Consider the following 50,177-nt stretch of genomic DNA (forward strand, 5'->3'; position numbering starts at 1 on the left):
AAATCAAAATAGTTAAGGTGTTATTTTTCAATTCACCGGATCACGGCAGTAGTTCGTTAGTTCTGTGTTAAATATGAGTAAAGGCTTGCTCTATATAGTGATCACCTCCTTCTGTCTGTTTCCTTTGCTCCTGATATTGGATAATGAAGATGCTACCGTTAGCAAGGACTTCTGTAACCAGTATTATTAGAATTGCTGACACCAACCTCCTCAGGGAACAGATAATCATCCTCAACAAATAACTGTATCAGACACCGAGAAAGTTGGCTGAGTTAAATTATTTATCAAAATAAGGATACAGCCATTGCTAGAGCAGACAATAAAGTCTGCGCATAACAGGCTAATAGCCTTAACAGCAGGCTACGCTACTTCGAAAAATGCTTAGGAGGCCGCTAGTTTGGTTGAAATAGGTAAGCGGCAGTGGGGTAAAAATGACTCTGAGAGTAGTAGAAGTCTTTTCATTGTTTTATTTGTTTAAGGTGAGAGATGTTCAATTATAAAGAATGTTTTCGGCTTTCACAAATATTTAATGTGTTTTTTGATCTCAAAAACTAATTCTGACCATCTATCCGGTGCCTTCTGGGTACTTCCTGCCTCAGCAGATTTCGAGTAAAAACGGTAAAAGCTCCTCTTTATACGAGAAAGCGTTAGAAAGGATAAATTTATTCAATATTATAGCAGAAAAATCAAATTTATAAAACATAAGATGTACAAAATCAAGATCTTAGGTTTCCGCGAAGCAGGACTTAACTACTCAGAAAGCTTTCCAATTCACAGCGCCAGCGCCTTATGTGGGAGCACAAAAAAAGCCCGCTCCTTTTGGGAGCGGGCTGATCAAATGCTGTATGCGCTGCTTAGCTCATCAATTGAAAAACGGCGAAAGCGGATACATACGCCAGACCTGTCATATACACCAGCTGCGCCAAGGGCCACATCCAGCTTTTAGTCTCGCGACGAACAATGGCCAGGGTGCTGATACACTGCATGGCAAAGGCGTAGAAAATCAGAAGCGAGAAAGCCCGCGCCGGCGTGAAAAACGGATTGCCATCGGCATCCTTCTCTGACATCAGCTTGTCTTTGATCGTGCTCACGTTCTCTTCCTCTCCTATGCTATAGATAGTGGAGATCGTGCCTACAAACACTTCACGAGCGGCAAAGGAGGTAAGCAGCGCTATACCTATCTTCCAGTCATAACCCAGCGGACGGATGGCCGGCTCGATCGCCTGCCCGAACTTGCCCGCGTAGCTTGACTCGAGCTGGTAAGCGGATACCAGGTTATCGGTTTGTTCTTCGCTAAGGCCTTTGGCTTCGGCCTCTGCTGTGGCACGCTCCTCGGCACGCTCAAAACTATCGCCGGGACCGTAAGAGGCCAGCACCCATAGGATGATGGAAACTGCCACTATAATCTTACCTGCCTCCAGCACGAAAGTCTTCGACTTCTCAAAAATGGTTAGGCCCACGTTTTTCCAGCGCGGCATCTTATACACCGGAAACTCCATGATAAAATAGCTACGCTCACGTGCCTTCAGCAATACTTTGAGTAATAGCGCCGAGAAGATGGCTGACAGAAAGCCCAACAGGTATAAGCCCATCAGCACGATGCCCTGCAGGTTCAGGAAGCCGAAGTAGTACACCTCCGGCACCACTAACGCAATCAGCACCGTGTACACCGGTATGCGGGCCGAGCAGCTCATGAGCGGCGTCACGAAGATCGTGATCATGCGGTCTTTCCAGTTCTCGATGGTTCGTGCCGACATCACAGCTGGCACGGCACAGGCCACACCTGAGATAAGCGGTACCACGCTCTTGCCATTCAGGCCGAACTTGCGCATGATCTTGTCCATCATGAAAGTAACACGGGCCATGTAGCCGGTTTCCTCCAGAATGGCAATGAAAGCAAACAGTATCGCGATCTGGGGTATAAAGATCAGTACACCACCCAAACCGGCGATTACGCCCTCGGTGAGCAGGTTGATCAGTGGTCCGCTGAAGTTCTCCTGAATAAGTGTATTGAGTCCGGCTATACCTTCGTCGATCAGGTCCATTGGGTAGCTGGCCCAGGCAAACACCGCCTGGAACACCAGGAACAGCAGCGTCAGGAAGATCAGGTAGCCGAACACGCGGTGCGTCAGAACCTGGTCGAGCTTGTTACTGAACTTCTCCTCTTCTTTCGCTTTTTCGATGCGCACCACATCGAGCAGGAGCTCGTTAATGCGCACATAGCGGGCTATCGTTTCATTGGCCTGCACCGAATTCGACTTAAAGTCAATCGTCTCCAATAGTTGGGAGATCCAGGTCTTGTCCTGTTCCGAAAGGAAGCGCAGGTTCTTATACTGGTGCATGTAATGCAGCGCCAGGTAATCGTTGCGCAGGTCGAAACGTTCTTTTACCTGATTTACCACCTGTTTCAGCTCCTCCGGAATCTCAAAGAAAGTAGCTTTGGTAGGTGCCAGCTGCTGCGACATCACGATCTTGAGCGCGGCTATACCTATGCCTTTGCGGGCATTGAGTGGAATAACCGGCACACCCAGTTCACGTTGCAGCGCATCGATATCGATCTTCACACCTTCTGTCTCTGCCACATCCATCATGTTGAGAGCCAGCACGGCAGGTATGCGCAGGTCTACCAGTTGGGTAAACAGCAGCAGGTTACGCTTCAGGTTAGAGGCGTCGGCCGTTACGATGACAAGATCCGGGTAATGCTTGGAGGCCGGATCGTAGAGCAGGTCGATGATCACACGCTCGTCCAGCGACTTCGGATACAGGCTGTAGGTGCCCGGTAAGTCAATGATCTGCGCCTTCAGGTTGGGAGTGATGTGGCTGATGCCCGTCTTCTTGTCGACAGTAACACCCGGGAAATTGCCCACCTTCTGGTTAAGGCCTGTGAGTTGGTTGAATAGTGAAGTTTTACCCGAGTTCGGGTTGCCAATCAAAGCAATTTTAGCCACCGGCTGATGGAGCGTTGCTTTTTTGGCTTCTGGCGCTTCCGCCTCTATGGTAACAGCCATGTGGTAATAATCTACTTCAGCAGAATGGTTTCAGCTTCGTCTAAACGCAAAGAAAGTGTATAATCATTCACAATGATCGTGACAGGATCACCAAAGGGGGCCTTGCTGTTCAGTTTTACAGCGGTACCAGGTATGCAACCCATCTCCAGCAGCTTGAGTGCCATCTCAGGGTCATTCAAACAGCATATCTCTCCGCTCTCCCCGATCTTCAGATCGCGCACACTCTTCTGGGCCTGTGTTTCTTCTGTCCTATTACGCACGATTTCTCTTCTTTTATTTAGACTCGTTATAAACAACTGCAAGATACAAGCTGTTCCCCGGTATTGCAAAAGAATAAAGCTGATGATTTGAGGATTAGGAGAATTGAAGATTTGAAAGTTGGGAGCTCTTCTAATTGTTTAATGTACTCATGTGAGAAATAGGGGACTATAGCGCCCCCTGGCAAACCAGCTTTTACTCCCCCTCCATCCAAAAACCGCCAAACCCCTAATTCTTCAAATCACAAAACCTACTCCGAGAAGAAGATGCGCTTGACACGGGTGCTGACGTTGGTGAGTAGTTCGTAAGGGATGGTGCCGATGCGCTGTGCCAGCTCGACCAGCGTGAGCTGCGGGCCGAACACAGTGACTTCATCGCCTACTTTAGCAGGTATACCGCTCACATCGACCATGCACATGTCCATGCACACATTGCCGATGATGGAGGCTCTTCTGCCATGGAGCAGCACCTCACCAGCACCGTTGCTGAAACGGCGGTCATAGCCGTCGGCGTAACCGATAGCGATGGTAGCGATGGTCTTGTCGGTGTCGGCTATACCTTTGCGGCTGTAGCCCACGGTTTCACCTGCACGGATATGCTTGATCTGGGAGATAGTCGTTTTGAGGGTGCTGACTGGCTGCAGGGCCTCCTGCTCCGAGCCGGTGGCTTCCACGCCGTACAGCCCTATTCCTAAGCGCACCATACCCAACTGATGCTCCGGGAAACGCACGATGCCTGCCGAGTTGAGAATGTGTTTGAGCACGGTATAGCCGAGGCGGGCTTCTACTTCAGCAGCTAAAGTCGTGAAGTTTTGTAGCTGCATCCGCGAAAAGTCATCGTGCAGGGCTTCGTCAGCCCCGGCCAGATGGCTGAAGGTGCTGACCACCCGCACCTGCGGATGCTGCTTTAACAAGGAGAACAGCTCCTCAAAGTCATCACCTGTAAAACCTAAGCGGTGCATACCTGTGTCAAGTTTCAGATGAATCTTGTAGCTGATGTCCGGCTGGGCAGTTATCAGAAAATCGCGGAGCAGTTCCAGAGAGTAAATCTCGGGCTCTAAGCTATACTGGTGCAGTTTGGCAAGACTATCCGGTGAGGGATTCATGACCATGATCGGCAGCGTAATGCCGTGCTCGCGCAGACTCACTCCCTCATCCACATAGGCTACTGCCAGATAATCTACCCGGTGGAACTGTAGCAGGTTGGCTACCTCAAAGCTGCCGCTGCCGTAGGCGAAGGCTTTTACCATCACCATCAGTTTGGTGCCAGATGCTAGCTTGGAGCGGTAGTAATTGAGGTTATGGACCAGCGCATCCAGGTTGACCTCCAGCACCGTGCCGTGCACTTTCTGCTGAAAAGCCTGCACGATCTTCTCGAAACTAAACACGCGGGCTCCCTTAACCAACACCAGCTCATTGCGGAACTGCTCAGAGCTGAACTGCTGCAAGAATTCGGCAGTGCTGACATAAAATGCCGTGTCGCCGCTAAACTTAGCGCCGTGCGCCTGTATGGTAGGCCCAATCCCGATCAGGCGCTCCACCTGGTGGGCTCTGGTCAGGGCAGCCACCTCATTGTAGAGTTTCTCCTCCGCCATACCTGACTCCAACAGATCAGAGAGAATCAGGGTGCGCCTACCGCGCTTCGGCTGACTGGCCAGCAGATCAAGAGCGATGGAAAGGCCGCCCAGGTCGTTGTTGTAGGTATCGTCGATCAGGTAGCAGCCGTTGATCGCTTCTTTCATTTCGAGGCGCATGGCCACAGGCTGCAGCCGATCCATGCGGTCCTGTATGTCGGTGAGCGACACACCTCGGTGCAGCAACACCGCTAAGCAGTGCAGGGCATTCTCTACGGAGGCATCGTCTGTGAAAGGTATAGCCAGACTGTGCTGCTCGACCCGGAAGGTATAGCGCACGATGGTTTTGTGACCGGAGATGGTGCTGCCGCTGATCTGCACATCCGCCAGCTGTTTGCGGGACCAGGTGAAAGCAGGTATACCTTTCGCCTGCACCGCTTCGTGCACCAACTCGTGATCTAAACAGTAAAAAAGCAACTCCACCTGACTGAACAGCTGCAGCTTTTCTGCTACCTTTTGATGTCTGTCAGTAAAGCCTTCGTCGTGGGCGCTGCCGATGTTGGTAAACAGACCGAATGTCGGCCGGATCACCTGCTGCAGCTGCTGCATCTCACCCGGTTGCGATATACCTGCCTCAAATATGCCGAAGGTATGGTTCGAGTCGAGTTGCCAGACCGAGAGCGGCACGCCGATCTGGGAGTTGTAACTGCGCGGGCTCTTCACCACCAGTTCCTCCGGGCTCAGCAGTTGGGCCAGCCACTCCTTCACGATGGTTTTGCCGTTGCTGCCGGTGATGCCCAGCACAGGTATACGGAACTGCGCCCGGTGCCATGCCGCCACCGCCTGCAGCGCCTTTAAGCTGCTTTGCACCTGCAGGATGTTGGCCTCCGGGTACAGCTCCGTTAGTCCGGCTGCCTCTTCCACCACAAACTGCCGCACACCTAGCCTGTACAGCTGCACCAGGTATACATGCCCATCGTTGTGCCGTCCCTTGATGGCAAAGAACAGCGTACCCGCCGGCTGCGAGAGCTTGCGGCTGTCGGTGAGCAGGTGCACCACGGGGCTGTCCTGCAGCAACTGTACAACAGTGCCTCCAGTAATGGCTTGAAGCTGGTGAAAGGTGAGCATAAACAAATCGGATTTCAGGCTCAAAGATACTATTTCGGACGAAGGGATGTGAGGAGCAGCAAGAATTAAAGCGTCGGGCAATCAATGTTAAAACACGATTACAAGAAACTATATAGCAGCATTTTCAAAATCAAAACGATACCTTTGCGCTCTTTTAATTTGAAATGGAAACAACGAACACTAAACCATACTATGCGGCAGGTATAGCAGCCTTCGTGATCTGGGGCTTTATACCTTTCCCGCTCAAGGCCCTGGCTGACTACCCCAGTGGGCAGATCCTGTTCTTCCGGGTAGCGCTTTCTGTCGTACTGCTACTGCTGATCACGGTGCTTTTCCGGCGAAAAAATCTGATGCAGACGCTTGCACTTGTGAAGGCATCCAAGCCACGGGAGGCACGCAAGTTTCTGCTCTTCACTTTCCTGGGCGGCTCGCTGCTGACGATCAACTGGCTGGCGTTTATCTACGTCATCAACCACATCAATATCCAGACGGGCTCTTTCTCCTACCTGCTCTGCCCCATCCTGACGGCGGTGCTGGGCTTTGCCTTGCTCAAGGAAGAGCTGCGGGCTAACCAATGGGTGGCCATCGGGCTGAGTGCGCTGAGCTGCGTGCTGATCGGAACGGGCGAACTGACGAGTTTGCTCTTCAGTCTGCTGATCGCGCTGAGTTATGCCTTTTACCTGATCACGCAGCGCATTCTCAAGGTATACGACAAGATCGTGCTGCTCACGCTGCAGCTACTACTCTCTTTTGTGTTCATCGCTCCCTTTTACGGGCAGCTCAAGGGAAGTTCAGAAGTGGCGCTGGACGGGCATTTCTTTCTAATGACAGGTATACTAAGTGCCGTTTTTACGGTACTGCCGCTCTTCCTGAACCTGTATGCGCTCAAGGAGCTTACTTCGGGCACCATCGGCATCCTGATGTACATCAACCCGATCCTCAACTTTGTGGTGGCTTTCCTGTACTTCAACGAAGAAACCACGGCGGTAAAAGTAGCTGCATACGTGCTGATCTTTATCTCGGTGATCATCTACAACATCAACCTGAAAGGACGCAAGAAAACCGGCGCCGGTATGGTCATTCCGCCAGTGGGTACTACGGCGGTGGTAAAGTAGCGAAAACCAGTCAGAACAAAGAGGCCATACCTGTTATGCGTACAGGTATGGCCTCTTCGTTTTCTATTAGATCAGCTTACTGATCTCTTGTACCATCAATGCGTCGGTTAGGCGGAGTCCGGATTTCAGGACGCTGGTTAGGATTCTCCTCTACTTGTCTTTGTATGTCCTGCTGTACTTGTTGGCGGGCAGCAGTATCTACGTTTGAGGGCAGATTCCCAAAGCGGTCAGCCTGTTCGCCTGTTTTAGCGGTGTCGCCGATCGGAGCCGGGCGCGGATTGCTTAGGTTTTGGGTTGATTCGCTTTGTCCCGTTATTGCCTCGGAGGTACTCGTGTCGTCTGTCGGGTTCGAAGCCGGTCTGTCGCCGCAACTTACCATCAGGGTAGTTACAAGGGCAGCTGCAAATCCGGTTTTAAGTATATCTTTCAGGTTTTTCATGGTCGTGTTAAAATATTTGTCTTCTCTGATTTCTAACGACCAACACGTGTATTAGGTTGTAAAACAGCCCCATCAGACAATTGCACTATCTACTGCGCTCCACTTAAAATCCGAAGCCTACCCGCACACCCGTATGCACCTTCTGCCGCTCCTGAAACGAGGTAAAGAAATCGACGCGCAGTACTTTAAAGATGTGCTCTATACCTAAGCCTAGCTCCAGGTAGTTATCCGACTCCAGCGTGTTCAGGTAGTGCAGGCTCACCACCTCCTGCCATTTCAAGCGGCGGAAGAGCGGTATTTTATTGAACAGAAAACCATTGAAATGGTGCTCGTAATGCCCTTCGAGGTAACGGTTATTGGTGCTATACCTGTAGTAGTCGAGCAGTTGGAAGCCGGTGTACACCCCCGCAAAGATGGTGCGGTTGCCGTTGAAGTGGCGGTAGTCCATCAGGCGCATGTTCTCCTTGCCCCAGAAGGTGCCTGCCGTGAAGCTGTACTCGCTGCTGCCCAGCAAGCCCAGACTAAAGTCGTCGGAGATGCGCAGCGCCACGGTTGTGTACTTCACGTCGCCGCCCAGCGCCTTAATGCCGCCCCGGTAGCCCAGCGAGAACGTAGGCCAGCGTGAGCCGATGTTGATCTTGCGGTCGGGGCGGGAAATGTAGTTCATGCCCGGTCGGAAAGCAACGGTAAAGGCAGCTGTCAGGGCCTGGTGTGGTTCGAATGAAGCGTCGGCCAGCTCGGCATTCTCAGGCACGTTGGAGGTAAAGCCGCCGCTACTGCTTTCCCGGAAGGTATAGTCAGTGGTGTTTTCCAGCGGAATGCGGTGACTGTAATCGAGCGAGGTCAGGATGGTAACCCCATTGAGTATTTCGGATCGGTAGTTCACCCGGGCGTAGTCGCGCTGGTACAGCTTGAGGTAGTTGCGCTGCAAGAGCAAGGTATAAACCGTGTTGGCAAACGGTGAGATCGGGTTAGTGGAGTTGATCTGGTCCACAAAGCGGCCACCCTCCACTGAAATCATGCTCCGCTTGATGGGGTCATAGGTATAGCCCAGGCGCAGTCTGGCATTCAGCTTCTCGTTGGAGAGCCCGTAGCGGATGGTTGGCTCAATTTCGTAGTAGCGACGGTCTTCGAAATTCTGCCGGTACTCCATGCCCACGTTCAGCACAGTGCCCTCCACAGTGTTGTACTGCAGCACACTGGGTCCGCCTGTTAGGCTGAACAGCGGGTCTATCCGGAAGTAGCGCCGTTCGTAGGTGTTGCTGTAGGTATAGCCGCGCATAAAAAAATTGCCAAAGGTCGGCTTGTTCCGAATGCGATCCACGGAGTCTTTGTATACCCGCGACTCGCGGATGACCTCCAGGCTGTCTTTGCGCTGGTAGTCTGTTTGCTCTTCCTCGGTAAGCGGCACCGGCCGGATCGCGTCCCAGTAGGCTGAGTCGCGGGTGTTCGCCTCCTTCTCCACCACCAGTACCTCTCGGCTGAAAAGCTTTTCATCGTGTATAGCAGGCTGCTCTTCGGGTGTGGCCTCTTTAGGTTTTACAACCCTTGCCCGCTGCCGTCTGGCGGGTTTGACTTCTACTGCCACAGCATCCTCCACCACCTCTGGTTCAGGCTCTACCACCGCCGGAGGACGACTGTAGGCTGGCTGCACCTTGTAGTTGGAGTATACGCCCATGGCATAGCCGCCCCCTTTAAAGCCAAGCCCCGAGGCCTCGAACGTGAAGCGCTGCGACACCGGCATCCACACGTGGTCCTGCACCGGCGCGTATACCTGCCGCACCCTTATGAAATCGACGAAATCAATACCTGCGTTTTTGGTGAGGGTGAGGTCGGTGCTGTGGATACGCCAGGTGCCGTCCACGATGTAGATGTTCCCCTGAAACACTGGATCATTTTTGCGCCTTGGTATGACTTTGATCTTGTTGATGGTGCGGCCGTTTTCCTCAAAAGTGCCGAGGTATTCGAAGCGGTAAAAGAAGAGCGCATTGTTGGCCAGCGGCGACACAAAACCCCGCTCGCTCAGCCCCTCCACCCTAAGCAGGTTATCATAAAAGCTGATGTTCATCTCCGAGGCCTGGTTGAAGCTGAAGCCCTGTTTCTTGCCGCTCACCTTAGAGGAGATCACACGCTCGTTTACCTTGTTCGGCTTTTTGAAATGCAGCTCCGACACCGACTCCGAAAGGTATACAATGCCCGTGTCCACATCCACTACCCGTACACCCAGCACCTTGCCTGGTACCTTGTCCATGCGGGCCACGCCTTTCATGTACACACGGGCACTCCAGGCATTCACTTCGTCGCGGTGGTACTTGCGCAGCCGGATGGCGTTGCGCATGATAGCGTAGGCCGGGTCCTCATCAGCTGCTTTCACCACCACCTCCTTCAGGTTGAGCACCTCCGGTAGCAGCTGCACGTTCAGTTCCTGCGTCCCCTCGCCTATCGTCACCGTTTCGATGCGGGCCCTGTACCCGACATATTTGAACTCCAGGGTATAAGTACCTGCCGGCAGTTGCAGTTGAAAATTGCCCTGGTCGTTGGTGGCCGTACCGCTGGCCGTTTCCTTGATGTAGATGCTGGCAAAGGGCAGCCCCTGGTTGTTTTCGTCGGTGATGCGTCCACGCAGGATACCCGCCATGGTGATGGCCGGCAGCAGGTATAGCAGGAAGAGTAAAAAAACAGGGCGCATGTACGATAGACTCTAGTCTTGATTGTTACACTTTACAATTTAAGAACTAACGACAAAACCCGCCCCTCGTGTTTAGCTTTTTCAGAATTTAAGCTTGTCCAGCCCTTTACAGGTATACATTTTTACATTGCTATACCTCATGCTATCCTCTGTCATTCAGCCATCATCTCGGTAGTATGTGGCGATGGTTGAACCACCGCTATACCTTCGGCAGCTTCGTTTCGTGGGCTTCGATCTCGCGCTGCGACAGCCGGTTTTTGTAGCGCACGTTCAGCACCACTCCCACCAGCACCAGCCCCATACCTATATAAGTTGCCAGCTCAAAGTGTTCGTCGAACAGGATAAAGCCCAGCGACAGCGCATAGATGATGCCGATGAAATTAAGGTTAGCGACTTTCGAGATCTCCTCAGCCTGATACGACATGGTCATGTAGTACTGCCCCAGCTGCGTGAGCACACCCACCAGCAGCAGAATGCCCCAATCCCAGCCGTCGGGCTGCACCCAGTTGAAGATGGAATAGATGCCTGAGATCGGCAGCGCCACCAGCGGAAAGTAAAACACGATCACCAGCGGGTGCTCCCGGGTATTGAGCCGCCGGATAAAGTTGTACGCCAGCCCAGAGAACACGGCACTCATCACGCCCAGCCACACATAGAATGAGTCGGCACTGGTATCAAAGCCCTCAATAACCAGGATACCTGCGAATGAAACGGCAAAAAACACCCATTGCCAGGACCTCACCTTTTCCTTCACGATGAAGATGCCCATGATGGTAGTAAAGATGGGCGACAGGTACTGCAGAGTAGCCGCCGTGGCCAGCGGTATGTTCTGCAGCGTGGTAAAGAACAGCATGAGCGCCATGGCACCGGCAGCTCCGCGAGCTATCAGCAACCCATAGTTGCTGCCCCACACGCTCACTCGCTTCATGCGCAGCACCACGAAACTCATCACCAGCGACACCACCGAGCGGAACAAAATCACTTCAATGGCAGGTATGTGTGGCACCATCTTTACGCACACATTCATGAGCGAAAAGAACAGCGTAGACAACAGCATATACCTGACTCCTCTTGAAAACATAAACCAGTATTATAATTAGCGGCACAAATGTCTGTTAAATTCAGATTAGTTGTGTGATTAATTGTCTGAATCAGGATTGAGAGGATTGGAAAAAGAAGGCCCCTACCCCCTACTCCCAGTATGACCACGATTGATTATTTTGGGGTCGAGTGAGTGCAGGGTTGCGTGTTGCTATACCTGAGAGAGCCGCAACTACGGTATCACTTAAATTAACTTCAAGAAAGCTTATCTTTGAATAACCATTCAAACTTTCCCGCAACTCTTTAGCACCTGCACGTGTTTTTATATTAGCAAAACGAACGATTTGGAACGTCAGAAAAAACAGAAAACCTACACCCCGAAAGAAGCCCTGATCAAGGCGGCAGCTTACTGCGCCTACCAGGAGCGCACGCAGCAGGAAGTGCGCACGAAGCTGTATACCTATGGCCTGGAACCGGATGATGTGGAAGAGATCATTGTGCGGCTAGGGCAGGAAAAACTACTGGACGAGGAGCGCTACGCCCAGGCTTATGTGCGGGGCAAGTACGGGCTCAAGAAATGGGGCCGTCGCAAGATCGTGCAGGGGCTCAAAGCCAAAGGCATCTCAGACTACTGCATCAAGCAGGGGCTTAAAGAAATTGATTACGACTTGTACGAGCAGCACCTGCAGCAGCTCCTCGAGAAAAAGAACGCCACTGAAAAAGAGAAGAACCCTTTCGCCCGCCGCCAGAAACTCACCTATTACCTGATGAGCAAAGGCTACGAAAGTGACCTGGTGCAGGAAGCTATAAAGCAGTTAGAAAAGTAGAATCACCTCCTCTTCGGCATTTCCGGATTCTGGATGCGGCGTTGCGGCACCAGCACTACTTTGCGGCCGGTCACTTCTTCTAAAATAGGCTTGAGCACCTTCTCTGCATTTACCTGTGTCTGACGCAGGATGCCGGAGTTGATAGCCGCTTCCTTCACATTGCTTTCGGCATAGCGGTAGCTTTCCTGCACCAGGTCGGCATCCTGGAAATAGGTGTTCTCCTTTGAAAAGACTTTGGATTTGCTGTGGTCTATTTTGTAATAGCAGATCTCAGGCTCCGGCAGACTGATCTGCACCAGCGAGTCGCCCTGGAAACGGATATCCTGTTCGGTCAGTTTGGTGAAATCAATACAGCCGACGGCTTCTCCAGTCACGATCAGCACCACTTTAGAGTTTGGTACCCAACGCGACACGTTTTTCTCGTACTCCACCACATCCTTAAAATTATAGCGTACCAGCTCCATCTTGCCAAGCTCTTCTACTGTGGTCAGGATAGTGTTGTGGTTTACGATGACTTCAGGTTGTTTCTCGTCGGGGCCGAATGTGTCTTTTACCTGGCGCCAGACAAACCAGCCTACAAGTAGCAGCAAAACAAAAGGGAGCAGACGGAATAAAAGTCGGAAAAGGGGCGTGAGCATTTTTGTCAGTTGTGATCGCTATTGCCTACACAGCAATTATGGTGCTAAAGTTCAAATCTATACCTCTACCCCTAGCCGCTCCTTAAAACCGGCATTGCCCTGCAATCCACCGGTGTGCACCGCCACAATGCGACAACCTTTCGGGAAGTAGCCTTCCCGGATCAGGTCGACCAGCCCGAAGAACATTTTGCCGGTATAGACAGGCTCGAGCGGCAGGTGGTGCTCCTGCTGAAAAGTGCGCATGAAGTCCAACAGCTCGGGCTTCACTTTAGCGTAGCCGCCGAAGTGGTAGTCGGTGACCAGCTGCCAGTTGTGGTAGTGCTGTCCGTTATACCTTTGGATTAGTTGCTCAATTTCCTCCCTCAGAAACTCGCCTCCCTTTAGTGCCGGAAAGCCAAGTACCTTCTTCTCCCCCTCCAGTCCTGCAATGATACCGGTTATGGTACCACCCGTGCCACTGGCGCAGCAGATGTAATCGTAGTCAATAGAGATGTCTGACACAATTTCAGTGCAGCCTTTCACAGCCAGGGCGTTGGTGCCTCCCTCAGGTATAAGATATGGCTGGCCGAACTCTTGCGCCAGTTGTTCCAGGTATACCAGGTCAGACTTCTGTCGGTAAGCTTCGCGGGAAATGTAGTGCAGCTCCATACCTGCCGATGTTGCAAAGCAGAGGGTGGGGTTGAGCGGCAGGTGCTCTTCGCCCCGGATGATGCCGATGGTGCGGAAGCCGAACTCCTGCCCCGCTGCTGCCACGGCCGCGATGTGGTTGGAGTAGGCGCCACCAAAAGTTAGTAGCGTATCGTGTTGCAGCCGCTTTGCCTCCTGCAGGTTATACTTCAGCTTGCGCCACTTATTGCCCGAAATAGTGGGGTGCAGCAAATCCTCACGCTTCACCCAAAGCGCTATACCCTGCTCCTCCCAGAGCGGGCTGTGCAACTGTTGCAGCGGTGCTTCCATTCGTTAAAAACAAAGGCCCCGATCCTAAAACCGGGGCCTCACCTTATTTATTTAGATCATTTCACCTTCATCTTCCACCGGCGTTTTGCGCATGCCATAGAAGATGGCCCCTCCGATCACCAGCAGCAGTAGGATCGACGAGATCAGCGACACCGTGTTGCCAATGGAGTAGGACTTTGGCTCAAACCTGAACTCGATGGTATGCTGCCCGGCAGGAACCTCCATAGCACGCAAAATGTAGTTTACGCGGATATGGTCTACTGGCTGACCGTTCAGGTAGGCCTGCCAGCCATCGGCGTAGTATACCTCTGAGAACACCGCCAGGCCGGCCTGCGCCGCATTAGCTGTATATTTCAGGTAGTTCGGCTGGTACTCGGTCAGTTCAATGCTAGAGCCCTCGGCGTTATAGCTGGTAGCTGCCGTCTTGAACTTCGACACATCTACTACAGCTGTGGTACTGGCATCCAGTTCGTTCAGCGCTTCGATTTCTTCATCCGGGTTGTTCACCGTCTTCACTTCGCTGACAAACCAGGCATTGCCCAGCGCACCCGGTAGACGCTGCACCGGCTGCTGCGGATCGCCCGTGATCACGTAGCGGGTGTTGAGCATACGCAGTACTTCCAGGTTGTTCTGTACGATGTGGCGGTCGATGATATCCTGGTAGCGACGCATTTTGGCACCGTGGTAACCACCCACTGACTTGTGGAAGTACGAGGTGCGGGCATCGTTAAACGGATTCGGAAGGTACAGCACACGGTAGTGCGGGTCTTTGTCCTGCAGGATCATCTGATCGGCTTTCGTCGGCTGAAAGTGGTTCTCCACCACACGCTTTTCAAAGTCACCGTCGTTGAGGTAGCGCTTGTTTACGCTCCACAGGTCAACAAGTATTAGCAAACCTATACCTGCCATGGCCATAGTGGCCGACACTTTGCCTTTGAGGTAGAAGTATAACAGTCCGAAGGCAAGGGCGATAAAGACGAATGAACGCAGGGCATCAGAGCGCATCATGCTTTCGCGGTCAGCACGGATGGCGTCTACCGGAAAGTAAGATTGTTGCAACTGCGGATCGACAGTTCCTACAAAGCTGGCCGAGCCGGCAAATACCCACACGAGCAAACAGACACCGGCAGTTATACCTCCTGAGATCAGCAGTTTCTTGTCCAGGTCTTTGATCAGGTCACGCTCACGAATAAGCTTGTAAAGCGCCAATATACCCAGCAGCGGCATCGTGATCTGCGCGATGATCAAGGCCGACGATACAGCCCTGAATTTGTTGTAGCCCGGGAAGTAGTCGAACATGAAGTAGTTGAAAGCCTCAAAGTTCTTGCCCCAGGCCAGCAAAATAGAAAGGATCGTAGCGCCCAGCAGCCAGATGCGGGTTGGCTTGTGCACGATGAAGAGGCCCAACACAAACAGAAATATTACAATGGCTCCCACGTATACCGGGCCGCTCGTCATCGGCTGCGGCCCCCAGTAAGTAGGTAAGCCTTGCTCAAGCGCCTGCTCTGCCTGTACCGGCGGCAAGCCCAGCCCCAGCAGCGCCTGGTAGCTCTGTGAGTCTTTATCGAGTCTGGTGTTGCTGCTGCTTCCGCCGTAGAAATCAGGTATAAGCAGCGTCATAGTTTCTCCTACGCCATAACTCCAGCTAAAGGCATAGTCACGGTCAAGGCCGCTGGAAGTCTTGTCGCCACTGTTCGCCACGCTCAGTTCCGACTTACCCCGAATACTATGTTGTGTGTACTCAGCCACAGTATAGAGCCTGCCAAAGTTCACGCCCACTGCCAGGATGGCCGCTATACCCAGCACTAGTCCACGCTTGATCAGGTCGGCAATTCTTCCCTCTTTGATGGCATAGATAAGCTCCACCACTATCCATACCAGCACCATCAGGAGCATGTAGTAGGTCATCTGGAGGTGGTTGAAGTGCAGGTTGAGCGTGAGGGCCAGCGCAAAGATGGCCGCCCCTATCCAGACGTTCCGCCTGAGCGCATAAAACATACCAGCCAGCACCAGTGGGATATAAGCAATGGTAAGGGACTTGGTGTTGTGGCCTGCCTCCAGTATGATGAAGTTGTAAGAGGTAAAGGCAATGGCTATGGCGCCAATAATGGACACCCAGGTATTGAGCCGCAGCGTGACCAGCAGAATGTAGGCACAGAGGAGCGTGATAAAGATATTGCCCGCCATAGCTGGCAGGTTGAAGGTCAGGATGGTATGGATGTAGCCTGAAAAGTCACCGGGATAACGGGTGTTGATCAGGTATGAGGGCATGCCGCTGAACATAGAGTTGGTCCAGAGCGTCTCTTCGCCGGTGGCCTCGCGGTAGTCTTGTATCTCTTTAGCGCCGCCCTTAAACTGCAGAATATCGTGCTGGGCTATCGCCTTACCCTCAAACAGAATAGGCGAAAAGTAAACGGCGGTAAGAAGAAGGAAAATCAGGATCGCGATGAGATGCGGAAGCACATCGCGCTTAAAGTCAATAGAAGCTGTCATATCTTTCAGGAAACCTCAGAATAGAGCTGAAAGATAGGCTTTTTATTTTATTTCTTCATAATCGACATACTGCCCGCCATTGAAATCCTTACGCTCCGGCTGCTCTGGTATGTAGTCGATCTTGACGCCACCCTGCTGCTTGCCATTGTTGTTGGCACGCGGCTCAGGCTGCGGCTGGTTCATGTTGGAGTAAAAGAAAGTGCCGTTGCGGAGGCTCTTCTTCACAAAAAAGGCCAGCAACCAGCGAAACAGGATGGGGGCTACTAATCTGATAAAGAAGATAACAAGTATGGTAACGAATATGAATTTAAGCATGATAGTCGGTTAAGGTATAGCCAGCACAAAGCAGCCGTCTATTAGTTAACAAAAACAGCACCTGTTCAGATACAATTCCCCTGCCAAAAAGTTTTTGTCTGTCATTTCGGCGGGGCTTATGCAAAGATAAGGAATTTGGAGGCGGCTTTAAAAACGTGGCTGTGACTCTAAAACACAAAAAGCCTTCCCCATAACGGAGAAGGCTTTTTTTCTCTTATCAGCAGCGGCTTGCTACACACTCAGGTATAGATTACGCTCAGAGTATACTTTCACAAAGTAATCGTCCTGCAGGTTGTCGATGAAGTAGATCGCCTCGCCAGTTGACTTCATTTCCGGACCGAGCTCCTTGTTCACTTCCGGGAACTTGTTGTGCGAGAACACCGGCACCTTGATGGCATAACCTTCTTTGTGCGGATTGAATTTGAAGTCCTTCACCTTCTTCTCGCCCAGCATGATCTTGGTCGCGTAGTTGATGTACGGCTCACGGTAAGCCTTCGCAATGAACGGAATAGTACGTGAAGCACGTGGGTTAGCCTCAATTACGTATACCTCTTCATTTTTCACGGCGAACTGAATATTGATGATGCCTACTGTTTCCAATGCCAGGGCGATGCGCTTCGTATAGTCTTCGATCTTTTTGATCACGTTTTCGCTCAGGTCGAACGGAGGAAGTACCGCGTACGAGTCACCGGAGTGAATACCAGCCGGCTCAATGTGCTCCATGATGCCGCAGATGTGCACGTCCTCGCCGTCGCAGATCGCGTCGGCCTCTGCCTCAATGGCATGATCCAGGAAGTGGTCAAGCAGCACTTTGTTACCCGGATGGTCTTTCAGCAGGTCGATCACATGGGCTTCGAGCTCTTTCTCGTTGATCACGATCTTCATGCTCTGGCCACCCAGTACGTAGCTTGGGCGCACCAGCAGCGGGAACTTCAGCTCTTTGCAAAGCTCCAGCGCCTCCTCAGCTGTTTCGATCACACCAAATGGAGGGTATGGAATGTCAAGGTCACGCAGCAGGGAAGAGAACGAACCACGGTCCTCAGCCAGGTCAAGCGCTTTGTAGCTCGTACCTATTACCTTGATGCCGTAGCGGTCCAGCTTCTCAGCCAGCTTCAGGGCCGTTTGTCCGCCCAGCTGCACGATCACGCCTTCCGGTTTCTCGTGTAGAATGATGTCGTAGATGTGCTCCCAGAATACCGGTTCGAAGTAGAGCTTGTCCGAAATATCAAAGTCTGTTGAAACCGTTTCGGGGTTGCAGTTGATCATGATGGTTTCGTAGCCGCACTCCTTAGCTGCCAGCACACCGTGCACGCAGCTGTAGTCGAACTCGATGCCCTGGCCGATACGGTTAGGGCCGGAACCCAGTACCACGATCTTTTTCTTGTCCGTTACGAGGCTCTCGTTCTCACCATCGAAGGTGCTGTAGAAGTATGGCGTCTTGGCTTCGAACTCGGCGGCGCAGGTATCCACCATTTTGTACACGCGCTGTATACCTAGCTCCATGCGCACGGCATGCACTTCGCTTTCGAGGCAGCGCAGGATATGCGCGATCTGGCGGTCAGCATAGCCTTTCACTTTGGCTTCACGCAGCAGCTCGCCAGGCAGCGTAGCCAGGGTATACTTCTCCATCTCCTTCTCCAGCATGTCGATCTCTTCGATCTGCGCCAGGAACCAAGGGTCGATCTTGGTCAGGTTTTGGATCGTGCTGGTAGGTATACCGATGCGCATGGCATCTTTAATGCAGAACAAACGGTTCCAGCTTGGGTTTTTCAGGTTGTAGATGAGTTCATCGTAATTGGTCATCTCTTTGCCGTCGGCACCCAGGCCGTTGCGCTTGATCTCCAAGCTCTGGCAGGCTTTCTGCAGCGCCTCCTGGAAGGTACGGCCGATACCCATCACCTCACCCACAGACTTCATCTGCAGACCCAATGTGCGGTTAGCGCCTTTAAACTTATCGAAGTTCCAGCGTGGTATCTTCACGATCACGTAGTCCAGCGCCGGCTCAAAGTAAGCTGATGTGGTCTTGGTGATGGCGTTCTTCAGTTCGTCCAGGTTATAACCAATGGCCAGCTTTGCCGCAATCTTCGCGATTGGATAGCCAGTAGCTTTAGAGGCCAGCGCCGAAGAGCGGGATACACGTGGGTTAATTTCAATGGCAATGATGGTGTCATCATCCGGGCTCACGGAGAACTGCACGTTACAGCCGCCTGCAAACTGCCCGATACCGTTCATCATCTTGATGGCCAGGTCGCGCATTTGCTGGTATACCGTGTCGGGCAGGGTCATGGCTGGCGCTACCGTAATGGAGTCGCCGGTGTGTACGCCCATCGGGTCGAAGTTCTCGATCGAGCAGATGATGATCACGTTACCGAGGTTGTCGCGCAGCAGCTCCAGCTCGTACTCTTTCCAACCCATGATGCTTTGCTCTACCAGCACCTCGTGCGTAGGTGAAGCATGCAGGCCACGGGTAAGGGCTGCATCGAATTCCTCAGGGCTATTAACAAAACCGCCCCCCGTACCACCAAGGGTAAACGAAGGGCGAATCACGAGTGGAAAACCAATTTCCTGCGCTATCTCTTTTCCTTCCAGGAACGAGGTAGCTGTTTCTCCCTTGCAAACATTCACCCCGAGCTCGAGCATCTTCAAACGGAACTTCTCGCGGTCTTCGGTGGTCTCGATCGCGTTGATATCCACACCGATGATACGAACCCCGTATTTTTCCCAGATGCCGGCCTTGTCGCACTCGATGGCCAGGTTCAGGGCTGTCTGTCCGCCCATGGTCGGCAGCACGGCGTCAATCTTATGTTTCTCCAGGATCTCAATGATGTACTTTTTCTCAAGCGGCTTGAGGTACACATTATCCGCTGTCACACTATCGGTCATGATAGTGGCGGGGTTTGAATTGATGAGCGTCACTTCTATACCTTCTTCACGAAGGGAGCGTGCCGCTTGCGAACCGGAATAGTCAAACTCGCAGGCCTGGCCGATAACGATGGGGCCAGAACCAATAATCAGAACGGATTTAATACTGGTGTCTCTAGGCATGTGCTTTGGTAGGTATAAATTGCCCAAAGTTACCGCAAATTGTTGGGGCTCACAAACTAAAAATGCACCCAAGGGCTTTCTTTTTTTAACACAGGGCACCCGTTATACCTGCGCCAAGAGTATTTGCAGCCTGTTAATCACCCTCCTCGAGCACAAAAAGCTCATTTACGGTCAAGCCGAAGAGGTTTGACATTTTAAGAGCCAGTAAGGTAGAAGGCAGGTATTTATTTTTCTCAATAGCGTTAATCGTCTGGCGGCTCACGCCCAGGACCTCGGCCAGCTGCTCCTGGGTCATATCTTTTTTGGCCCGCTCCACCTTGATGTTATTCCGCATCCGTCTCGAGTGCTTTGCGGACTTGATGGAGCTTATACCTGAACGAGATGTAGGTATAGAAAAGCAGCAAGGCTAGTGCGCCCAGCTGACCGCCCACATCAGACATCCTAAAAGGCCTACCTAATACTATTCCTATTGCATTTGTAATAAACGGAAGCATCAATACACCGACTATCAGGTAAAACACGCCGTTCATGAACGCCTGTAAGCGCAGGTGCTGCACCATTTCGTCTTCCTCCTTTTCTTTTGAAAAATTGAGTAGCGCCAAACCTAGAATGATGGGGTAATAAACCATTGGGCCGTTCCACTCCTCAAAAAAAGTCTTTGTATCCGTTATAATGCCCAGTCCAATAAGTGTCATGCTCAGCAGCATCATAAAAGGTATACCTATCACTAGCAGCAAAATTCCATACCACTTATAGTGGTGAGGCAGTAATTTGATTTCAGGCATTACTTCTTTCATATACTTTTTAGATTCATGTACGACAATGTTTACCAAAAGTAAAAAATATTTTACATAAAGCAAATATTGTTTTACATCATTATATGTTAAGATTTATTTACAATTGGCTCGACATCAAGCTACTGCAGCTCTTTTTATTGCTATAGTGAGTGGTAGAGGCGTCCCTTTCCTTTCGGAGCTGCCAATGTGAGGATGATTTGAATGTATGTCGCGGCGGCAAGGTAAAGCAAAGTCGATTCTTAACATGGGATACACACAAACCTTGCGACTGTGATACGTACACAAGGTATAACCTAACTAAATACCCATGGAAACACCACGCGAAGACGATTATATAACCAACTCCGAAGAAAGCGAGCGACTGCCTGACGAAAATCCGGAGCCGCTTGAGGGCGTAAAAAAAGAAGAGCGCGATATTATAGACGCTGAGCCGGAAGGTATAGAGGAGGGCGGCAATGCTGCAGCCAAAAATGAAGAAGACACCCGCAAACTTGACGGCAGTAACGCCAATAACCTGAGAACAAAATAAATTATTTTTCAGGTGCGAAAGCCGCAGATTCAAGCATCTAATGCTGCTATCTGCGGCTTTATTGTGTCCCCGCAGCACCATCAATAGCCTCAGAAATCCCAGTAAACTTGTTTTAGCATCGGGGAATAGCATAAATCGTGAAAACTCCCGCAAAACATAGCATTGCTATAATATTATGATAGCGTCATTTTATAATAAAAAGATTGACTCTACCATATTTATTCAGTATCATTAAGCTGATATTCACCGGTTTAATACCATGAGTTATGGTTTACTTTCAAACGGATTATCTGCTCGTAGAGTACCATGCGGCTAGCCATGTACTGCTAAGTCAATGGTATGGCAAATGCAGTAGCCTGCAGTACAGGCAGGCGCTCATCAGGTTGGTGAGGCTGGCTCGAGACTTGGGAGTGCCTTACGCCATTACTGACAGCCGCTTACTCGCTCCCCTCGACCCCGACGACCTGGCCTGGACCCGCGATGTATATGCCCAGGCTTTTAGCCAACTCCCCCTCAAGCGCTCCGCTTCTCTCAATCCATTTGACCCAGCCGCCAGCCGCCAGATTCAGCAGGTATTTGCCAGCCGCCCCTATCCGCTCCCTTTCGAAACCCGGGAGTTTGATGACCTTACCTCCGCTTACGACTGGCTCATTTCTGAGGAGTAAGTTCTATTGTTCTGATTTCCGTTCTGCCCCCTCAACTGGTAGCCATCCCATGGCTCAAGTGATATCCTGTTTCCATTTTCCTGTATCTGGCTATTCAGGATATTGTTTTATATTGTCAGGCTAAACACAGGCATATACCCCGGTGAGGTTATGCACATATTCCGGATAAGCGCACATGCTATACCTTGTTTTAAAGCTAATCTTACGCACGGGCCTTTGGGTGTTCTTCCGGAGGTTTGTGGTGCGCAACCGTCACCTGATGCCAGTGCGTGGACCGTTACTGGTAGTGGCTAATCACCCCAACACGTTTATGGATCCGATCGTGATCGCCTCGCTGCTCCCCCAGCAGGTGTATTTTATCGCAAAGAGTACGGTGTTCAGTTCGCCGCTGCACAACTGGCTGCTACACCACATGAATCTGATTCCGATTCACCGTCAGGAGGATGCGCCGGGCGTGCCAATAGACAATGAAGCAACGTTCAAGGCCAGCTACCAAGCACTGACTGAGTGCAAAACACTGCTTATTTTTCCAGAGGGAACAAGCTTTAACGAAAGGCGCCTGCGTAAGATCAAGACAGGCACGGCCCGGATGGCGTTGGGTGCTGTAGAGCACTTGCCTGAAGTGGTTAACCTGCAGATACTCCCTGTGGGGCTCAACTACTCCGACCCGACCCGCTTTCGTAGTGATGTGTTCGTGAATGTAGGCAGACCCATTGCAGTCGCCCCTTACCTGACCCAATACCAGCAGGACGAGAAGGGCACTGTCAACGAGCTGACGGATCAGATACGGCAGCAGCTTGAGAAGCTGATCGTGGTAACGCCCTCTGATAACGAGGACACGCTTATACGGCAGATCGAGCAGGTATACAAAGAGAAGCTGGCAGCACAAACACCCATCGAAGCCCCCCGTCACGTGCGCGACTTCCTGCTGACAAGAGCTATTGTAAAAGGGCTGGCGCACTTTCTGGAAACGCAGCCATTGCGGGTGGAGCGCTTTCGGGACAAGATGCGATCGTACACCCAGCAGCTTCAGTCACTCGACCTGCAGCGCCTCCCCACCGTGGAGGAAAACAACGTGCTGCTACGCCAGAGCCTGGCCCGCACCCTATTGCTGACGCTCACCATCCCACTATACCTGTATGGGCTTATCAATAACTACCTGGCCTATATCATACCCTCTAAAGTAGCTGATGCACTTACATAGGAGCAGGAGTTTAGAGCACCAATTATGCTGTCAGTGGGTATTTTTTCGTTTCCGGTATTATATGCCCTGCAGGCAGCTATACTTTGGCACTTCTGGCCCAACGCCGCATACCTGCTGCTATACCTGATCAGCCTGCCATTGTCAGGCTTTTTTGCGCTGCGCTACTGGAACACACTGCTGCGCGTGCGGGAACACTGGCTGCTGCTACGCCTCTTTCTGAGCAAGAGCCCGGTAGCAGAAAACCTGAAACGGCAGCGGCAGGAGCTTATCGATGAACTTGAGGGAGCCCGTAAGGAGTTCCTTTACCAGCAGGCAACTAACAAGGAGCCAGATTGAAAAGCCTTAAGCTGGTAAGTATTACTACGTATTATTTCAAGCTCCTGTCCTGAGTATTTAGCATCAAAACAGGATTTGGCCAGTGTATTTCCACAAAAAAACTATCCAAATAGCCATAGTTCCGTAAATAGGATACTGAAATCTAATTTTTACAGTATTACAAACAATAAGGACTATGAAAAAGACATTTGTAAACATTCTCGCCCTCTCATTTGTAGCAGCGACGGTAATGACAGGCTGTGCAGACACGACGACTACTGGTACTGATTCTGATGCAACAGATACCGACGTGTATGGTACAACAACTGGTACGACTACAGGTACGACCACCACGGGAACAACTACTGGAACTACTACAGGTACTACTACCGGTACAACCACGGGCACCACTACTGGTACTACGACTGGAACAACAACCGGAACAACAACCGGTACGACCACAGGTACTACCACTGGCACAACAACTGGTACTACTACCGGAACGACAACCGGTACGACTACAGGAACCACGACTGGTACAACCACGGGCACTACAACGGGAACCACTACTGGTACCACGACTGGTACCACGACTGGAACAACAACCGGAACCACTACTGGTACTACGACTGGAACAACTACCGGGACTACGACAGGTACAACTACCGGAACGACCACAGGTACAACAACAGGTACTACGACTGGAACTACAACCGGTACGACTACTGGCACTACAACTGGTGGTACCACAACTGGTGGCACTACAACCGGTACAACGACTGGAACAACTACTATGGGTACTTCTCCTCGATAGGAATTATACCCAGATATCTACAAGCAAAAAGGCAAGCACCTTATCGGGTTTTGCCTTTTTGTTTTTAAACTAAAACCCTTATTAAAACATGCACCAGCTGCAGCAATACCTGCGACGTGTTTTTACAGTTGACCTTCGGGCCCTGGCAGTCATGCGCATATGGGTAGCCGGTATTATCATAACCGACCTCGCTATACGTGCTACAGACCTCGAAGCGCACTATTCTAACATGGGTGTCCTGCCCCTGCATGTGCTGCATCAATTTGGCTGGCATCCTTACCACTTTTCCTTCCATACCCTAAGCGGCCTATGGCAAGTACAGGTCGTGCTTTTCCTGATCGCTGCCGTATTCGCCATTTTCCTGCTGCTCGGCTACAAGACTCGCACTGCTACTATTGTCAGCTGGATACTGCTCGTGTCGCTCCAAAACCGGAACACCTTCATTGCACAGGGAGGCGATGACCTGCTGCGTATGCTGCTCTTCTGGGGGATGTTTCTGCCATGGGGGAGATTCTACAGCTACGATGCAGCCAAAGCCCAAAAACCGGAACCACTACAAACCACCTACTTTAGCGCGGCCACAGCTGCTTATATCCTGCAGATCTTCCTAGTATACTTTTGCACTGCTCTGCTCAAGAGCTCTCCCGAATGGAACCTGGAAGGCACCGCGCTCTACTATGCCCTCAGTCTCGACCAGATCCTGATGCCAGTAGGCAAACTCATCTATCCATACCCTGAGCTGCTCCGGTTCCTGACGCTCACAACCTGGTACACTGAATTGCTGCTGCCCTTCCTCCTGCTGATCCCTTTCTATAATCATGTATGGCGGCTAGTGGTGGTGGGAGTGCTGTTCATGTTTCACATCGGCATCAGCCTGACGCTGTTTGTCGGCTTGTTTTACCTCATCAATATTGCTTCAATTTCTGGTCTCCTTCCTCCTCAGGCTATGAATTGGGTAGAGAGAAAACTGCTTACATCTTTCAGGAGGCCATTATCAGGTCAGTTTCAGCGCATATTCAAAGGTTTCAGAAGCCCGGCCCAACTACGGCTACAGATTAGCCTGCAGAAGCCACTGCTTTCTAAAAACCAGCTGCGATACGCCCGGGAAGGATTCGTGACTTTTGTGCTGATCTACTGCATCTGGTGGAATCTGTCAGGGGCAACTGCGCGGGTACCCGCTATGCCCGATTCAACAACCTGGTTTGGTAACCTTCTGCGTGTAGACCAACGTTGGGGCATGTTTGCGCCCGCTGTTTTTAAGGACGACGGCTGGTACGTGCTGGAAGGCCATACAGAAAATGGTCAGTTGATCGACCTGAACCGTGAAGGGAAAGAGGCAGACTATGCCAAGCCGGCCTCTGTTGTGAGCATGTTTAAAAATGATCGCTGGCGCAAGTACTCCGAAAACTATTTGTTTGTGCACTATGCGTTTCTGAGGCCGTACTACTGCAACTACCTGGTGCGTCGCTGGAACGAGGCACACCCGGGCAATCCTATAAAAGAACTGCAGGTGGTGTATATGAAAGAATATACCTTACCCGACTATCAACCCGTAACCCCTCAAAGAGAAGTGCTCTGCACCTGTGCTAATTTACCAGAGTAAACCAGTCACAGTTACAGAGCACAGGTTAAGATCCTTGTAGCAGGTATCAGCAGTTTTCATCATCGCAGGCGAGTGCGCTGCCCACGGCAGCGGCTACCAGGCCTCCCATCAGGTATAGCCCCACGGTCATCACACGGGTGCTGTTGGTGCGATTACTGGGGTCAGAGCCTAAGCCCATTGGCCCAGGTAGCAGCACGGCGCCCGCTCCGGCTCCGGCTCCCAGCAGACCGCCACGCAGCCAGGCATCTTTACCAACACCGGCAAAGCTGTAGTAGATAGAATTCGAAACAATATCACCTACCATGGCCCAGGCACGCAGGGAACTGCTTTCCGGTGGCTGCGCTCCTGCTTTCTTCATTGTTTTTGAAATGGCCCGCATCCCCAGTACGTCCATACGGGGTGCTTCAGGTACGAGCCGGCGCAGGGTTTCATGTGCGATCGTTATGGCAACGGCCCCTGCCAGTCCGCTTACCAGTGATTTACTTACTTCCATAGTATTCGCTTCTTCATAGAGTTATTAAGGTCGGTTTTGTTGCTATACGCAAGATTTGTCAGTCTGCTACAGGTATATGACACAAAAAGCCGGGCTGATAACCCGGCTTTTTGCCATGTAGCTTTATAAAGGAGCAATTATCTATTGCTACCAAGGTTCTTATTCAGGTTTTTCTTCAGCTTCTCCTGGGCGTTAGCCATTTTAGAGCCCATATTGCCTGATTTATTTTTATTCATTGAGTTCATAGCTACCCAGCCAGCACCCAATGCAAGCAAAGATCCGCCTACTACTTTCTGAGTTGTGCTCAGACCATTCACTTTATTCATCGTGCTGCTACCAAACTCCTGCAGCTTTCCCGACATCTTATTCAGGTTTTCTTTCTTGAAAGTGTCCATCCAGTTCGACTTGCCGGAAGAAGCTGACTGGCTATTTCCAGATGAATTTCTGGCAGAAGACTGGTTTCCACTAATAGCGCTTGAAGCTGATGACTGGCTTGAGCCTATAGAAGACTGGCCCGCACCCATATTCGGTGTATTTGATTGTGAGCTGCTCTGAGCTGTTGGATTCTGATTCGATTGCGAATTCTTATTCGTTTTGTTTTCCATAGGTAAGTTTCTTTTAATTAAACACATGTACACCCTGTCATATAACTGCACCTGCTGTTTAGACAGGGTGTCAGACTTATATGTATCGGTTTTTAGGGTACAGGGTTGCAGTTACCTCGCATATTCCCCTATGGGCACAAGTCCGGCCCGCTATAATCATATATGCACAACAGCGTTCATGTGAGTTGCCAAAGCAGCAAGTTTATAGACTGCCGCGTCCCGGGCTATACCCACACGACTGGCCTGCTTATGCACTATAACTGATGTGCTCTTAGTTTCTGAAGGGCTTCTTTTAATTCAGGACGGTCGTTTTCCTCTACTTCCTGCATCGCTTTTCGGGGTTGGTAAAACTGTAGAATATCCTGTCGCAGGGCAGGACTTGTTTGTTTGAATTCAGTCTTAGCAAGTTTTTGCAACAGCTCAGCATACGTCTCGTCTGTGAGTTTGTAGCCGCCGGGCTTTGTTGGCTCTCCTGTATCGAGCTGCATATCCTCAAGTTTAAGCTGATTCTGTTGCCTGAGCTGCTTTATAAGCTTTGTGTAATTTTCGACAGTGGTGTTAAAACTGTGGTAGAATATTTCTTCGGCCTCAGGTGTAGGCGGCTTAAAGGCGAGTGTCCGGAAAGGTCCTACTTTGGGAAGTACTTTGATGATCCAGGCGATGAAACGGGCAAAAATGTTAGGCCGTTCGTAATCTGTACCCCAAGCCTGGTTGAAATCCGAGCGCTTCATGTGGTAGTGAAACTTGCGGCGGGTTATGCCTGGGCTGGCTTCCTGTATGTCGCTCTTCTTGGCCTGCCATGCTGCTTTGGTCAGGTCCGGTATCAGGCCACGGATGGTATAGCGGTAGGTCCCGATCGCCAGTGGCACGTTCATAAACACATCATTCAGCTCAAGCCCATACGTCTCCAGAAAGGCGCGCTCCAGCAACTCTTTTGACACTTTAAATCCAATGAATGACTGGTAGGCTTCAGGCGCATAGTTGCCCCGGGCTACCTGCAACACATCAAATCCAAACTCAGTTTTGATATGCGACACAGGATCCTCGGCATAGGTCACATCCTGTCCATGCTCAGCTTTTACCTTAGGGTATACCAGTGCCACTGCCTTGTTCGTGCCCAGCGGATGCCCATGAATATCAGCATTGTAGTGCGATAGAGCTCCCAACGCAAAACCGTACTCTTCTATTGTAGTAGATGACTTGATAAGATTCTCGACAAAAGCACCACTGCGCACGTAATGTGTCAGGTCTGTGAAGAATGTGTTGCCAAAAGGAAAATAGCCCATATCCTGCACAATGGAGCCTCCATAGGCATGTGCGTGGGCTTTCTGCAGGTCTTCGTCGGTGGCGTTGGGAAAACGCTTGCGCAGCAGAGGCTCAATAGAGTCCTTCCAGGCGGCATCGATAATGGCCTGGTGCGTGAGTACGCCATAGGCGCGGACAGTAGTTGCCGTCAGCAGCAGGAAAAGCAAAAAGGACAGAAAGCCTAGCCTCGTCAGGGTGCGGTAGTTCATAACAGTGGGTATGCGTCAGGTGTTGTACGCAGAAGCCGGCACAAGAGATAGGGAACAGTCTATATTCAGGTAGAGGCCCGTAGCTTTTTGCGGGTCCTGAGGTAACTCATCACCTCCACGATGCTTATCCCCAAAAGCACCCACATGGCACCCAGCAGAAAGCCCGCCAACACATCTGACAGGAAGTGCACCCCTAGGTAGATCCTGCTGAACCCCACCAGTAAGATCAAAGCTCCTGCTCCGGCTAGCACTCCGTTGCGCAAGCGCCTCTGTTGCAGGTGGCGGTAGCCAAAATACGCCAATATACCCCATAGCGCCATACTTGTGGTGGCATGCCCGCTAGGGAAAGAAAAGTTATGTTCCGGATAGAAAGCCACTTCGGTAGGGCGATCGCGGCTGATGAACTTTTTGCCATACTGCACTGATAGCCCCACCCCAGCCATGGTAAGCCAGAAAGCCAGTACCGCCGTGTAGCGCCGGTTGTACAAGAACACAATCGTAGCCAGCCCCCCGACGGCAAAGACTGCCTCCCGCGTACCTAGTTGGGTAAGGGCATAAAAGGTTTGGCTCAGCCACTGGCTGCGCATACTGTAGAGAAACGCGGTAAAGGCTTTGTCAAGGTGCACCACTCCCTCCGACTCTACCACATCTTCAGTCAGTTGTGAAAGCAGTGCTGCATTTACTCCTATTACCAGCAACAGGATAGTCAGGGGCAAGCCAATGAAAGTGGTGGCATCAAAGCGGCGCAGCAGAAAGCGGGAAAGCCTGGGAAACCGGTGAAACAGCCGCTGCACCAGCGGCTGCCTGGCAAGCCAGCCACGTGTTGATTGAAAAAGATGTGTCAGAAAATGGTTCATACAGGAAAAATCCAACTCTTATACGCAATCTTCTCAATTTTATATGTCCCGCAGGCCATTTACCCTTAAAAAAGAGCTGTTTACATGGCAAAATGATTTATTAACAACTTATTAGCTCTATATAAAGTACATATTTAATATGAGAGGGTTTGAAAATATGTACGACAAACTCCTGCTCGGTGTAGGGGTTATTTTGCTGGTATTACTGTGGGTGCAGTTTCCGGCTATGCCCGAGATGAATGCGGAAGACCATGTACGCTATACCTCGGACGAAGCCAGGACGGTCATGAATTCAAAAGCCCGCTTTCTGAAGCCCTCTAAGGCACTTTCTCCTCGTCAGGTTATCAAAATACAGCTTCACGCCCTGCAACGAAACGACATAACCGATAGCGGTATTATCACGGTTTTTAACTTCTCGTCGCCAACCAGTCGGGTGAGTTTAGGACCCCTCAACCATTTCCGGATGATGGTGCGTGACCCTGCCTATAGCCCCATGCTCAACTTTGTTTCATACAAAACCGGCAAAATGGTGATAACCGATGACACGGCCTACCAGCTTGTCGTTATCAAGGGCGCAAGCGGAGAGCAAGTTCCCTACCTGTTCATATTGGCAAAGCAGCGAAAAGGCATGTACAAAGGCTGCTGGATGACAGTGGGCGTTGCCAGGCAGGACTCAAACCGCCAAACCAGCCTGATATAAAGCAGCTATACCTGCCGCAGGCTTATACCTACCCTACCTCCACAGATTTTTAAAGGGGCAATTCCATTTTGATGTCCGCACGCTCGTAGATGCTGGGTGGCATTGGCACTTCTACAAACCCCAGCCGACGGTACAGACTCAGCGCTGTTTCAAGCCTTCTGTTTGACACCAGGTATACCATACGGGCTCCAACTTTGCGGGCCTTCCGTATAGCCGCCTCTCCTAAGAGCTTCCCGATCTTCAGCCCCTGCGCCTTGGGTGTCACCGCCATTTTGGCCAGTTCGTAAACACCATCGCCATCGTTTATCAGCGCACAGGTACCTACAATCTCGCCTTGGTAGCTCGCCATCAAAATAAAGCCCCCCTTGTCTATGATGTAGCTTTGCGGATTGCCCAGTGATTTATGGTCGGCTTCCTCCATCACAAAATAGCGGGTGATCCACTCTTCGTTGAGGGCCCGGAACGCAGCAGCGTATTGGGGTTCAAAATCAAGTATCTTAACGGTAGCTTCAGTAGTAGCCAAGTGCATAGGGTATTCTAATTTGCCACAAAGGTACATCTATACCTGCCTTATTGTCAAACAGGCTAACCATAAACCTCACCGGCTATACTACCTGCTAGTTTTCACCACGTAGTAGCTGGCCTCGCAGCTCACCATCCGGATAGGTGCTACTGTGGATGTTCAGGTACCACCTGCCGTCCAGCAACTGCTCTTCCTCTGCCTGGGTGAGTTCCCTGGTTGTACCTGTTACTGAGCCAGTGTAGCTGTTCGTGTGATTTTCAATTGGTATCACAACCGGAGCATTCTCGGTGGCCAGGGCAGGGCCGTGGAAATGAATGCCCACCGTATTGTCGCCTGCATCACCGAGTGTCCAGCTAAAATTGTATGTCAGAATCCGGGTGCTCCGATCGTAGGTAGCCGTAAGTGAACCCGATCCGCTCGTGGCAACAGCTGGCACTTCATTATCACCGGACAGCTCTACGTTTGTGAATTCTATTTCGCTCTCAAGCATGTCATCTATATCTTCGTCGTCGTCACAGGCATAGGCAAAGCCACTCAGCAGCACCAAACAATAGAACATTACCCTCCTGACATTTATACCTTGGTATTTCATAAATCATAAAATCAAATTACTATAAATCAAATCCTTATATTATTTTACTTGTCTTGTCGCCAATTGTTAACTGTTGAGTGATATTTAGTGGGGTAGGAGAAGGCGCGTCGAATGAGTCTGAATAAGCCTGCTGGTTGATTGTGCTATACCTGATCCTTTCCAGACTTTTCGGGTATACACATTAAACCGAGTCTCACGCCATGATCTCCCAAACTATTCCACTCTGGTTACCGATCGCCTATACCTTGTTTCTGCTGGTACTGGTACCAGTTTATTGGAAGCATTATGGTCCGGGTAATTTCCTGTGGTTTTCGGATGTGGCGCTGTTCTCGGTGGGCATTGTGCTCTGGACAGAAAATCACCTTTTGCTGAGCATGATGGCCGTGGGGGTGCTGGGACTGGAGCTTGTCTGGAACGTAGACTATTTTGGTCGCCTGCTCTCAGGCAAGGAATTGTTAGGTTTAAGCGATTACATGTTCCACCGGGACAAAAGCCTGTTTTTGCGGGGGCTCTCGCTGTTCCATGTGTTCCTGCCGGCCATCGTGATCTGGCTGCTGATGGAGTGGGGTTATGATACCCGCGCCATCTGGTACCAGACGGCATTGGCCTGGGTAGTGCTGCCGCTCACCTATTTCCTCACCGACCCGAAAGAGAACGTGAATTGGGTATACGGCCTTGGCAGCAAGCCGCAGACAGCTATTCCGAAGGGGCTGTACTTTGCGCTGGCCATGTTGTTTTTCCCGATCTGCATCTTTATACCTTCGCATTTTATTTTGCAGTGGGTGTTTAACTAAAAGAAAAAAGCGGGCTTAGCCCGCTTTTTTCTCTCACCTTAAACAAACAATTAAATATTCTGCGGCGCATTCGCGTCCGGTACTTTCACTTTCTCTGATGTTTTTAGCCCTGATACAACCTCTATGTTGATGCCGTCTGACAAACCGGTTTTCACTTCACGTTTCTCGAACACCTGCGGAGCAGTTTCCACTTCTACATAAGATTTGTCTTTCTCGAACTTGAGCAGACTTTCCTTCACTGCCATTACATTCTCGCGCTTGTCTAGCACGATGTCGGCGTTGGCGCTATACCCGGCCCGGATAAAGTCTTTCGGGTCGAGCAATACCTTAGCACGGATCGGGAATTTGATGGAGCCTTCTTCCAGCACGCCTTTCGGGGCAATGTACTCCAACTCTGCATTGAACACCCGGCCTTCGATGGCGCCGATGGTCAGGAGCAGGTCCATGCCCTCTTTCAGCTTGCCTACTTCCGACTCGTCGATCTTGCCCTCAAAGATCAGGCTGCGCATATCGGCTACCGAGGCAATGGTCGTACCCTCGTTGAAGTTGTTGCGCTCGATGATGGAAGTACCCACCTTCACCGGCACATCCAGCAGCATACCATCAATGGTAGAGTAGACTAAGTTAGAAGCTTGTCCGCTGCGTTTGGAAGCGCCTTCGCGCACAAGTTGCAGGTTGCTCTCCGCTGACTGCAGGGCTTCGCGCTTCAGGTCATAATCAGCCTTATACTTGCGAAACTCTTGCTCTGCAATTGCCTTTTGCTCGTAGAGCTCCTGATAACGAGCCAGTTCACGCTTGGCCTCTTCAAAGTTGATGCGGGCAGTCTCCAGTGTGTTCTGGGCGTTGTTCACGTTCACGATGTTCGGCACGATCTTGATCTTGGCCAGCAGCTGCCCTTGCTTCACGATCTGCCCGGCCTCCACGTACAGCTCCTCCACGATACCCGAAACCTGTGACTTCACCTCCACTTCTTTGCGCGGCACGATAGAACCCGTAGCCACCGTTTTCTTCACGATGTCGGCCTCAAAGGGCTCTTCTGTTTTATACACGATCGGGTCGGTGTTGGCCTTGTTGTAAAAGTAGCGGCCCAGCCAAACAGATAAGGCCAGCATGACAATCACAAACAGTCCGATAAAAACCTTTTTCATAGGAGTATACTCAATTATGTTCTTGTTAATTCGATATCTAAAATTACTCTTCCTGCAAAGCCACGACCGGATTCACGCGAGCTGCCTTGGTAGCAGGTATAAGTCCGGCCAGGGCGCCGGCCACTACCAGTAGTATTGTTGCTGTCACAGCCACAGTAGGGTTCACCTCCGGCGGACCGAAGAAACCCGCCTGCACGTTGTTGTCGACCATAAAGCCTTCGATGGCCGCGATAAGCCCCGTACCGGCCAGCAAACCAATGTAGCCGGCAAAGCCTGTGATCACGATAGACTCCTGTATGATCAGGCTCACGATGGACAGAGGCGTTGCGCCGAGTGCCTTGCGTATACCGATCTCCTTCGTCCGCTCCTTCACCACAATCAGCATAATGTTGCCCACACCGATGATACCGGCGATGATGGTACCGATGCTCACCAGCCAGCTAAAGCCTGCTATACCTGCAAATAGCCCCTGCACATCCTGAAACTCTTTCTCCACATTGGCCGAGCCGAAAGCCTTCAAATCAGTTGGGGCAACCTTATGCCGTTTCATCAGCAGGGCTTTCACTTTCTCCTCCACCACCGCAGCAGCTATACCTGGCTTGGGCGTCATGGCAAAGAAGTTCACCTGGTTAGGCTGGTTAAAGGCTTGTTGCAAGGTCGTGTTAGGGATATAGATGGTCTGGGCGTCCTGCACCACTTCTTCGTCCTTGCCAATTGGTTTAAAAGTACCCACCACCTGAAAGTAGATGCCTTTGATGCTGATGTACTTGCCAATCGGATCTTCGCCTTCGCCAAACAGCAGCTCCAGGGTACGCGGACCCACTACCGCCACTTTGCGGCGCTCGGCCACATCTTTTTGGTTGATGAAGCGGCCACTCATGATATTGGTTGGCTTTACCTGCAGCACCTCGGGCGTTTCACCATTCACGGTAAAAGCAGAGCTCTTGGTCCCGTACACCACCGAGAAGCTACCTTGTAGTTGGTTACTTGGTGCAATCACGCCTACCTCCGGCACAAATGCCCGAATGGCGTCTATATCGTCGTTGGTCATCTGGATAAAACGGCCGGCTTTCAGGCCCATGTAAGGCACACTGGTACGCTGCGTCCACACAAACACGGCATTCTTGGCCACGTTGAACTCAGAGGTTATACCTTTCTCCAGCCCCTTGCCAGCACCCAGCAACAGCACCAACATGAAAATGCCCCAGAACACCCCAAAAGCCGTCAGCGCCGTACGCAGCTTGTGCTTCTTTACGGTGTTATAAATCTCGGTCCATTTATCAATATCGATCATGGGTTAGTTTTGAATGAGCGAATAAGTGATTGAGTGAATGTTTATATTTTAATTAAGCGATTGATTGCGTTAACTATTTTGATTTTTGTCACTAACTATACCTTCTGCCTATATAATATCCTGAATGAAGCAACACGAGCAAAATATTCACACACTCACTCATTCGCTCATTCAAAATTCTAACTAGCCCTCAGCGCCTCTATCGGTTTGATCCTTGCTGCTTTTAAAGCTGGCATCAGACCGGCCAGGGCTCCGGAGATCACAAGGACCAGAGTTGCCGCCAGCGCCACGCCGGGGTCTACTTCCGGGTTGGCGAAGAAGGGCGCTTCCGCACCCGACGATTCCATCAGGTATTCCAGACCAGCGAGCACACCTGTGCCTGCCAGCAAGCCGAGGTAACCCGAGAAGGCCGTTATAACCACAGACTCCTGCAGGATCAGGCTCACAATGGAGAAAGGCGTTGCGCCCAATGCTTTGCGCACCCCGATCTCACGGGTTCGTTCTTTCACGATGATCAGCATGATGTTGCTCACGCCCACGATGCCGGCGATAAGGGTGCCTATACCTACTATCCACACAAATATCTTGATGCCATTGAAGAGGCCCATCACTTTCAGAAATTCCGCCTCTGTGTTTTCCACCCCAATGGCCATCTTGTCTTCCGTTGAGAACTTGTGGCGCTCGGCCAGCAAGTTGCGCAGGCGGCCTTCCATGTCTTTGGCGCTCACGCCGGGCTCAGCTACCAGTGCCATCATCTGCACCTGGTTGGGTTGGTTAAAGGCAGCCTGCAGCGTTGAGAAAGGGATGTAGGCCCGCTCTTCGCGGCGGCTACTGTTGTTGCCGCGCATCTTAAAAGTGCCTACCACTTTAAAATGTATCCCTTTGATGTTGACATACTCACCCACCGGATCTCCCTCCCCAAACAGCACCTTGCTCACCTGATCACCGATCACGACTACCTTGCGCTTTTCGCGTTCGTCAATTTCGTTGAGTAAGCGCCCTCTAAACGGTATCTCCCCATTGATTTTAAGGAAACCTGGTTCAGCGCCGAATACCTGGTAAGAGCCGTTCTTGGTTTTGTAGTTGATCGTGTACTCGCCAAACACCCGGTTGCGTGGTGACAGTATCTGCACATTGTCCACGTCACGATGCACTGAGGTTATATCCTGGTTAGTCAGTTTTATCTCGCGGCCTGGCGACATACCCTTGTGGGCTAGTGCTGTCTTGCCAGTCCAGACATAGATGCTGTTCTTAGCCCCGGCCCCGAAACGGTTGTACACGCCATTCTCCAGTCCTTTGCCCGCGCCCAGTAATAGTACCAGCATAAAGATGCCCCAGAACACGCCAAAGGCGGTCAGGAAGGTCCGCAGTTTGTTCTTCTGCATGGTCCCGAGTATCTCCTGCCATTTGTCTAGGTCGAACATTTAATTGCTGGTTGTTAATTGTTGATTGTAGCTGTGTTGCCTAAGTTAACTTTTCGCGGCCACAGCCTCCGCTGCGAGTATCGCATCTTCTGCACTGTGGTCGTTGTGCACGATCAGGCCGTCTTTAAGGCGGATGACACGGTGCGTCTGAGCTGCAATGTCGTTTTCGTGCGTCACGATCACCACCGTCATGCCTTTGCTATTAACATCCTTGAAGATGTCCATCACGTCGTAAGAAGTCTGTGTATCGAGGGCACCAGTCGGTTCGTCAGCCAAAATCAGTTTAGGCTGCGAAATAAGCGCTCTGGCAATGGCAACCCGCTGTTTCTGCCCACCTGACATTTCGTTGGGGGAGTGCTCCGCCCAGTCTTTCAGGCCCACCATGTCGAGGTACTCTAGTGCCAGCTTGTTGCGCTGCTTGCGGCCCACGTTCTGGTAATAGAGCGGCAGGGCCACGTTCTCCATGGCGTTTTTGAAAGAGAGCAAGTTGAACGACTGGAACACAAAACCAAGAAACTTATTGCGGTAATAAGCCGCCTTCGCAGCCGACAAATTCCGGATAGGCGTGCCCGCCAAGGTATAGCTGCCACTGTCGTAGTCGTCGAGAATGCCGAGTATGTTGAGCAAAGTAGACTTGCCAGAGCCGGAAGAGCCCATGATCGACACCAGCTCACCCTCTTCTATGTGCATATCGATGCCTTTGAGCACATGCAGTTTGTTGTGCCCCACCGCATAGTATTTGTGTATATTTTCCAACTGTATCATAGGCGGCAGATAAAAGTGGTGGCAAATAAATTACAAGTAATTGCTTTGCAAAGTGCTCTATATAGTGTTAAGTTTTCTGAATCTTATACCTACAGCGACATTGTATCGATTGACAGGTATAGTTTATCTATCAACCAATTACTGTTTAACAGGCAAGCTTCAATTACCTCTACTCTTATTTAAGTTATAACGAAACTCAATACACGACTATTTTACCGTGCTCATCATAAAGATGAAAAAGACGCTCGTTAGGTTGCCTGTGTGTTGTATATTTTTTGCCAACGGTACCCTCCCCTCCGTAGAAGAGTTATGCGATACACGGATATACCTGCCCCTATCCTCTTCCATCCGCTCAAGCATCACCTGGGCTACATCCGGGAATTCATAGTGGCGCAGGCAGCTGCGGCGGAATCAGTACTTACCGCTCAGCTCAAAACAATAGGCAGCTCGCAGCTCGACCTATACCTGGGTGAGCTTTCGGCACAGCAAATCGCGGCAGAGACTATCGCATACCTGCAGGCGCAGCAGGTGATTACCCCAGATGCTTACCGGCTATACCTGTCAGGCAGCGCTTCCGATTACCAGTTGGTTTCTTTGTCTGATGGAAGCCAGTGGGTGCTGCGATGGGGTGTAGCCGAGAGAAGGCATGTGCACCTGCACCCGGCAAGGTATAGCCGACACACCATTAGGGTTAAGGCTAATACACTTAAAACAGCTGTTGCAGCACGTCTGGCAGCTCAGAAACGCAAGCAGCTACCGTTGAACTTGCAATTAATCAACCAGGTCCGTGCCCAGTGGCTTGAGTTGGCACCTATACCTGCTTATCAGCCCAATAGCACAATGGCAAAACTACTCCATTTGCTGGATAGTCAGTAAACTTTCAGTTCACCAGATCAACACGGGAGACTTTCCGGTTATTGACTTGTGTGTACTTAAAGTCTTCATCACCCTTAAACACGGCTTTTTGTAAGTGCATGTTGTTGCCTACTTTGGTATACTTAAAGTTAGCCAACCCTCTGAAGCTTGCCGCCTTGAAGTCAGCGTCATTGCTGAACTTCGCATACTTAAAGTTTGCCTCTCTTCTGAAGGAAGCACCCCCGAAATTTGTTGCATCAGGGAAATCCACATACTTGAAGTTAGCCTCTTCCGTAAACTTCGCATTGGTAAAGTCAGCTGATCTGGAGAATTTGCTATACTTGAACAAAGCCTCGTGCTGGAAGCTGCTGCCTGCAAACGATACGTCGTCTTCGAACTTAGAGTACTTGAATGCACTGTACGCCTCAAATACACAATTCTCAAAGCGCACCGCCTTATCGAAGTTTGTGTTGAATATCTCGTTTTTCCTGTTGAATAACTTTACATCCTGATTGTCCGGGTTGTAATAAGCCAGCACATCATCTTTGAAAGTGCAGTTGATAAAAGTCAGGGGCACTTTCACTGTGCTGATGTACTCATTTGTGCTATACTTATTGTCAGCTTTTTTCTCAAGGCGCATGTTTTCCAGATTCGTCAGGTCCAGTACACCCACGATCACAGCATTCTTGTAAGTGACGGCTTCACCACGGTTTATCTTGTCAATGATTTCGGAAGCATTCACTCGGGTTTGTGCCCACGTTAGGAAAGGAATTGCTAACAGGAAGAGGAGTAAAAATGATTTTTTCATGGTTTAAGGTATAAGTATTGAGTTGAACATCAGCTTATACCCCTTAGATGAAGTAAGCAACCAGATGGTTGCCTGACAAAATAATTATTCATCCAAAAGCTGCATGATGGTACGCGCCACGATCCAGAAAATCAGGAAAACAAACAGGAAGACCCCAGAAAAGGTAAGTACTTTCTCCAACAGATTGGTGCAGAGTAATTGACAGGTATAGCTTGCTACCAGGAACGGTAGCAGAACACCGAGCCCCATCATGATTTTTAATGCTTTGTCGAAGGGTTGCTGCGGCTCGTTCATAGCTATACTTGGTTCAATTTTTCATATTTTAATACAACGCAAAACCTTGAAGTATAGTTATCATCACTATATAGTCATAAAAAAAGCAGCACCTCCCTCCCCGGGTGATGCTGCTTCTACATTACGTATGTAACCCGTCTTATATGTGCAATGCGCGGTTTTCAGTCGCAGCCAGGCAAGCCTCTTTGATAGCCTCTGTATAAGTTGGGTGCGCGTGGCTCATGCGGGAGATGTCCTCGGCCGAAGCACGGAACTCCATCGCCACCACAGCCTCTGCAATCAGGTCGGCGATACGCGGCCCGATCATGTGCATGCCCAGGATCTCGTCTGTTTCTTTGTCAGCCAGCACCTTCACAAAACCGTCTGTGTCCATCGACGCCTTGGCGCGACCAGATGCTTTGAACGGGAACGAACCTGTCTTATAGGCACGGCCCTGCTCTTTCAGCTGCTCTTCGGTATAGCCTACACCCGCCACTTCCGGCCAGGTATACACCACACCCGGAATCAGGTTGTAGTTGATGTGCGGTTTCTGCCCTACGATGGTCTCTGCCACGAACACGCCTTCTTCTTCGGCTTTGTGTGCCAGCATAGCGCCACGTACCACGTCACCAATGGCGTAGATACCCGGCACATTGGTTTCCAGGTGATCGTTCACGGCAATCATACCGCGTTCACCCATTTGCACACCTGCATTCTCCAGACCAAGTCCTTCGGTATATGGCTTGCGGCCTACCGATACCAGCACGTAGTCACCGTCAAACGTAACAGTTTCGCCTTTTGGATTCTCAGCTGTCACAGTCACTGTTTCACCTTCGTTGGTAGCGCCGGTTACTTTGTGGTTGAAGAAGAACTCGAAGCCCAGTGTTTTCTTAAGCACACGCTGCAGCTCTTTACCCAGCGCACGGTCCATCGTCGGGATGATGGCGTCCATGTACTCAACTACCTGCACTTTCGTGCCCAGACGGGCATACACAGAGCCCAACTCCAGACCGATCACACCGCCACCGATCACGATCATTTTCTTTGGCACCTCTGTCAGCGACAAGGCCTCAGTTGAAGTGATGATGCGCTTCTTATCGATTGGCAGGAATGGCAGCGCGGTAGGTTTAGAACCTGTCGCGATGATCGTCTTGTCAGTTTCGATCTGCTGTTCCTGACCGTCTATACCTGCGATCTTGATGGTGTTCTTGTTTACAAAAGAACCCAGTCCGTAGTAAGTGTCGATCTTATTTTTCTTCATCAGGAAAGCGATACCGTCGTTGTTCGACTTCACCACCTCAGCCTTGCGTTTGATCATCTGCTGGATGTTCACCTGCAGGTCGTTCAGCTCGATGCCATGCTCCTTAAAAGTATGGGCCGCATTGTGATAGTGCTCTGATGAGTCAAGCAGTGCTTTAGAAGGTATACATCCTACGTTCAGGCAAGTACCACCCAGTACATTATATTTCTCAATGATAGCAGTCTTCAGGCCCAGCTGTGCGCAGCGTATAGCCGCCACATACCCGCCAGGACCAGAACCGATTACGGTAACGTCGTATTTCATCTTTTTCTATTTTATGGCAGAGAAAACTCTGCGTTACTTACTGGTTAAAAGAAAGGAGGAGCAAACACGTTCGCTTACCCCTCCTCCATTATCTCAATAAATTATACGCCAAGCAATAAGCGCATCGGATCTTCCAACAGTTCCTTCACGCGCACCAGGAAGCTTACAGACTCACGGCCATCGATGATACGGTGGTCGTAAGATAGGGCCAGGTACATCATCGGGCGGATCTCTACTTGTCCGTTTACAGCAACAGGGCGCTGCACGATGTTGTGCATACCAAGTATAGCCGACTGCGGCGCGTTGATGATTGGCGTAGACATCATAGAACCAAACACACCACCGTTGGTGATGGTGAAGGTACCGCCTGTCATCTCGTCAATTGAAAGTTTCCCATCGCGTGCTTTCTTGGCCAGACGGATCACTTCTTTCTCAATGCCATCCAGCGTAAGTTGCTCCGCGTTGCGGATAACCGGCACTACCAGACCTTTTGGAGAAGATACAGCGATAGAGATATCGCAGAAATCGTTGAACACCATGTCATTGCCATCGATCATGGCGTTAACAGCTGGCCACTCCTGCAGGGCTACAGTACAGGCCTTCGTGAAGAAGGACATGAAACCAAGGCCTACTTCGTGCTTCTCTTTGAACTTGTCTTTGTATTTAGCGCGGATGTCCATGATCGGCTTCATGTCTACCTCGTTGAAGGTAGTCAGCATAGCCGTTTCGTTTTTCACCTGCACCAGACGACGAGCCACTGTTTTGCGCAGCGAGCTCATTTTCTCACGTCGCTGGTTGCGGTCACCTGAAGCGGCTGGTGCAGCAGCTTCCTGCTTGCCAGCTGGAGCCGAAGCGGCAGCAGGCTGTGCCGCAGGTCTTGCCTGAGCGCCCATCGCGTCTTCTTTCGTAATACGACCGTCGCGACCTGTACCTTGCACATCGGCCGGATTGATGCCTTTCTCAGAAAGGATCTTGCCGGCAGCTGGCGATGGTGTGCCTGAAGCGTAAGTCTGTGCACCAGATGGAGCGGCAGCGGCTGGCTGAGAAGCCTGCTGTGCGCCTGGAGCACTCGGCTGCGCGGCTGGCTTAGATGCACCTGCACCAGCACCTGCTACGATGCGGCAAAGCAATCCACCAATCTCTACCGTATCGCCTTGTTGAGCTACGATCTGCAATGTACCGGCGGCTTCGGCTGGTAACTCAAATGTCGCTTTGTCAGACTCTAGTTCTGCGATTACCTCGTCCATTTCTACGTGGTCGCCTTCGTTCTTCAACCAGCTGGCGATTGTTACTTCTGTGATAGACTCGCCTACCGTTGGCACGCGCATCTCTACTGTTTCGCCAGCGCCTTGTGCAGCGGCAGGAGCAGAGTCCTGTGCAGCCGGAGCAGCGGCTTCTTGTTTAGCGGCAGGGGCAGCTGGTGCACCACCGGCTTCGCCGTTTTGCTCGATGCGGCAGATCGTGGCGCCCACATCAATGGTGTCGCCTTCCTGCGCAACGATGCGTAAAATGCCTGCGGCTTCAGCGGGCAGTTCGAAGGTGGCTTTGTCAGATTCCAGCTCAGCTATCACCTCATCCATCTCCACACGGTCGCCGTCTTTCTTTAGCCACTGGGCTATGGTCACCTCGGTGATCGACTCACCTACAGCAGGCACTTTAACTTCTAAGCTCATATTTTTTTATCAATTATGAATTACAGTTTTGAATTACGAATCATCAATGATTAATGACGAATCAATAGTGATTAATTACATCTCACTGATCATTCGTCATTAATCACTAATCATTATTAATTAGATCGCGAATGCTCTTTCAACCAGCTCCAGCTGCTCTTTGCCGTGGATCTTATTGTAACCAGTTGCAGGCGAAGCACTTGGCTTACGTGCCACTACATCTTCTATGCCATTGCGCATGATACGCAGGATGTACATCCAGCCACCCATGTTCTCCGGCTCTTCCTGTACCCAGTATACCTTGGCATTCTTGTACTTCTTCAGCTCAGCCTCTAACTGCACTTTCGGGAACGGCGCCAGCTGCTCCATACGGATGATGGCCACATCCTTGCGCTTGTTCTTCTGCTGCTCTTCCAGCAAGTCGAAGTACACCTTACCAGTGCAAAGCAGCACTTTCTTCACTGACTTGGCCGAAGCGTAGCTGTCACCGATCACTTCTCTGAAACCGCCTTTGGTGAATTCCTCTACCGGAGAAACCACGTTCGGATGACGCAACAACGACTTCGGCGCCATGTTGATAGCCGGCTTGCGGAATGGCAGTGCCAACTGACGACGCAGGAAGTGGAAGAAGTTGGCAGGTGTTGTGATATTGGTCACATACATATTATTCTCAGCGGAAAGCTGTAAGAATCGCTCAGGACGTGCGTTGGAGTGCTCTGGCCCCTGGCCTTCGTAGCCGTGCGGCAACAGCATTACCACCCCGTTCATGCGCTGCCACTTAGACTCAGTAGCAGCTATAAACTGGTCGATCATCACCTGCGCACCGTTGGCAAAGTCACCAAACTGTGCTTCCCAGATTACGAGCGCATTCGGGTTAGCCATGGCATAACCAAACTCAAAGCCCAGCACACCATACTCCGACAGCAGGGAGTTGTATATCTCCAGCTTCACCTGGTCCTCCTTAATGTGGTTCAGGTTTGTATAAGGTGCGCTGGTGTTGGCATCGCGTAGTACGGCGTGGCGGTGCGAGAACGTTCCGCGCTGTACGTCCTGCCCGCTCAGGCGTACTACTTTTCCTTCGGCCAGGATGGAGCCGTAAGCCAGCAACTCGGCAGCAGCCCAGTTCAGCTGACGGCTCTCAAAGAACATATCCTTACGCTCTTTCAGCAGTTTCTCAATCTGCTTCAGCGGCTTAAAGCCTTGCGGCACATTAGACAGTGCTGTACCTACCTTCTGAATTACTTCTTCGGATATACCTGTTTCAGGCGACTGGTCGAAGTCTCCCGGCTTGGAGCGGCGCAGCTCCTTCCACTCCTTCTCCAGTGTCTGGTAGTTGTAAGGAAGTGGCTTCTGCTTCACCATGTCCAGGCGATCCTGCAGCATCTGACGGAATTCCTTGTCCATCGACTTGGCCAGCTCAGCGTCGATCTCGCCGTGGCTGATCAATTCTTTGTTGTATACCTCGCGTGGGTTCGGGTGCTTCGAGATCAGGTTGTACAGGTGTGGCTGCGTAAACTTCGGTTCGTCTGCCTCGTTGTGGCCATGACGACGGTAGCACACCATGTCGATAAAGATGTCGTTGCCGAACTTCTGACGGTATTCTGTTGCCAGGCGCACGGCAAATACCACTGCTTCAGGATCGTCGCCATTTACGTGCAGCACTGGCGCATCAATAATTTTGGCTACGTCAGTAGAGTAGATAGAAGAGCGGGCATCTTCGAAGTCAGTCGTGAAACCAACCTGGTTGTTGATCACAAAGTGGATGGTACCGCCTGTCTGGTATCCATTGAGCTTGGCCATCTGCGTTACTTCATACACGATGCCCTGACCTGCTACAGCCGCGTCACCGTGTATCAGAATCGGCACGATCTGCTTCGGATCGCGGTCGTACATGCAGTCGATCTTGGCACGCACGAAACCTTCCACCACCGGGTTTACCGCCTCCAGGTGCGATGGGTTTGGCGCCAGCTTCAGGTTCACTTTGTTACCGGATGGGGTATCTACTTCAGAAGAGAAGCCCATGTGGTATTTCACGTCGCCATCGCCATAGGTCAGGTCAGGAACGGCTGTACCTTCAAACTCAGAGAAGATCTGCTCATAGGTTTTGCCCATGATGTTGGCCAACACGTTCAGGCGACCACGGTGCGCCATACCGATCACCACCTCTTTTGCGCCTAGCTCAGAGGCCTTGTCGATAATGGCATCCAGAGCAGGTATAGTGGTTTCGCCACCTTCCAGGGAGAAACGCTTCTGACCTAAGAATTTTGTATGCAGGAAGTTTTCGAATACAACCGCTTCGTTCAGTTTAGAAAGAATGCGCTTTTTGTACTCGATGCCTGGGTTAAAGGAAATGAATTCCTTCTCGATCTTATTTTGTAGCCAGGTCAGCACTTCCGGGTCGCGGATGTACATGTACTCATAGCCGATTGGGCCTTCGTAAATCTTCTGCACGGCCGCCACGATGTCGCGCAGTTTGGCAGGTCCGATACCGATGATTTCGCCTACCTGGAAAACCGTGTCCAGATCAGCTTCTGACAAGCCGAAGTCCTTCAGGTCCAGCAGCGCTTTGCGGTCTTTGCGCTCACGTACCGGATTGGTCTTAGAGCGTAGGTGCCCGCGGCTGCGGTAAGCATATATAAAGTTGCGAACAGCTACTTCTTTGTCTGATTCGCCGGCTGCAACCGCAGCTTTGGCAGGTGCGGCAACCGGGGCTTCCGCTGTTTCATGGCCGTTCTCGTTGTAGGCAGTTGAGAACTCATAGCCTTCGAAGAATTTGCGCCATCCGAAGTCTACCGACTCAGGATCCTGCTGATAAGCTTTATACAGCTCGTCAATGTAGGCTCCGTGCGCATTTGCGATATAGGTATATTTATCCATAACTAATGTTTACGGCTGTGTGTAAAGGCAAAGTTAAGAGTATTTATAAGAATTCAAACTTTAGGCATTCGCATAAGCAAATGCAGCTCTTTATCAACGCTATACCTTCGCATACACTATTTATATATAGGGTTGAATAATAAAGTGACTAATTGTGTCACCAATCAAATTTATGCGTCCAAGGCGTGCTTTATGTTGTTTTCAAATGAATCCTGCCGTTATCAGGCACTTTCAACACCGGCTGTTTGTTAAAAACTGACATAAGTGCCCTTAAAAATTGGCCGCCAGAAAAAAAGTCAAGAAGTATAGAGAAACGCCTGCTCCGCTCACTGCCCGTGAGAAGGTGAGCAAATACATGCGCGGAAACAAAAGCCGTGATACGCAACCAGAGCTTCTGCTGCGTCGTGCCCTTTGGCAGAACGGCCTCCGTGGATACCGGGTCCATTGGCGCAGAGCCCCAGGCAAGCCTGACATCTGCTACCCGTCCCGCCGACTGGCAATTTTTGTACACGGCTGCTTCTGGCATCGCTGCCCTCATTGCCAACCGGCGTTACCAAAATCAAACCTACGATTCTGGGAAGAAAAGTTTATCAATAATCAGTTGCGCGACGAACGCTACAAAACGCAGTACCGGGAGGCCGGCTGGCAGCGGGTGGTTGTATGGGAGTGTCAACTGTACCAGGACCTCGCATCCTGCCTCAGCCTGATCAAAACACTGCACCGCGGTGTTCCTGCTAGCTGGGAAATAGCAGCCTGATCGAAATCCGGCAATCCGTAACCAACGGTATGAATAAAAGTATTATCTTCAGTACCTTAACATACCTACATAACCCTATGAAAAAAGATATGATCGGCCTGGCTTTGCTCAGCCTGGTAGCTCTTGGCTGCAACGAAAACGCCAGGGAAGTAGCGGACAGCGATGGCGAGCGCACTGCTGTCGCCGGTGATACGACCGGTTTGCTTGCAGCCCAGCAGCATATCAACGCAAATGACCTCCTGCAGCACATCCGCGTGCTCGCTTCCGATGAATTTGAGGGCCGCAGTCCCGGCACTGCCGGCGAAGACTCTACTGTAAACTACCTCACCCGCGAATTTCAGAAGCTGGGCTTGCAACCCGGCAACCCGGACGGCACCTTTGTGCAAAACGTCCCCATGTTTGGCTTCACCGCACAACCCCGAGCAAACTTTACAGCAGGCGGCAAAACAATCAATCTTTCCTTTCCGGATGATTACGTAGCTGTATCACGCCGCTTTGTTCAGGATGTGAATGTGAACAACTCCGATCTGGTATTCGTGGGCTACGGTATAGTGGCACCCGAGTATGGCTGGGACGACTATAAAGGTGTGGATGTAAAAGGCAAGACCATCGTCATGCTCATCAACGACCCGCCTATACCTAGCCCGAATAATCCGGAGCAGTTGGACAGCACCTTGTTTGGCGGCAAGGGCATGACCTACTACGGTCGCTGGACCTATAAGTATGAGATAGCTGCTGAGAAGGGTGCTGCCGCTGCCATCATCATCCATGAGACCGGCCCCGCAGGCTACCCTTACGAAGTGGTGTCCGGAAGTTGGAGTCGCGAGAACTTTGATATCAGCAACGCGGGCAAGAACATGGACCGTATTGCTGTCGAGTCTTGGATAACAGAAGAAAAGGCACGAGAGCTCTTTGCAGCTTCTGGCAATAACTTTGAAAAACTAAAGAACGCTGCCGCTCAAAAAGGCTTTAAGCCTGTACCACTAAATGCCAAAGCAAACTTCAGGATCAAGAATCAGCTGCGGGAAGTAGAATCGCGAAATGTGATTGCCAAGTTGGAAGGATCTGATCCGGAACTCAAAGACGAGTACGTGGTATACACGGCACACTGGGACCACTTGGGTAAGGATGAAAAGCTTCAGGGTGATCAGATCTATAATGGCGCTATGGACAATGCCAGTGGCACAGCAGGCCTGATCGAGCTGGCAAAGGCTTTTACCCAATTACCCGAAAAGCCTAAGCGCTCTATCCTTTTTCTGGCTGTGACTGCTGAAGAAAAAGGTTTGCTCGGCTCTAAATACTATGCGTCCAATCCGCTCTACCCACTAAACAAAACACTGGCCAACATCAACATGGATGTACTCAACCCCTACCACCCTACAGAAGATGTGGTAGTGATTGGGTATGGTAATTCTGACCTGGAAGATATACTGGCTGAGGAGGCCCGCACACAGAACCGCCGTATCGTTCCAGAAGCATCTCCTGAGAAAGGCTCTTTCTATCGCTCTGATCATTTTGAATTTGCCAAACAAGGCGTACCAGCTCTTTATGCCAAATCAGGTATAGTTGCCCGTGATCAGGCTGCAGATTTTATTACCAAAAAGCAGGAGCAGTACACAGCTGAGCACTACCATAAAGTGAGTGATGAGGTGTATGATGACTGGAACCTGGATGGCGCTGTAGAAGACCTGCAACTTTACTTCCGGGTGGGCTACCGTGTGGCAAACGGTACTTCCTATCCAGCATGGCGCGAAAAATCTGAGTTCAGAGCAAAGCGGGAGAAGTCCTTAGCTGAAGTGCAATAGCTGAAAGGAGCCGTGCTGCAAATTCAGCAGGGCCCCTTTTTTAATGACTTTTATAAAGGATTAATGCTCTTGCCTTCATCAGCCCCGCAAGGACATACTCATAAATAAAATCTTATTTTATACTAAAGCCACTATAATAGACCTAAAGCTATACTTAGCGAAATATTTTCTATTGACCCTTTTAAAATATTGCTTTACAGCTCAATACAAGACATTCACAGGAATTGCTACAAAAAAAAATAATCTTCAGGGTTACCTTTCCGTATAAACCGAATAAATAAGTACAAATTTACTTGTTTAACAAAATTTGAAAATCATGAAAAAGACAATAAAATTTGCATTTGCTGCATTCGCTTTCTTTGCTTTCACAGCTTGTGGTTCTGAGAACAACACAGCTACTGAAACTGACCGTATTGATGAGGTAGAAACCTCTGACATGGATGCAGATATGAACATGGAAGCCGATACTACTACGGTTATGGATACAACCGTAAATGACGGTGTAGCAGACGAAATTCCAGAAGAAAGACCTATTCAATAATCTACATAGATTTACTTAACAAAAGCCCCCTTTCAGCGTGCTGGAAGGGGGCTTTATTATACCTGCCTTACAGAAGAAAAATAGCATTAGACGTATGGATATGGCTTAATACTTGTTTAAATTTAGCCAATGGAAAAATTATCTTTAGAAGAAGACGGCGTGGCAATTGAGCTGATAGCCTCTGATGCAGACCTGCGCCAGGCTATACAGCAATTAGAGCAGTGTGGCGAACTAGCCGTTGACCTTGAGTTTGATCAGAACCGCTTTACCTATGGCTTTAACCTTTGCCTGATCCAGATCGCTGACGGCAAAGGAAACTGCTTTATAATTGATCCTTTTTACATTGATGATCTGACGCCATTTTTCCAGCTAATGGAAAATCAGGCCATTACAAAAATCATTCATCACTCTAATAACGACATCCTGCTACTCGACAAGATGGGATGCTCCGTTAAAGGTATAGTTGACACCGATGTTGCTGCCAAGATCCTAAACTATGAACGCTCTTCATTGGCTACCGTGCTTAAAGAGGAGTTTGGTAAAGAGATTGATAAGTCACAGCAGTCCAGCAACTGGAATAAGCGTCCTCTTACTGAAGACCAGCTTCGCTATGCGGCTATTGATGTAATATACCTGCATAAAATAAAGGCCAAGCTACTCCAGGAAATTGAAAAGCAGGGTCGTATGCACTGGCTTGAAGAAGAGAACCATCTTTTGGAGCAGCTTAAGTATACCGAATCAGAAAACCCACACTTGCGTCTGAAACACTCGTACCGTCTTAACTATTACCAACAGTATCTCCTTAAGGGCCTCTATGCCTTCCGGGAAAGCATGGCCCGACAGTTTAACAAACCAGCCCATTTCGTTATCCCGAATGATGCGCTTGTCGAATTAGCCAACAATCCGAACGCTGACCTACATGAATGGCTGAACCATACAAGAGGTATACACGGCAATCTGAAAAAGCCAAAGAATGAGCGCATGCTACAGGATGCGCTGCAGGATGCTAAGGACGCAGCCAAGGCCAACCATATCAGCCATGATTATCCTGAGCATCGCTTCCAAAGGCCATTGCGCACTCCTGAAACAGAACGTCGTAAAGAGCTCATGACTGCTGTGCAGAAAGAAATTATCGCCAGGTATGGGGAATACGCCTCTAAGCTGATCATTAACCAGAGCCTGATTACGGACTATAGTCAAAATGGAAAGTTGCGTTGCACAAAGAAATATGCGAGCGACATAGTATTGGAGGTTGCACAGGATCTAGGTATAGAAATACATGTCTCCACGGCTCCTCAGCAGATGGGAGAGTAAATAAATTCGCTTTAAAGAATACATCATATAGCATGGACAAAGTAAGGATTGAACACGACTTCCTGGGAGAAAAAGAAATTCCCAGCGAAGTATACTATGGAATTCAGACGACGCGCGCTCTAGAAAACTTTCATATCACAGGTATACCTATATCGAAGGAGCCTCTTTTTATAAAGGCTTTTGCCTATGTAAAAAAAGCAGCGGCTCTTGCCAATCACAAGTGTGGTGTGTTGAGCAAAGAGGTAACTGATGCTATCGTTTACGCCAGCGACAAGCTGATTGCCGGTGAGTACCTGGATCAGTTTGTAACTGACATGATTCAAGGTGGCGCTGGTACTTCCGTGAATATGAATGTTAATGAAGTAATTGCCAACATTGGATTAGAGTACCTAGGACATGCAAAGGGAATGTACAACATACTTCATCCTAATAATCATGTGAACTGCTCGCAATCCACAAACGATGCATACCCAACAGCATTCAGGCTCGCTCTTTATTGGAAAATCCAGGCCTTTGTCGAAAGCCTGGAGGCTTTACAGCAATCATTTGGTCGCAAGGCTGATGAATTTAAGGAGGTGCTGAAGATGGGGCGCACCCAACTGCAGGATGCTGTGCCTATGACTTTAGGAGCTGAGTTCCACGGCTTCTCTACTACGATCCGGGAAGACATTCAGCGCCTACATGAAGTAAAGATGCTGATCTGTGAAATAAATATGGGGGCTACAGCAATTGGCACTTCCATTAATGCACCTGCAGGCTACCCTCAGTTGGTAACTGACATACTAAAAGAGATATCAGGAGTACCTGTAGTGCTTGCAGAGGATTTGATCGAGGCCACCTGCGATACAGGAGCCTATGTACAAGTATCTGGTGTGATGAAGCGCTGTGCCGTGAAGGTATCAAAGATATGTAATGACTTACGCCTACTCTCCTCAGGTCCGCGTGCAGGCTTAAATGAAATTAATTTACCTCGTATGCAGCCAGGTTCATCTATTATGCCAGGCAAGGTGAACCCTGTTATACCAGAAGTAGTAAACCAAACGGCTTATTATGTAATTGGGGCTGACATGACGGTTACAATGGCAGCGGAGGCTGGCCAGTTGCAACTAAACGTAATGGAGCCAGTCATAGCTTACAGTCTCTTCAATTCATTGACATTTCTGGAGAACGCCTGCTATACCTTACAGAGCAAGTGCGTTGACGGCATCACGGCGAATGAAGAGATCTGTCGCAACATGGTGATGAACAGCATTGGCATTGTTACTTCTCTAAACCCAATACTTGGATACGAAGAGTCTGCATCAATCGCTAAAGAGGCGCTAGCTACCGGCAAATCTATCCATGAAATAACTGTATTGGAGCGAAAGCTGATTACACAGGCTAAATGGGATGAAATCTTCTCTATGGAGAACCTGATCAACCCTAGATTCATCAACATATAGTTTTTATATACCACCAACAAAAGAGGGGCTGCATAAGTTATGCAGCCCCTCTTTTGTTTTATCTCTTAATATTAAGGTCAATAGACATTACATGTATCAGGTCCAG

At 50.4% G+C, this 50,177-nt stretch carries 44 protein-coding genes; 16 read left to right on the plus strand and 28 right to left on the minus strand.

The window, feature by feature from the left end:
- Positions 1-854 precede the first annotated feature (854 nt).
- The 3 genes from feoB to AC5FXQ_RS16725 all read right to left on the minus strand — a co-directional run bounded on the left by feoB (position 855) and on the right by AC5FXQ_RS16725 (position 5,967).
- Complete coding sequence (gene feoB, locus AC5FXQ_RS16715) at positions 855-3,008, minus strand: ferrous iron transport protein B (RefSeq protein WP_493603556.1); 2,154 nt, start codon at positions 3,006-3,008, stop codon at positions 855-857.
- 11 nt (positions 3,009-3,019) lie between these two features.
- Positions 3,020-3,268: a FeoA family protein gene (locus AC5FXQ_RS16720; RefSeq protein ID WP_007657272.1), complete on the minus strand. Its 249-nt coding sequence runs from the start codon at positions 3,266-3,268 to the stop codon at positions 3,020-3,022.
- Positions 3,269-3,516: 248 nt separating this feature from the next.
- Positions 3,517-5,967 (minus strand): bifunctional UDP-N-acetylmuramoyl-tripeptide:D-alanyl-D-alanine ligase/alanine racemase, encoded by a 2,451-nt coding sequence (locus AC5FXQ_RS16725; RefSeq protein ID WP_493603557.1) that lies wholly within the window; start codon positions 5,965-5,967, stop codon positions 3,517-3,519.
- 164 nt (positions 5,968-6,131) lie between these two features.
- Between AC5FXQ_RS16725 and AC5FXQ_RS16730 the strand changes: the two genes are divergently transcribed.
- Entirely contained in the window at positions 6,132-7,082 is a 951-nt protein-coding gene (locus AC5FXQ_RS16730) for an EamA family transporter (protein ID WP_493603558.1), read from the plus strand.
- Positions 7,083-7,158: 76 nt separating this feature from the next.
- Here the strand turns inward: AC5FXQ_RS16730 and AC5FXQ_RS16735 are convergent, their stop codons facing one another.
- The 3 genes from AC5FXQ_RS16735 to AC5FXQ_RS16745 form a co-directional block, all read right to left on the minus strand.
- Positions 7,159-7,521: a hypothetical protein gene (locus tag AC5FXQ_RS16735; RefSeq protein ID WP_493603559.1), complete on the minus strand. Its 363-nt coding sequence runs from the start codon at positions 7,519-7,521 to the stop codon at positions 7,159-7,161.
- A gap of 103 nt (positions 7,522-7,624) precedes the next feature.
- On the minus strand, positions 7,625-10,210 hold the full coding sequence (locus tag AC5FXQ_RS16740; protein ID WP_493603560.1) for a DUF5686 and carboxypeptidase regulatory-like domain-containing protein: 2,586 nt from the start codon (positions 10,208-10,210) through the stop codon (positions 7,625-7,627).
- Positions 10,211-10,409: 199 nt separating this feature from the next.
- Entirely contained in the window at positions 10,410-11,291 is an 882-nt protein-coding gene (locus tag AC5FXQ_RS16745) for a DMT family transporter (RefSeq protein ID WP_493603561.1), read from the minus strand.
- Positions 11,292-11,595: 304 nt separating this feature from the next.
- On the opposite strand from AC5FXQ_RS16745, the gene AC5FXQ_RS16750 reads away from it, so the two are divergent.
- Complete coding sequence (locus AC5FXQ_RS16750) at positions 11,596-12,078, plus strand: regulatory protein RecX (protein WP_493603562.1); 483 nt, start codon at positions 11,596-11,598, stop codon at positions 12,076-12,078.
- Between the two features lie 2 nt (positions 12,079-12,080).
- On the opposite strand, the gene AC5FXQ_RS16755 is transcribed toward AC5FXQ_RS16750, so the two are convergent.
- From AC5FXQ_RS16755 to AC5FXQ_RS16785, 7 genes are all read right to left on the minus strand, one after another.
- Positions 12,081-12,716, minus strand: coding sequence for a DUF4230 domain-containing protein (locus AC5FXQ_RS16755; RefSeq protein ID WP_493603563.1), 636 nt, complete (start codon positions 12,714-12,716; stop codon positions 12,081-12,083).
- Positions 12,717-12,773: 57 nt separating this feature from the next.
- Positions 12,774-13,673 (minus strand): 1-aminocyclopropane-1-carboxylate deaminase/D-cysteine desulfhydrase, encoded by a 900-nt coding sequence (locus AC5FXQ_RS16760; RefSeq protein ID WP_493603564.1) that lies wholly within the window; start codon positions 13,671-13,673, stop codon positions 12,774-12,776.
- Between the two features lie 51 nt (positions 13,674-13,724).
- Positions 13,725-16,166 carry a YfhO family protein gene (locus tag AC5FXQ_RS16765; RefSeq protein ID WP_493603565.1) on the minus strand — a complete coding sequence of 814 codons (2,442 nt, stop codon included), beginning with the start codon at positions 16,164-16,166 and terminating at the stop codon, positions 13,725-13,727.
- A gap of 42 nt (positions 16,167-16,208) precedes the next feature.
- Complete coding sequence (locus tag AC5FXQ_RS16770; protein ID WP_493603566.1) at positions 16,209-16,481, minus strand: DUF4834 family protein; 273 nt, start codon at positions 16,479-16,481, stop codon at positions 16,209-16,211.
- Between the two features lie 231 nt (positions 16,482-16,712).
- A complete protein-coding gene (carB, locus tag AC5FXQ_RS16775) occupies positions 16,713-19,526 on the minus strand; it encodes a carbamoyl-phosphate synthase large subunit (protein ID WP_493603567.1) in 2,814 nt (937 codons plus the stop codon).
- A 133-nt stretch (positions 19,527-19,659) separates the two neighbouring features.
- Positions 19,660-19,860 carry a helix-turn-helix transcriptional regulator gene (locus AC5FXQ_RS16780; RefSeq protein WP_493603568.1) on the minus strand — a complete coding sequence of 67 codons (201 nt, stop codon included), beginning with the start codon at positions 19,858-19,860 and terminating at the stop codon, positions 19,660-19,662.
- Positions 19,850-20,323 carry a hypothetical protein gene (locus AC5FXQ_RS16785; RefSeq protein ID WP_493603569.1) on the minus strand — a complete coding sequence of 158 codons (474 nt, stop codon included), beginning with the start codon at positions 20,321-20,323 and terminating at the stop codon, positions 19,850-19,852. Before AC5FXQ_RS16785 ends, AC5FXQ_RS16780 begins: the two co-directional genes overlap by 11 nt.
- A gap of 307 nt (positions 20,324-20,630) precedes the next feature.
- On the opposite strand from AC5FXQ_RS16785, the gene AC5FXQ_RS16790 reads away from it, so the two are divergent.
- From AC5FXQ_RS16790 to AC5FXQ_RS16815, 6 genes are all read left to right on the plus strand, one after another.
- The gene (locus tag AC5FXQ_RS16790; RefSeq protein ID WP_493603570.1) at positions 20,631-20,852 is read left to right on the plus strand and encodes a hypothetical protein; all 222 of its coding nucleotides are present in this window, start codon (positions 20,631-20,633) and stop codon (positions 20,850-20,852) included.
- Between the two features lie 266 nt (positions 20,853-21,118).
- Positions 21,119-21,517: a hypothetical protein gene (locus AC5FXQ_RS16795; RefSeq protein WP_493603571.1), complete on the plus strand. Its 399-nt coding sequence runs from the start codon at positions 21,119-21,121 to the stop codon at positions 21,515-21,517.
- Between the two features lie 175 nt (positions 21,518-21,692).
- Positions 21,693-22,721 (plus strand): lysophospholipid acyltransferase family protein, encoded by a 1,029-nt coding sequence (locus AC5FXQ_RS16800; RefSeq protein WP_493603572.1) that lies wholly within the window; start codon positions 21,693-21,695, stop codon positions 22,719-22,721.
- A 24-nt stretch (positions 22,722-22,745) separates the two neighbouring features.
- A complete protein-coding gene (locus AC5FXQ_RS16805) occupies positions 22,746-23,057 on the plus strand; it encodes a hypothetical protein (protein WP_493603573.1) in 312 nt (103 codons plus the stop codon).
- A gap of 175 nt (positions 23,058-23,232) precedes the next feature.
- Positions 23,233-23,850: a hypothetical protein gene (locus AC5FXQ_RS16810; protein WP_493603574.1), complete on the plus strand. Its 618-nt coding sequence runs from the start codon at positions 23,233-23,235 to the stop codon at positions 23,848-23,850.
- 88 nt (positions 23,851-23,938) lie between these two features.
- Positions 23,939-25,453: an HTTM domain-containing protein gene (locus AC5FXQ_RS16815; RefSeq protein WP_493603575.1), complete on the plus strand. Its 1,515-nt coding sequence runs from the start codon at positions 23,939-23,941 to the stop codon at positions 25,451-25,453.
- A gap of 46 nt (positions 25,454-25,499) precedes the next feature.
- Here the strand turns inward: AC5FXQ_RS16815 and AC5FXQ_RS16820 are convergent, their stop codons facing one another.
- The 4 genes from AC5FXQ_RS16820 to AC5FXQ_RS16835 all read right to left on the minus strand — a co-directional run bounded on the left by AC5FXQ_RS16820 (position 25,500) and on the right by AC5FXQ_RS16835 (position 28,922).
- Complete coding sequence (locus tag AC5FXQ_RS16820) at positions 25,500-25,946, minus strand: hypothetical protein (RefSeq protein WP_493603576.1); 447 nt, start codon at positions 25,944-25,946, stop codon at positions 25,500-25,502.
- Positions 25,947-26,083: 137 nt separating this feature from the next.
- Entirely contained in the window at positions 26,084-26,551 is a 468-nt protein-coding gene (locus AC5FXQ_RS16825; protein WP_493603577.1) for a hypothetical protein, read from the minus strand.
- Positions 26,552-26,805: 254 nt separating this feature from the next.
- Positions 26,806-28,065, minus strand: coding sequence for a zinc dependent phospholipase C family protein (locus AC5FXQ_RS16830; protein ID WP_493603578.1), 1,260 nt, complete (start codon positions 28,063-28,065; stop codon positions 26,806-26,808).
- 65 nt (positions 28,066-28,130) lie between these two features.
- A complete protein-coding gene (locus AC5FXQ_RS16835; RefSeq protein ID WP_493603579.1) occupies positions 28,131-28,922 on the minus strand; it encodes a phosphatase PAP2 family protein in 792 nt (263 codons plus the stop codon).
- A gap of 157 nt (positions 28,923-29,079) precedes the next feature.
- Between AC5FXQ_RS16835 and AC5FXQ_RS16840 the strand changes: the two genes are divergently transcribed.
- Positions 29,080-29,622, plus strand: a complete 543-nt coding sequence (locus AC5FXQ_RS16840) for a DUF4864 domain-containing protein (RefSeq protein ID WP_493603580.1) — start codon at positions 29,080-29,082, stop codon at positions 29,620-29,622.
- A 49-nt stretch (positions 29,623-29,671) separates the two neighbouring features.
- On the opposite strand, the gene AC5FXQ_RS16845 is transcribed toward AC5FXQ_RS16840, so the two are convergent.
- A complete protein-coding gene (locus tag AC5FXQ_RS16845; protein ID WP_493603581.1) occupies positions 29,672-30,151 on the minus strand; it encodes a GNAT family N-acetyltransferase in 480 nt (159 codons plus the stop codon).
- An 88-nt stretch (positions 30,152-30,239) separates the two neighbouring features.
- Positions 30,240-30,704 (minus strand): CHRD domain-containing protein, encoded by a 465-nt coding sequence (locus AC5FXQ_RS16850; RefSeq protein ID WP_493603582.1) that lies wholly within the window; start codon positions 30,702-30,704, stop codon positions 30,240-30,242.
- A 233-nt stretch (positions 30,705-30,937) separates the two neighbouring features.
- Between AC5FXQ_RS16850 and AC5FXQ_RS16855 the strand changes: the two genes are divergently transcribed.
- Positions 30,938-31,531, plus strand: a complete 594-nt coding sequence (locus AC5FXQ_RS16855) for a membrane-associated protein (protein WP_493603583.1) — start codon at positions 30,938-30,940, stop codon at positions 31,529-31,531.
- 50 nt (positions 31,532-31,581) lie between these two features.
- Here the strand turns inward: AC5FXQ_RS16855 and AC5FXQ_RS16860 are convergent, their stop codons facing one another.
- The 4 genes from AC5FXQ_RS16860 to AC5FXQ_RS16875 all read right to left on the minus strand — a co-directional run bounded on the left by AC5FXQ_RS16860 (position 31,582) and on the right by AC5FXQ_RS16875 (position 36,162).
- Positions 31,582-32,679 carry an efflux RND transporter periplasmic adaptor subunit gene (locus tag AC5FXQ_RS16860; RefSeq protein WP_493603584.1) on the minus strand — a complete coding sequence of 366 codons (1,098 nt, stop codon included), beginning with the start codon at positions 32,677-32,679 and terminating at the stop codon, positions 31,582-31,584.
- A gap of 43 nt (positions 32,680-32,722) precedes the next feature.
- A complete protein-coding gene (locus tag AC5FXQ_RS16865) occupies positions 32,723-33,973 on the minus strand; it encodes an ABC transporter permease (protein WP_493603585.1) in 1,251 nt (416 codons plus the stop codon).
- Between the two features lie 179 nt (positions 33,974-34,152).
- Positions 34,153-35,397 carry an ABC transporter permease gene (locus tag AC5FXQ_RS16870; protein ID WP_493603586.1) on the minus strand — a complete coding sequence of 415 codons (1,245 nt, stop codon included), beginning with the start codon at positions 35,395-35,397 and terminating at the stop codon, positions 34,153-34,155.
- Between the two features lie 45 nt (positions 35,398-35,442).
- Entirely contained in the window at positions 35,443-36,162 is a 720-nt protein-coding gene (locus AC5FXQ_RS16875) for an ABC transporter ATP-binding protein (RefSeq protein WP_299708896.1), read from the minus strand.
- A gap of 309 nt (positions 36,163-36,471) precedes the next feature.
- Between AC5FXQ_RS16875 and AC5FXQ_RS16880 the strand changes: the two genes are divergently transcribed.
- Complete coding sequence (locus AC5FXQ_RS16880; protein WP_493603587.1) at positions 36,472-37,038, plus strand: hypothetical protein; 567 nt, start codon at positions 36,472-36,474, stop codon at positions 37,036-37,038.
- Between the two features lie 4 nt (positions 37,039-37,042).
- Here AC5FXQ_RS16880 and AC5FXQ_RS16885 read toward each other — a convergent pair whose 3' ends face one another.
- The 5 genes from AC5FXQ_RS16885 to AC5FXQ_RS16905 all read right to left on the minus strand — a co-directional run bounded on the left by AC5FXQ_RS16885 (position 37,043) and on the right by AC5FXQ_RS16905 (position 44,212).
- A complete protein-coding gene (locus AC5FXQ_RS16885; protein ID WP_493603588.1) occupies positions 37,043-37,825 on the minus strand; it encodes a pentapeptide repeat-containing protein in 783 nt (260 codons plus the stop codon).
- A gap of 84 nt (positions 37,826-37,909) precedes the next feature.
- Positions 37,910-38,119, minus strand: coding sequence for a hypothetical protein (locus AC5FXQ_RS16890; protein WP_493603589.1), 210 nt, complete (start codon positions 38,117-38,119; stop codon positions 37,910-37,912).
- A 139-nt stretch (positions 38,120-38,258) separates the two neighbouring features.
- Positions 38,259-39,662 carry a dihydrolipoyl dehydrogenase gene (lpdA, locus tag AC5FXQ_RS16895; RefSeq protein WP_493603590.1) on the minus strand — a complete coding sequence of 468 codons (1,404 nt, stop codon included), beginning with the start codon at positions 39,660-39,662 and terminating at the stop codon, positions 38,259-38,261.
- Positions 39,663-39,763: 101 nt separating this feature from the next.
- On the minus strand, positions 39,764-41,335 hold the full coding sequence (gene odhB, locus AC5FXQ_RS16900) for a 2-oxoglutarate dehydrogenase complex dihydrolipoyllysine-residue succinyltransferase (protein WP_493603591.1): 1,572 nt from the start codon (positions 41,333-41,335) through the stop codon (positions 39,764-39,766).
- Between the two features lie 120 nt (positions 41,336-41,455).
- Positions 41,456-44,212 (minus strand): 2-oxoglutarate dehydrogenase E1 component, encoded by a 2,757-nt coding sequence (locus AC5FXQ_RS16905; protein WP_493603592.1) that lies wholly within the window; start codon positions 44,210-44,212, stop codon positions 41,456-41,458.
- Between the two features lie 277 nt (positions 44,213-44,489).
- On the opposite strand from AC5FXQ_RS16905, the gene AC5FXQ_RS16910 reads away from it, so the two are divergent.
- The 5 genes from AC5FXQ_RS16910 to aspA all read left to right on the plus strand — a co-directional run bounded on the left by AC5FXQ_RS16910 (position 44,490) and on the right by aspA (position 50,071).
- On the plus strand, positions 44,490-44,969 hold the full coding sequence (locus AC5FXQ_RS16910; protein WP_493603593.1) for a very short patch repair endonuclease: 480 nt from the start codon (positions 44,490-44,492) through the stop codon (positions 44,967-44,969).
- 77 nt (positions 44,970-45,046) lie between these two features.
- Positions 45,047-46,774, plus strand: coding sequence for a M28 family metallopeptidase (locus tag AC5FXQ_RS16915; protein ID WP_493603594.1), 1,728 nt, complete (start codon positions 45,047-45,049; stop codon positions 46,772-46,774).
- Positions 46,775-47,090: 316 nt separating this feature from the next.
- Positions 47,091-47,315 (plus strand): hypothetical protein, encoded by a 225-nt coding sequence (locus tag AC5FXQ_RS16920; protein WP_493603595.1) that lies wholly within the window; start codon positions 47,091-47,093, stop codon positions 47,313-47,315.
- 129 nt (positions 47,316-47,444) lie between these two features.
- A complete protein-coding gene (locus AC5FXQ_RS16925; RefSeq protein WP_493603596.1) occupies positions 47,445-48,629 on the plus strand; it encodes a ribonuclease D in 1,185 nt (394 codons plus the stop codon).
- A gap of 32 nt (positions 48,630-48,661) precedes the next feature.
- Positions 48,662-50,071, plus strand: a complete 1,410-nt coding sequence (aspA, locus tag AC5FXQ_RS16930) for an aspartate ammonia-lyase (protein WP_493603597.1) — start codon at positions 48,662-48,664, stop codon at positions 50,069-50,071.
- Positions 50,072-50,177 lie beyond the last annotated feature (106 nt).

This window comes from Pontibacter sp. LHS1 (assembly GCF_058932855.1).

Excerpts from the sequence above, each read along its gene's own strand:
- AC5FXQ_RS16810 (WP_493603574.1), top strand. The coding sequence starts at position 23,233 with ATGAAAAAGACATTTGTAAACATTCTCGCCCTCTCATTTGTAGCAGCG.
- AC5FXQ_RS16745 (WP_493603561.1), bottom strand. The coding sequence starts at position 11,291 with ATGTTTTCAAGAGGAGTCAGGTATATGCTGTTGTCTACGCTGTTCTTT.
- AC5FXQ_RS16760 (WP_493603564.1), bottom strand. The coding sequence starts at position 13,673 with ATGGAAGCACCGCTGCAACAGTTGCACAGCCCGCTCTGGGAGGAGCAG.
- AC5FXQ_RS16825 (WP_493603577.1), bottom strand. The coding sequence starts at position 26,551 with ATGGAAAACAAAACGAATAAGAATTCGCAATCGAATCAGAATCCAACA.
- lpdA (WP_493603590.1), bottom strand. The coding sequence starts at position 39,662 with ATGAAATACGACGTTACCGTAATCGGTTCTGGTCCTGGCGGGTATGTG.
- odhB (WP_493603591.1), bottom strand. The coding sequence starts at position 41,335 with ATGAGCTTAGAAGTTAAAGTGCCTGCTGTAGGTGAGTCGATCACCGAG.
- AC5FXQ_RS16820 (WP_493603576.1), bottom strand. The coding sequence starts at position 25,946 with ATGGAAGTAAGTAAATCACTGGTAAGCGGACTGGCAGGGGCCGTTGCC.
- AC5FXQ_RS16725 (WP_493603557.1), bottom strand. The coding sequence starts at position 5,967 with ATGCTCACCTTTCACCAGCTTCAAGCCATTACTGGAGGCACTGTTGTA.
- AC5FXQ_RS16885 (WP_493603588.1), bottom strand. The coding sequence starts at position 37,825 with ATGAAAAAATCATTTTTACTCCTCTTCCTGTTAGCAATTCCTTTCCTA.
- AC5FXQ_RS16875 (WP_299708896.1), bottom strand. The coding sequence starts at position 36,162 with ATGATACAGTTGGAAAATATACACAAATACTATGCGGTGGGGCACAAC.
- AC5FXQ_RS16860 (WP_493603584.1), bottom strand. The coding sequence starts at position 32,679 with ATGAAAAAGGTTTTTATCGGACTGTTTGTGATTGTCATGCTGGCCTTA.
- AC5FXQ_RS16920 (WP_493603595.1), top strand. The coding sequence starts at position 47,091 with ATGAAAAAGACAATAAAATTTGCATTTGCTGCATTCGCTTTCTTTGCT.
- AC5FXQ_RS16925 (WP_493603596.1), top strand. The coding sequence starts at position 47,445 with ATGGAAAAATTATCTTTAGAAGAAGACGGCGTGGCAATTGAGCTGATA.
- AC5FXQ_RS16815 (WP_493603575.1), top strand. The coding sequence starts at position 23,939 with ATGCACCAGCTGCAGCAATACCTGCGACGTGTTTTTACAGTTGACCTT.
- AC5FXQ_RS16735 (WP_493603559.1), bottom strand. The coding sequence starts at position 7,521 with ATGAAAAACCTGAAAGATATACTTAAAACCGGATTTGCAGCTGCCCTT.
- AC5FXQ_RS16830 (WP_493603578.1), bottom strand. The coding sequence starts at position 28,065 with ATGAACTACCGCACCCTGACGAGGCTAGGCTTTCTGTCCTTTTTGCTT.
- AC5FXQ_RS16865 (WP_493603585.1), bottom strand. The coding sequence starts at position 33,973 with ATGATCGATATTGATAAATGGACCGAGATTTATAACACCGTAAAGAAG.
- AC5FXQ_RS16890 (WP_493603589.1), bottom strand. The coding sequence starts at position 38,119 with ATGAACGAGCCGCAGCAACCCTTCGACAAAGCATTAAAAATCATGATG.
- AC5FXQ_RS16765 (WP_493603565.1), bottom strand. The coding sequence starts at position 16,166 with ATGACAGCTTCTATTGACTTTAAGCGCGATGTGCTTCCGCATCTCATC.
- AC5FXQ_RS16800 (WP_493603572.1), top strand. The coding sequence starts at position 21,693 with ATGCTATACCTTGTTTTAAAGCTAATCTTACGCACGGGCCTTTGGGTG.
- AC5FXQ_RS16785 (WP_493603569.1), bottom strand. The coding sequence starts at position 20,323 with ATGAAAGAAGTAATGCCTGAAATCAAATTACTGCCTCACCACTATAAG.
- AC5FXQ_RS16845 (WP_493603581.1), bottom strand. The coding sequence starts at position 30,151 with ATGCACTTGGCTACTACTGAAGCTACCGTTAAGATACTTGATTTTGAA.
- AC5FXQ_RS16740 (WP_493603560.1), bottom strand. The coding sequence starts at position 10,210 with ATGCGCCCTGTTTTTTTACTCTTCCTGCTATACCTGCTGCCGGCCATC.
- AC5FXQ_RS16880 (WP_493603587.1), top strand. The coding sequence starts at position 36,472 with ATGCGATACACGGATATACCTGCCCCTATCCTCTTCCATCCGCTCAAG.
- AC5FXQ_RS16870 (WP_493603586.1), bottom strand. The coding sequence starts at position 35,397 with ATGTTCGACCTAGACAAATGGCAGGAGATACTCGGGACCATGCAGAAG.
- AC5FXQ_RS16780 (WP_493603568.1), bottom strand. The coding sequence starts at position 19,860 with ATGCGGAATAACATCAAGGTGGAGCGGGCCAAAAAAGATATGACCCAG.
- AC5FXQ_RS16850 (WP_493603582.1), bottom strand. The coding sequence starts at position 30,704 with ATGTTCTATTGTTTGGTGCTGCTGAGTGGCTTTGCCTATGCCTGTGAC.
- AC5FXQ_RS16790 (WP_493603570.1), top strand. The coding sequence starts at position 20,631 with ATGGAAACACCACGCGAAGACGATTATATAACCAACTCCGAAGAAAGC.
- AC5FXQ_RS16835 (WP_493603579.1), bottom strand. The coding sequence starts at position 28,922 with ATGAACCATTTTCTGACACATCTTTTTCAATCAACACGTGGCTGGCTT.
- AC5FXQ_RS16730 (WP_493603558.1), top strand. The coding sequence starts at position 6,132 with ATGGAAACAACGAACACTAAACCATACTATGCGGCAGGTATAGCAGCC.
- AC5FXQ_RS16805 (WP_493603573.1), top strand. The coding sequence starts at position 22,746 with ATGCTGTCAGTGGGTATTTTTTCGTTTCCGGTATTATATGCCCTGCAG.
- aspA (WP_493603597.1), top strand. The coding sequence starts at position 48,662 with ATGGACAAAGTAAGGATTGAACACGACTTCCTGGGAGAAAAAGAAATT.
- AC5FXQ_RS16915 (WP_493603594.1), top strand. The coding sequence starts at position 45,047 with ATGAAAAAAGATATGATCGGCCTGGCTTTGCTCAGCCTGGTAGCTCTT.
- AC5FXQ_RS16770 (WP_493603566.1), bottom strand. The coding sequence starts at position 16,481 with ATGCTTAAATTCATATTCGTTACCATACTTGTTATCTTCTTTATCAGA.
- carB (WP_493603567.1), bottom strand. The coding sequence starts at position 19,526 with ATGCCTAGAGACACCAGTATTAAATCCGTTCTGATTATTGGTTCTGGC.
- AC5FXQ_RS16795 (WP_493603571.1), top strand. The coding sequence starts at position 21,119 with ATGGTTTACTTTCAAACGGATTATCTGCTCGTAGAGTACCATGCGGCT.
- AC5FXQ_RS16755 (WP_493603563.1), bottom strand. The coding sequence starts at position 12,716 with ATGCTCACGCCCCTTTTCCGACTTTTATTCCGTCTGCTCCCTTTTGTT.
- AC5FXQ_RS16905 (WP_493603592.1), bottom strand. The coding sequence starts at position 44,212 with ATGGATAAATATACCTATATCGCAAATGCGCACGGAGCCTACATTGAC.
- feoB (WP_493603556.1), bottom strand. The coding sequence starts at position 3,008 with ATGGCTGTTACCATAGAGGCGGAAGCGCCAGAAGCCAAAAAAGCAACG.
- AC5FXQ_RS16840 (WP_493603580.1), top strand. The coding sequence starts at position 29,080 with ATGTACGACAAACTCCTGCTCGGTGTAGGGGTTATTTTGCTGGTATTA.
- AC5FXQ_RS16855 (WP_493603583.1), top strand. The coding sequence starts at position 30,938 with ATGATCTCCCAAACTATTCCACTCTGGTTACCGATCGCCTATACCTTG.